The following is a 57,671-nucleotide window of genomic DNA, read 5'->3' on the forward strand; positions in this document are numbered from 1 at the left end:
CGTGCAGATTCGGGTCCTTGTCAGGTATGGGGTTCGTGCCCCGTCAGTTCGTTGGATCAGTCGATGACGCCGTAAAGGCGGTCGCCGGCATCGCCCAGGCCAGGCACGATGTAGGCGTGCTCGTTCAGCTTCTGATCGACTGCGCAGACCACCACCTTGAGGTTGATGGAGGGGTCCATCTCCTCCTTGAGGCGGTTCAGGCCCTCGGGAGCGGCCAGAATGTTGATGGAGGTCACGTCCTTGGCGCCGCGCTCGGCAAGGTATTTGGTGGCGGCGATCAGGGTGCCGCCGGTGGCCAGCATGGGATCCAGCAGGAAACACTGACGCCCGGAGAGGTCCTCCGGCAGGCGGTTGGCGTAGGTGATGATGTCCAGAGTGTTCTCGTCGCGCTTGAGACCAAGGAATCCGACCTCGGCGGTTGGCAGCAGCCGGGTCATGCCGTCAAGCATGCCCAGTCCGGCGCGCAGAATGGGGACCACCATGGGGCGTGGGGAGCAGAGCTTCTTGCCCACCATGGGAGCGACAGGGGTCTCGATGGGGTGGTCTTCGATGTCCAGATTGCGGGTGGCCTCGTAGGCCTCAAGCATGACCAGTTCGCTGATCAGCTCGCGGAAGGTGTTGGAAGGGGTGTTTTTGTCCCGCAGTACGGTCAGCTTGTGCTCAATCAGCGGGTGTTCCAGTACGTGAAGTTCCATACCTCTCAGCGTAGCTCAGCGGGTCGGCTTCTGGTAGCGACCGGCAAGCCATGCTGCCTTTGATTTGGGAATGGAAATGAAAACGCCGAACCATGCAAGCGCCTGTCGGCGCAAACGCCGCTCGCAGCGGCAACAAACGGAGCCCGGGGCTTAACCATGGTCCGACGCAGTCCCCATTGTAGGGCATGCCGGGGTCTGATCTGTGTTCACGGCGCGCTTACGCTTCCGGCTTGAAAGGGTGGCGGATCCTACTCCAGCCGTCCCCGCCGCCAGAGTGATGCGCCCCTCATGAAGTCACGTGCCGTCTGATTGAGGGAGTTGACGGTGCGCTGTGCCGCGTCGACCTCCTTGGTATCCTGACCGTCCAGCTGCCGGCTCTGGGCGTCCCGGATGGTGGTCTTGATTCCGCGGGCGATCACGTCGCAGAAGGCTCCGGCGCGTTCCAGGGCTATGGCGAAGTCGCCCGTGAAAGCTCCGGAGAGGATGGAGTCGGCGGTTCGGATGATGTCGTCGGCCTCCGGGGCCTGATCCACGCCGGCGATGGCTGATGCAGCGCTGTCAGTGGGTTCGCCCAGCCGCCACAGGCGGCTGATTCCATCAGCGTCCTTACGCATCCAGCTGCGAAGCATGTAGAGCCGCCAAAGAATGCCAGGCAGAGAGTCGGGGTCACTGTCGCTCCAGAGCTCGGCCACTATATCCACGCCCTCGCGGTCGACCAGGGTCAGGACTCGTTTGACGATGGCCGGGTCGGCGCTGTGGTGGACCCGGTCCAGCAGGGAGGCTGCTGACACATGGCTCATCTCGCTGATCTGCTGTGGATCCATGCCTCCGGAGAGCTGGTCGGCGATGGCCGGATCCAGCTGACCAGGGCGTGAAGGACGCGATGCTCCGGTGCCGGAGGCTACGAATCCCGTGCGGGAGGAGCGGATTGAGGATGAACCGATTCTGGAGTTGCTGTCAGTAGACAATGGGAGTCACCTTCTGTATGTCGATGATGGTCGGATGATTGGGGTCGCCGGTCAGACTGAGGACGACGGCGTTGCCGGTGGGCATGAAGGGGGAGTCATCGGGCAGCCGTTTGGACAGCGATCCGCTGGAGCATAGCCCGCGCAGCTTCTCGAAGACTCCTCCCAGGACAGGGCGATGCATGCAGATCATGATGGTTCTGTTACCTGTCAGCAGGTCGGCCATCTGCCCGTCCAGCCAGGTGTGGGCCTGGTCTGGGCGTCGGTGGTAGGAGGACTCCGTCAGACAGGTCACCATCTCTATGGGCAGGCCTACCTCGTCGGCGTAGGGTCGCAATGTCTGCACACAGCGGATCCAGGGGGAGGACAGGAGGTTGTCGGGCGCGAAGCAGGCCAGCTCACGAGCCAGGGCATAGGAGGTGCCGGCACCCCTGGGGGTCAGGGGACGATTCGCGTCCTTGCCTGTCCACTCCTTCCGGGCCACAGCCTTGCCGTGGCGGACGATGATCAACTGACGAGCCCGGATGCCTCCCTGCTCCACCCGATCCACGAAGGCGTCCAGTATGGTTCTGTCGCTGGGGTGGGTCAATAGTTTGCGGGCTTCTGAGGCTCCAACCCATCGTATCTGGTCGATTTCCCTGGAATCAGGCCGGTGGATGGGTCCCAGCAGTGCACTTTGACCGGCGGCGTGCTCCGAGTCGGTCGGCGTGGCCATCCAGTAGCAGATGTGTTTGAGCCTGCCACCTTTGCCGCCCCGACTCCTGCCCTCGTTGTTCAGCGGATATTCGGCATCTCCCAGGTATGGCCCCAGCCGGACAAGACAGCCGGTCTCCTCGCCCACCTCGCGCACGGCCGCCCGCATGTGGGTCTCACGATTCTCCAGCTTGCCCTTGGGCCAGCTCCAGTCGTCGTACTTGGGACGATGGACCAGGCAGAGCTCCAGCTGATCGAGGTCGGAGCGTGGGCTGGCTCCTGGGGCTGCTCGGCCGTCGTCGCTGAATTTCATCCATCCCTGGAAGCTTGTGCGCCACCGGTAGAGGATGGCTCCGGCTGCCTCGACCGTCCTGCTCATGGCCGGGCGCCATCCCAATCGTCCGCCTTGGCGGCGGACCGGCCGGTCGGGAGGCGCATCATCATCTCCTGGCCCTGGGGGTTCGGGTGTGACGGTCGATCAGGTACTCCTGGGAGTCGACCAGAGGCCGGCCCTGATCATCGCGGCTGTGCCGCACATAGGTGCCGTCGGGCTGCATGTGCCAGGAGCTGGTGGTGTCGGCCATCTGCAGATCCACGTAGTCGATCAGTCCCTGCACCTGCTCGGGCGCAGTGATGCGGACAAGCGCCTCCACGCGGCGGTCCAGGTTGCGATGCATCAGGTCGGCGGAGCCTATCCAGACCTCTGGCCCGGCCAGAGGACCCTCGCCGATTTGGGGGCCCTGGGAGTTGGCGAAGGCGAAGATGCGGCTGTGCTCCAGGAACCGGCCCAGGATGGAGTGGACTCGGATGTTCTCGCTCAGTCCGGGCACGCCAGGTTTCAGGGAGCAGATGCCACGCTCCACGATGTCGATGCGGACCCCCGCCTGGCTGGCCCGGTAGAGGGCGTCGATGATCTTTTCATCCACCAGGGAGTTGACCTTGATTCGTATCCATGCAGGCTTGCCGTTCAGGGCGGTCTCTTCCTCGCGGGCGATCCGCTGCAGCAGCCCGGAGCGGACTGTGCGTGGGGCTACCAGCAGTCGGTGGAAGGAGGACTTGGGTGCATAGCCTGACAGCTGGTTGAAGAGCCTGGTCAGGTCCTGTCCCACCACTGGGTCACAGGTCAGCAGACCAAGGTCGGTATACTGGCGGGCGGTCTTGGGGTTGTAGTTGCCGGTGCCTACGTGGCAGTAACGACGCAGGCCGTCCTGCTCCTGACGGACCACCAGGGAGAGCTTGCAGTGGGTTTTCAGGCCCACGATCCCGTAGACAACGTGGACACCGGCCCGTTCCAGCTGACGAGCCCAGGCGATGTTGGCCTCCTCATCGAACCGGGCCTTGATCTCGACCAGGGCCAGGACCTGCTTGCCGGCGTGCGCGGCATCCACCAGGGCATTGATGATGGGCGAGTTGCCCGAGGTCCGGTAGAGGGTCTGCTTGATGGCCAGCACTCGCGGATCGGCTGCTGCCTGCTCCAGGAAGGCCTGAACTGAAGTGGAGAAGGAGTCATAGGGGTGGTGAAGGAGGATGTCATGCTCGCGGATGGCGGCGAAGATGTCCTGGGCCTGGCTGGATTCCACCTCGGCTATCTGCCGGTTGGTGGTGGGAATGAATGGGCGAAACTTGAGGTCGGCCCGATCGATGGACTGCAGTTCGAACAGGACGGTGCAATCCAAGGGGGCGGGTAGCCGATAGACCTCCTCCTGATTGACTCTAAGCTTGCTGGCCAGCAGCTGGGAGAGGAAGGGAGAGGCGGAGTCGGAAATCTCCAGGCGGATGGGCGGTCCGAACCGCCGTTGCAGCAGCTCCTTCTCCATGGCGTTGAGCAGGTTTTCGGCGTCGTCCTCCTCGACGTCAATATCCTCGTTGCGGGTGACGCGGAAGGAGCGGGCCTCCTTGATGATCATGCCTGGGAAGAGGTATTCCAAATGGGCGATGATCAGGTTCTCCATGGTGATGAACCCGTAGCGCTCCTCCCGACCCTCTTCGTCGGTCAGGTCGTCCACAGGAACCAGGCGGGAGAGATTGTCGGGAATCTTGACGCGGGCGAAGTGGGTCTTGCCCGAGGTGGGGTTCTCCACCAGGACCGCCAGGTTCAGGGAGTTGCCTGAGATATAGGGGAAGGGGTGGGCCGGGTCGACGGCCAGCGGGGTCAGGACCGGAAAGACCTGGTTGCGGAAGAAGTTGGTGAGCCGTTCCTGTTCCTGACTGCTCAGCTGTGTCCAGCTCAGAAGGATGATGCTTTCGGCCGCGAGATCAGGCAGGATGTGGTCGATGACGTAGTGGGCATGCTCGTCCTGAAGCTTGTGCGCCTGCTCGGAAATGGCTCTCAGTTGCTGACGAGGGCTCATTCCGCTGGCTGCAGTCACAGCGATGCCGGTGTCTACGCGACGCTTCAGACCAGCCACGCGAACCATGAAGAACTCATCAAGATTGCTGGCGAAGATGGCGGCGAAGTTGGCGCGCTCCAACAGGGGCACGCTCTCATCTTCGGCCAGTTCAAGCACGCGTTTGTTGAACTTGAGCCAGCTCAGCTCCCGGTCGAAATAGCGATCCTCAGGCAAGGGCGAGACCGGGTGATCCGAGTGCCTGGATACGTGCCGTGCCTGGCCGTCGGTCTCGGCAATATGCTCCGCGATCTGGCTGCGTAGCAAGGCCTTGGAGGGTGCGTCAAATTTCTGAACCATACCATAGCACTTTATTCGCAGGTGCCGTCCTCTGCAATCGTTGATAAAGCCTGTGGATAAATAGGGACGGCCCCCCGCAGGAGGCCGTCCCTACAAGGTCGGTCCAGATGGAATCTCTGCACAACATCATCGTTGCAACGGTCAAGTCTTATATACCCGTCCAACGTATCGGTCCTGGTGGCCATACACTTTGTGGGCTTCCGTGCTCTTGAACCGTCCTTGTATATGCCATTATGCCAGTTTTGTGGCCGATGGCAAGATATTCATGGGGTTAGAGCCGAGAAGGTTGCTGGCTTGAACTTTTGTGCGGTTGCGTGCATTGAGCTAGGTAGAAAGTGCCGGTTTTGGAGGAATCTGTCGCTTCCCTGTGAGCATCTGTGGCATTCCATGGACATGGGCTTAAAAATGCTGCAATTTCGGGCGTGTCGTGGGTTTGACGCATGTGTTCACACAGAGGGTGAAGCGATGTGGAGGCATAGGGTCATTCGACCACATCGGTTCCGGGTACTGGTGCTGACGTCAAAAGGTGGATGTACTGGTAGCCATGACTGGAATGAGTGCAGGCAGACCGCCGACGATGATAAAAGGCGGCATAAAAGGGCGGGAACCCGAATGGACTCCTCACTCCTTTGATTCGTTCGGGTTGTCTTCGGAACGTCGGCCAGGGAGGGTGACTGGCGAAGATACAGGCATCGGGCAAGGTGGCTCAGAAGTCAAATACGGGTCCGCTGTGACGGGGCTGGTCTTTCTCTCGGCTTCTGGAGGAATTGGGCTGACAACCATGACGGCCCTGATGGCCAAACAGCTTCGGAACATGGCCCTGTCATGCGCTCTGGTGGATTTGGACCTGGATGGAGGAGGGATGGATGTCCTGGTCGGCATCGAGGGGGCGCCTGGCATGCGATTGGGGCGGATTCGTGCTCCCCTGGGCCGGGTGGATCCTCAGGCCCTTCGTGAAGAGCTGCCGGTCTGGGATGGCATCCCGCTGCTCAGCAACGATCCCTGGAGTGCTCCGCCACAGGGCTGGTGGGACATGGACGCAGCTGTCAGCGCGATGGCAGGATTTGCCGATTTCCTGCTGATTGATGCCGGTCGGGGCCAGGGTCTGGGTAATTTGCGCTCGCTGAAGGGACTGCCTTCGCTGTTGATGGTGGACATGACCGTGCTGGGCCTTGCACGGGCGAAGGCACTTCTCCATGCCCTGAATGCCCACAGGGATGCTGATGATCGAACTCAAGACAGCCCATTGATTTCGTGTAGGCCTCCTATGGCTCTGATTGGGATGATGCCCACTCGGCACCGGGTCAGTCATGGTGTCGACCCGGAGCAGGCGGAGGAGTTTCTGGGCCGATCGGTGGACGTGGTTCTCAAGCCACAACCGAGACTGTCGGCATCCGTCCTGGACGGGCGCGGCCTGGAACGGGTGCCGCGCACTTACGCCCGGGCCCTTCATCCCCTGGCAGAGCGGATCGCGGGGATGGTCGTCGTCGGCGCAAAAAAGGAAGAGCGGGTCTCTTCTGGCGGATTGGCTCGGTCCGAGGCTGTCAAATGATCACGGGGAACGGGAAAAGCCTTGAAGGTTCATTCCCTGACGACTATTCGTCTCAACCGCCCACTTTCGGCTACCTGGATGGGCTGGTGAGTGATCCTGCGGTGACTGACATCGCGGTGACCGGGCAGGGCGATGTATGGATCGACCGGGGCGCGGGGATGGAGGAGGTTCTGCTTCGGCCCGGGTTCACCGGACCTCGGGCAGTAAGGGACTTTGCTGTGCAGTTATGCGCTCAACTGGGGCGTCGCCTGGACGATGCCCGGCCCATGGCTGATGCTTCCAGCAGGGAGGGGATCAGAGTCCACGCCGTGCTTGCCCCGCTCGTGCCCGAGGGCGCAGCCATTTCCATCAGACTGCCCAACAGACACCCGCCAGGGCTGGAGGAGCTGGCTGCTGCTGGGTTGTGTCCTGCCAGCTGGCTCTTCATCCTTCGGGCGCTGGTGGTCAATCGGGCCAGCATTCTGGTGACTGGCGGCACGGGTGCCGGCAAGACCACACTTCTGCGGGCCCTGCTGCGCATGTGTCCACAGGAGCAACGGCTGGTCGTCGTGGAGGAAGTCCGTGAGCTTGGTCGTATCGACGGTCACAGGAATATGGTTTCCCTGGCTGTCAGAGAGTCCAACATTGAAGGGGCAGGGGGTGTGGGGTTGGTCGATCTGGTCAAGGCCACACTGCGTATGCGGCCCGATCGGATCATCCTGGGCGAGTGCCGGGGTGAGGAGATAGCTGATCTGTTGCGGGCTTTCAATTCCGGTCATCGGGGCGGGATGGCCACGCTGCATGCCGACAACGTGGAACGAGTTCCAGCCAGACTGGCGACTCTGGGGTTGCTGGCGGGGCTGCAGCCGAGGGCACTGGCGGCTCTGGCCCAGGGGGCGTTTGACGCTGTTGTCCATCTGGAACGTTCAGGCGGTCATAGACATATCGCTCAGATTGGTCGACTGACGACGGCCGCTGACGGCCGGCTTTTGGGGGAGGCTGTCTGTACTTGGCCGGGCCGAGGGACCGCTACGTATGGAACAGCTTGGTCGAAGTTTGCCAGGCGGTGGGGCATTGTGACCAGCGCCCCGGCGGGCGTTCCGTAGTTCGAGGTGGATTATGAATGACGAGACTGCAGCCTGGTTGGCTGCGATGATGACGGCTTTTGCCTGTCTGGCCCTGCTTCCGTTGAGAGGCGACACGGCCGCAAGGCTGAAGGCCATGTCGGTCAAGCCCTCCGCACAGTCGGATCGGCCCGGACTGGCGGTGCTGATCGCTTCCCTGCTTGCTTATGTCGACAATGGAGGCGGTCTGGTAGAGGCTTTCGAAGAGGCATCCGGACGGCGATTCGCCACCCGTGAGGTCACGCGGGAACGTGTCATGGTCATGTTGGAGAACCGGTGCTTGCCCCAGGAACAAGGGCCGACTCTGACGATTATGGCACAGGCTCTGATGGCCTGTTATGGGCTCAGCGCCATCCTGGGGTGCCGGGCTTCGGATGGACTGCGCACCGTGGCAGCCATGCAGACGCGGCGGGCGGCTCTGGATGAGGCCCGGGAAAAAGCTTTTGCTGTGCCCAAGGCCACGATTCGCCTCCTGTCGACCCTGCCAGCGTTGACAATCATCATGGGGGAGTTCATGGGAGCGCGACCGTTGGCTTTCCTGTGTCGCTCAGGACCGGGAACCATCTGTCTGATCCTGGGAGTGGCCTTCTATGTTCTTGGTCTGGTTTGGATGCATCTGCTGATGAATGATCTGGGCAGGGAGAATCCATGGATCTGAAACCACTGATTGCCGCTCTGTCGACCATAATGGCCTTTCTGCTTATGAAATTTGACGGCTCGGATGAGCGATTGGCTGATGAGCAGGTCTCCACGCCGCCCTTGAGTCTGGTATTGGCTTTGCTGGGAGTCGCTGTTCGTCAGGGAGCTTCACTGCCCAGGGCTTTGAGCGTGGTTGGCGGGCTGCTGCCAGGCCCTTATGGGCTTCGGATGGTTCGCGTGGCTCACCTGCTCAGACGTGGTAATGGATGGGATCTGTCCTGGTCGGGAGCAATCGGTGATCCTGGTTACGGACGGTCCATGCAGGTCCTGGCTGACTGTCTGGAGCCGTCCTGGCGTTTGGGATCATCGCCTCTGACGCGTATCGGGACGACCATGCGCCAGCTGGATCACCATGCCCGCAGCATGCTGGCCCGGGCCACAGCGACGATAACCGTCAGGCTGTTGGTGCCGACAGGACTGTGCATTCTGCCGGCCTTCGTCCTGATTGGAGTCATCCCCTGCATTGCGGCTTTCGCGGGTGGGATGTCCTGAGGATATGGAGCTCTTACGGGCACAGTTTTCCACAGGTCGACGATTTGGCTCCGCTCGTCCACATGTATCTGACAAGGCGACCGAGACGGACTGGAACGGGCACAGTGAAAGGTACCGGATGCCGGATTCCTCAGGAACGGTCATTCGCCGGGGCGGGGAAGACAAGGAAAGGCAAGGGTGAGAACGATGACATACTCACAGCAGATTGCGACGGTTTTCCATCTGCGGACCAGGCAGGCAGGAGGTCAATTGGTGCCGGTTACGACACGGTCTGCTGCAGGTGTCGGTTCCGGGTGGTTGCAAAGAATAAGACAGCGTTCCAACCGGTTCATGACGGCTTTGTACGTTCGAATCAGTCAGGCTATGGATTCTGGAGTGCGTGCCCTGCATGCGCGGCTGAGCGTGGTGCTGGCTAGGCCTGAATCGGGGGCCATCACTGCAGAATATGCCGTGATCATGGTGGCGGCCGCCACGCTGGCCGGCGTGCTGTTGGCCATTGTCAAGTCCTCTTCCACGCGCACTTTGCTGATGGGGCTGGTGAAGAAGGCGCTCAGTGCTGTCGGCTGAAAGGCGGTCCGGGTGTGGAAGACGGTGGCGATCCGATAAGGGCACGATAACGGCCGAGTTCGCCATCGTGCTTCCCGCAGTCATGGTCCTGGCTCTCATACTGCTGACGCTGACCCAGACAATCAGGATTGGCATGGTCTGTCAGGATGCGGCCAACGTGGCTGCAAGAGACCTGATCGTCACCCGGGGCAAGGGCGATTCCCAAGAACTGGTGCACCGGATGGCCGGACCGCATGCCCAAGTGAGGTTGAGTCCATCAGCAGGACAGACGGCAGTCAGGGTGTCGTGCCCAGTGGTTTCCGGCCCAATGGGTGTGCTGCCTGCACAGGTCCATGGCGATGCTGTAGCCATATTGGAGGAATGAGTCATGCCCGAACATGCCAGGAGGACGCACGTGGAGCGTACCGGTTCATGGATAAGGGGTTCGGATACGGGCTCCGGCACGGTTCTGGGCATCATGCTGATGACTCTGGTTGGCCTGGGTCTGGTTCTGGCGGCTTTGCTGGGCAATCTCATGATCTGCCGGACCCGTGCACGCACAGGCGCCGATGTTTCGGCGCTGGCTGCAGCTTCTGCCCTGGACGAAGGACAGGCGCAGCCCTGTACTCTGGCATCCCGGGTCGCCCGTCTAAACCGTGGCGTCCTGATGGACTGCCAGGTGGACGAAGGCGACGTAAAGGTCTCGGTGGGGGTAGACACCGGAGTCCCGATGATGCCCCGCCTGGTCCAGTCTGCCCGGGCAGGTCCCGAGTCCTGTGGATGAGAGGAGGAAGAGGGGCGGAAGCCTTGGGAAGAAAAGCGAACGTGTCTAAAGAAATGGATAGCCTTGAACCATGGCACTAGCACTCTATCGGCGGTATCGGCCTGACACTTTTGACGGCATCATCGGTCAGAAGCAGGTCACGGTGCCCCTTACCCGAGCTCTGGATGAGAATCGGCTGACCCATGCCTATCTCTTCTCCGGTCCTAGGGGATGTGGAAAGACCAGCAGTGCCAGGATTTTCGCCCGCTGTGTTAACTGCGCCAAGGGGCCGACCAGCCATCCCTGCGGCGAATGCGACAGCTGCAGGGATCTGGCCACCGGAGGCCCCGGTTCCATTGATGTGGTGGAGATTGACGCCGCCAGCCATAATGGCGTTGACGATGCGAGGGAACTCAGGGAGCGAGCAGGTTTCGCCCCTGTGCGCGACCGGTACAAGATCTTTATTTTGGACGAGGCTCATATGGTCACCCAGCAAGGTTTCAATGCCCTGCTGAAGATCGTCGAGGAGCCGCCGGAACACGTCATGTTCATCTTCGCCACCACAGAGCCGGAGAAGGTGATCGGCACCATCCGCTCCCGCACTCACCATTACCCCTTCCGACTGGTTCCCCAGGAAGTCATGGGGCCTTACTTGGAGGGTATTTGCGAAAAGGAGGGCATCAAGGCCGAGCCTGGTGTGCTCAAGCTGGCCATGCGGGCTGGAGGCGGTTCTGTGCGTGACACCCTTTCCGTGCTGGACCAGCTCATGGTAGGTGCCGACGAGCGCACCATCACCTATGGTGCGGCTGTAGCTCTGCTGGGGTTCACTCCTGCCACACTGATCACCGAAGCTGTGGATGCGCTGATCGCCCACGATGGAGCTGACCTCTACGGGGTCATTCAAAAGGTTGTCGTCGGCGGGTTCGAGCCCCAGCGCTTCGTCGAGGATCTGCTAGCCCATGTCCGCGACCTGCTGGTTCTCAAACTGGCGGGAGACCGGGCTGAAAGCGTGCTTAGCGAGGATGCCGACGACGACCAGGTGGCCGATCTGCATCGGCAGGCGGATGCATTGGATCTGCAGGTCCTGACCAGAATGGCTGACATCATCAATGATGCGCTGGCGGGAATGAATGGAGCCACCTCGCCCAGGATGCGCTTGGAGCTGCTGGCTGCCAGGCTGCTGGCAATTGGTTGCGAGCATATGGAGCAGGCACCGGCCGCAGGGGCAACTTCCACCGTTGGTCCGACCCCAGCGCCAGCCCGCAGCGGGTTCATCGGCGCTGACAGGTCTCAGCAGAACGGTCGGCCGTCCAGAGCATCTCAGTCTGGTAGTGCTGACAGCGTTGATCGCCCTGAACAACCTGGCAGAGCAGGATCGTCGTCTGCAGCAGCGCCCGCTTCCTTTGCCGGACCACAGAACATAGCAGGTTCCCATTCCGATTCCCCAGCCGGCGGAAAGCAAGGAGGCGAAGGACGGCGCACCCATTCAGGCTCAGTCTCTATCCAACCCGAGCACAAGCAAGCCCCCTCCTCGCCGACTGGGCAGACGGCGGGGCAGGTCGGATTATCCAATCCTTCCGGACCCGCCCGGTCTCCGGAACCGCTTCGGTCTGTACAACCGCAGGCTATGCGAGGACAGGAAGCAGAGATTCCAACTGGTACGGAACTGGATAAGCGCTGGGATGCCCTGGTGGCTGCCCTGCCGGATGAGGTCCGGCAATATGTGGTGCGGGACCGTGTGCCTACTGTGGCCATGAAAGCAGATCCCTCAGGCCGCAAGCGACTGTCTATGACCTTCGACCGTCCGCTCAGCCAGCATGCTTTCGCCATGGCCGTGGCTGCGCAGTCGGTTGACGGGGAGACCAAAGTTCCGCGTATTGTCATGGTCCGCGCTCGCCAGGAGTTTGGACAGGCCACCATGATCGCCCCATCAGGGACGGCTGCCAACGGCGAAACGGTAGAGTCTGTCAACAAGATGTCTCCTCAGCGTCGAGCAGAGGTCAAGAAGGAAGTGGCTCTGGCACGGGCCGGCTTGGCCACCATGAACCTTGGAGCGGCGGTCATGCCTCATGCAGCCACGGAACAGGGGCATGCCCCTAGGGAGATGACAGCCTCGGCTGGTCATGAGGGTGAGACTGGAGCATCGGCACCTGAGGGGAGGTCCATCCCTGGAGAAGCTTCAGGTGATGGGAACTCCGACGACGCCCACCACCCGGTCGGCGGTCCGGTCCAATCGTCTTCGGAACCCCTGCCGGCGGCGGGCTTTGGCTCAACTGCTTCTACGGTATTGCCGGACGATGATCCCTGGGCACATCCCATGCCAGCGACGCATACGACGCAAAGGGTCTGGCGGTCCGGTGAGGGTAGCGACGGATCCGATGGTCAGAAAGACCATGAGTCCAAAAAGGTAGCTCTGCCCGACATGAGCGATGACACGGATCCTTGGGCCGTGCCCGATTCCGGGGCCAGTGCCGCAGCCCCTGCAGAGTCCTCTGGCAGTCAAGGCCATGAGACTTCGAATCAGAGGCTTGAAGTTTCGAAGTCGGTTGATTCATCTGGTCAGGGAAGCGTCTCGAGTGCAACCTCGGCTCCGACATTGGAGACCGGATCGGTTTCCGATGAAGGGGCCATGGCGACTGGCATATCAACCTCGTCGGACGTGCAGAGCGACGATCACGGCTCTGATGCCGCCGGCGGCTTGGTTGGCATCCAGGCAGCGGCAAAGGTCCCTGGAGCTGAGGACAGGAGAATGCCCGCAGGCTTCGCTAGTCCGGCTTCCGGTGGCCCCAGTCAGGATGGAGCCTCGTCTGCTGCTGTTTCCTCCCAGGCTCCAAGGCCGTCCGTGGATCCCGAGGACGACGTCTATTCCATGGACGATGCCAGGCTTGGGGCGGACAATGCCATGAACCAGGATGAACTGACCAAAATGTTCGACGTGACCAAGGTAGAGGATTTTGCTGCTGACGACCCCCAGAATCCGATCAACGTCCAAAAGCGCCGGCAGGAACAGGCGCAGCGACAGGGAGGTGAGTGATGGCAGCTACCTATGATGGGGCCATTCAAGAGCTGATCGATGCCTTTGCCCAGCTGCCTGGCATCGGTCCCAAGGGTGCACAGCGCATCGCCTTTTACATTCTGGGGGCCGATCGGCGCAGCGCTCAGGATCTGGCCGATGCCATTGTCGCCGCCAAGGAGAAGGTTCGGTTTTGCGAGATCTGTGGCAATGTCTGCGAGACCAGCCCATGCCCCATCTGTCAGGATCCGCGTCGTGACCGCAGCATCATCTGCGTAGTCGAGGAACCCAAGGACGTGATGAGCATCGAACGTACCGGAGAATACCGGGGTCTATATCATGTGCTGGGTGGGGCCATTGACCCTATGTCCAACGTCGGGCCAGGCGATCTGCGCATTCCCGAGCTCTTGAAACGGCTGGGTACGGATCAGGTCAAGGAGGTCATGCTGGCACTGGATCCCAACATCGAAGGCGAAGCCACCACCACCTACCTGGGACGGTTGCTGGGTCCTCTGGATCTGCGGGTCACCAGGCTGGCCAGCGGCCTGCCCGTCGGCAGCGATTTGGAATATGCTGACGAGATCACCCTTGGCCGTGCAATATCCGGTCGCCGCGATCTGTAAGGTCCGCGCTCATTGTTTCGCATGTTGGTGGAGGGGGTCTGATAGAACGGTGTCGTTCGTATAATCCGTGTAATCAATATGTTGCAGATGATGGTCTAGTGGCTTAACCGTCGCGGGATGGAACAGCAGTGGCACTTATCGTTCAGAAGTATGGCGGGTCCTCGGTGGCGGACTCGGACTCCATCAAGCGTGTGGCCAAGCGTATCATTGATACCAAGCGCGCCGGCAATGACATCGCAGTGGTGGTTTCCGCCATGGGGGACACCACTGATGACCTGATCGATCAGGCCATGGATGTGGATTCCAATCCTCCTGCCCGTGAGATGGACATGCTCATGACGGCGGGGGAGCGTATCTCCATGAGCCTGCTGGCCATGAGTATCCATGCGCAAGGCGAGCACGCCCACTCCTTCACAGGTTCGCAGGCTGGATTCATGACTGATGCACGCTATGGCGCAGCCCACATCCGCCATGTCCGACCCCAGCGAGTCATGAAGGCCTTGGACCGAGGCGAAGTGGGAATCGTAGCAGGCTTCCAGGGGGTCAACGCCGACGGCGATGCCACCACCTTGGGCCGCGGCGGCTCGGACACCTCGGCTGTGGCTCTGGCTGTGGCGCTCAATGCGGATGTCTGCGAGATCTATACCGACGTGGACGGCGTATTTACAGCCGATCCGCGCATTGTGCCCACCGCTCGAAGAATTGCCCGCATCTCATATGAGGAGATGCTGGAGATGGCCGCCGCCGGATCCAAGGTGCTGGCCCTGCGCTGCGTGGAGTATGCGCAGCGCTTCCGCATGCCCATCCATGTGCGCAGTTCCTTTTCCCACCGTCCGGGCACGCTGATCATGCCCGACGATGTCGATGTTGACAAGATTCCCAATCTGGAGACCGGCCAGTTGCCGGATCGCCCCGCTGCACACACCGACAGGCAACGGGATATGACGGAAGGAAGGTCATGACCAACGGCGAATCCATGGGCGACTTGTTCCCGGACCTGAACGGTCCCGAGTCACCCATCATCTCAGGGGTTGCGCACGACCGCAGTGAGACCCAGGTCAGCCTGCGGGCAGTGCCAGATCGACCTGGCGTAGCCGCACAGCTCTTCACTATCCTTGCCGAGGGCGGCATCAACATCGATATGATTGTTCAGGCTGGGGCGGCCACCGGAACCGTGGACATTTCCTTCACGCTGCCGTCCGCTCAGGCTGACCAGGTGGTCCCCATGCTGGATGACTCCCGCGAGCAACTGGGGTTCCGCTCGGTCGACATCAATCCCGAGGTGGGTAAGGTGACCCTGGTAGGGGTGGGCATGAAGACCCATTCGGGTATCACGGCCACCTTCTTCCGCGCCTTGAGCGACCGGCATATCAACGTGCTTATGATTTCGACCTCCGAGATTCGCATCTCTGCCCTGGTGCCTATCCAGGATCTGGATGAGGCGGTGCGGGCCATCCATACGGCCTTCCATTTGGATGCCGACCAGGTCGAGGCGGTCGTTTATGGCGGCACGGGTCGCTGAGCGGAGAGGAGAGAGCAATGACGGATAAGGCTGATTTAGCGAACAACGGTCGCCGTGGCATCAATGTAGCCGTTCTGGGCGCCACCGGCCAGGTAGGCATGGTCATGCGCCGCATGCTGGACGAACGGGACTTCCCTGTAGCTGACCTGCGCTTCATGGCCTCATCCCGGTCTGCCGGCGAACAGTTGCGCTGGCGCGACAGGACCATCACGGTTGAGGATGTGGAGCAGGCCGACCTGAGCGGAATCGATCTGGCCATCTTCTCCGCCGGCGGTTCGACCTCAGGAACCTGGGCCCCACGCTTCGCCGAGGCCGGAGCCTACGTGGTCGACAACTCCTCCCATTGGCGGATGGATCCCGATGTCCCCTTGGTGGTGTCTGAGGTCAACCCCGAAGACCTGGATCTTATACCACGACGAATCGTAGCCAATCCCAATTGCACCACCATGGCCTGCATGCCGGTGTTGAGCCCCTTGGCCAAGGCATATGGTCTGCGCCGACTGATCGTCTCCTCCTACCAGGCTGTGTCGGGGGCTGGTCGTGCCGGCGTCCTCCAGCTACGCGACGAGGCCAAAACAGCCGTGGAGCAGGGTGCTGATCGTTTGGTCTTCGATGGATCGGCCATTGAGTTCCCCCCACCCACCAAGGTCGTGCGCACCATCGCCTTCAACGCTGTTCCTTTTATAGGCGACTTGGTCGATGACGGCAGCGGGGAGACCGATGAGGAGCAGAAGCTGCGCAATGAGAGTCGCAAGATTCTCCACCTGCCTGATCTGGCCGCCTCCTGCACCTGTGTGCGTGTAGGAGTCTTCACTGCCCACGGCATGAGCATCAATGCCGAGTTCGAGCACGATGTCACTCCTGATCAGGCCCGCGACCTGCTGTCCAAAGCCCCCGGAGTAAGTCTGGCGGAAATACCCACTCCTCTGGACGCAGCCGGCAAGGACCCCAGCTTCGTGGGCCGCATCCGCCAGGACCAGGCTGTGGAAGGCAAGAAGGGATTGTCCATGTTCGTGGCCAATGACAATCTGCGCAAGGGAGCCGCCCTCAACGCCGTGCAGATCGCCGAGCTGATCGCCCGCAAGCACTTCGCCGACAGGATCTGAGATGATCGGTTCGCCTGCGGGGCACCGGTTAGACTGGAGACCATGACCAGATCTTCCCAAGAAGTGCAGCGGCAACTTGATCGGATCGTGGCCCTGGGCTATCCGGATGTGGCGGACATCAGCGCCGCCGCTTTCAGAGCCTTGGCCCAGCCCCTGATCTCCGCGCTGGAGTCCACTGAGCTGGGTGAGCAGATTCTGCTCATCCCTACCAGGGAGCTGGTCTCGCCCGAGTCGCTGATCGCCCGGACCAGCATCAATCGCATGGCCGGTTTTACCACTATGCCGCCGCGCGACATCGCCAGCTTCCTGCCTCAGAACGGATTCGAGCCGCCTGAGGGACCTTTTTACATCGTCCTGGATCCGCATACCGGCACCTGCTACACCAACCGCGAGCCGGACGTGGCCCGCAAGCTGATCGACTCCGACGACAGGCTCCCTCTGACCTTGGAGGAGGGCCTGGCCATCGCCACCCAGCATCCCGACTGGTTGGCGGTCAAGAACGGTTTCAACCTCCTGGGTTCCCACAGCGCCGATGGGCGTGTGCCCAGCATCTGGATGAGCCAGAACGCCCCCCGTCTGGGCTCGGTCTGGCCTAACTCGCGCCATACCTGGCTGGGCAACGCCTACTGCGAGGGCCGTCGCGGTGTCTCACTCTTCCAGTGAATCCCTTCAACTGAATCTTATGCGGTGAGCACTCTGTAAGTGCTTGCACGGTCTGGAGCTTGCAACTTGGATAACCTTGCGAATCATGCCAGACCCTGTTCCCTCGCCTTCCCCTGCGTCGTAATGCGGACCCGGACCGCATGTCCCGGCTCTCCTCCGGTAAAATAATGGCACCCCCGGTACGGTTTCGGCCTGCCCGAACACCCATGGCCGGGTGATATTGCGGTTTCCGACGAACGAAAGAAGGAGGAGAGATGGATCAGGATCGTGCATCCGTGTTTGATCTTGCGGCCCAGGCCGCGGCGTCCAATGGAGGGAACAACGACCTGCTGCTGCCTCCCCCCAGGTTTGTGGGTTCGCCGCAAAAGCCGAGCGCCATGCCCTACAACAAATATGTGGCCTACAACAAGCAGGTGCCATTTGACTATCCACAGCGCACCTGGCCGGGCAAGACCCTGAAGCGGGCGCCCCGCTGGTGCTCAGTCGATCTTCGCGACGGCAATCAGGCCCTGGTCGACCCCATGGATTCCGAGCGCAAGCTGAGATTCTGGAATCTGCTGATTTCCATGGGCTTCAAGGAGATTGAGGTGGGCTTCCCCTCGGCATCCGAGACCGATTACGACTTCATCCGCCTCCTGATCGAGCGCGAGCTGATTCCCGACGATGTGACCATCGTGGTCCTGACCCAGGCTCGCGAGCACCTGATTCGCCGTACCTACGAGGCCCTGCGTGGAGCCAAGCGGGCCGTGGTTCACTTCTACAATTCGGTTTCGGTCCTGCAGCGGGAGGTGGTCTTCCACAAGGACAAGGCCGGGATCAAGAAGCTGGCCACCGACGCCGCCGAACTCTGCCGCTCCTTGGAGGCTGATGCCGGGGGCACTGATCTTTCCTATGAGTATTCGCCCGAGTCCTTCTCCGGCGCGGAACCCGAGTATTCCCTGGAGGTCTGCAACGCGGTCATCGACGTGATCCGGCCTACGCCGGAGCATCCCATGATCATCAACCTGCCCAACACCGTGGAGATGACCACCCCCAACGTCTTCGCTGACGAGGTGGAGTACATATCCACCAACCTCAAGGACCGGGATGCGGTGGTGCTCTCTCTGCATCCTCACAACGACGAGGGCATGGCCGTAGCCGCCACTGAACTCAGCCTGCTGGCTGGGGCTGACCGGGTGGAGGGCTGCCTGCTGGGCAATGGCGAGCGCACAGGCAATGTCGATATTTGCACGGTGGGGCTGAATCTGCTGGTCCAGGGAATCGATCCCCAGCTGGACTTCTCCGACATGCCCGGCATCCGTCGGACGGTGGAATACTGCAATCAGATCGCCGTCTCCGAGCGGCATCCCTACGTCGGCAACTTCGTCTTCACGGCCTTCTCCGGCTCCCATCAGGATGCCATCAAGAAGGGATTGGACGCCCGGCAGCAGGCGGCTCTGCGCGCCAACGCCAATCCTGACGACTTCCTCTGGCTGGTGCCCTACCTGCCCATCGATCCCAAGGATGTGGGCGGCAACTACGAGGCCATCATCCGGGTCAACTCCCAGTCGGGCAAGGGCGGCATGGCCTACCTGCTCAAGGCAAACCATCATCTGGACCTGCCTAAGCGCCTCCAGGTTGAGTTTGAACGGCTGGTACAGGGCTATGCCGACAGGACCAAGCGCGAGGTCAAGGATGCCGACATCTGGCGCCTCTTCAAGGATGAGTACCTGCCCGTGGAGGCTGGTGGAAGCGTGGTCGGCGGCGAGTCCATGGCCGATCAGTGCGACGAGACTCTGCGCCAGTGGGGTCGTTTCAAGCTGCTGAATGTGGCAGTCACCTCCGGTGAGGACGGCTCCAACACCGCCCTGGATGCCACCCTGCTGGACCGGGGGCTTGCCCCAGGCGACCCTGAGGAGCGTCGTCGTGTCCAGGGGCATGGGAACGGGCCTATTGCGGCCTTCCTGGATGCGCTCAAGTCCTTGGACCAGACCGTCTCGGTCCTGGATTACGCCGAGCACGCCATGACCGCCGGCACGGATGCTCTGGCAGCTTCCTATGTGGAATGCCGGGTGGGCGAACCGGCCAGGTCTCGGGTCATCTGGGGCGTGGGCATCGACTCGTCCATCTCTACCAGCTCTCTCAAGGCCATCATCTCGGCCCTCAACCGTTTCCAGCGCGGCTAGAAATCATAGAGAGGCAGCAGCTACCGTCAGCCTCACCGCCTGATCCGAACGCAGCGGATTGGTTCGGATCAGGCCAGGTTGTCCACACTGGTTTACTGCTGGGATGACTCTGACTCGGAGTTGCCCCCAGTGGTTCCGCTCTTGCTGTCCTCGGTACCACCTCCATTGCCTGAACCGCCTCCATTGCCTGAACCTGAACCGTTGCCGGCTCCTGACTCCTGCTGGGGAGCTGTGTGCTGTTGGCTGCGTTGCTGAGGCACATATCCATAGTTGTAGCTGCGCTTGGGCGTATAGGAGTAGCTCTGCCTATATCCGGTGCCCCAGCTGCCATCCGGCCCGCCGATCTTGCCATGGTCTTCGGCCGCAGGGAAGCGCTCCACTGGGCTGTTGCCCAAGGCCGACTTCATGTACTGGGTGAACAGCGGGACCGGTAGAAACTCATTCTGATAGACGGCGGGCACCCTGAGTGCGCTGCCGTCCTGCCCTTGGTTCCAGACAGCGAAGGTGGTCAGAACCGAGGGGGTGAATCCGACGAAGGATATGGCTGTCTGGTCGTTGGCCGTGCCTGTCTTGCCGGCGATGGGCCTGCCCAGGGAACGCGCATAGGTGGCGGTGCCGTACTGAACTGTGGTGCTCATGGCTTTCTGCAGCAGGGCCACCTGGTCGGCGTTGAAGACCTGATCCGACTGGATCGCGGCCGTGTAGAGCTCCTGATCCTTGGCATCCTTGACCTGGGCCACCAGATGCAGCTGTGGCCGCTTGCCGCCATTGGCCAGAGTGGCATACCCCTGTGTCACGTCATAGACCGAGAGGGCATCCAGGCCCAGGGTGTCGAAGGTGGTCGTGTCGTCGATTTTGCCGGTGATGCCAGCTGTGTGGGCCACCTGGGCGATTTTTTGTGAGGTCACGTGTTCCCCCAGATCCATGAAGACCGTGTTGACCGATCTGGCGAAGGCCGAATAGAGATTGATGTATCCGTAGCTGACGTTTCCGTCGTTGGCGACGGACTTGCCCACGCTGGAGAAGGTGCGCGGTGAATTGCCGTTGAAGACAGTGTTCAGGTTGACTCCATCCTGGATGGCGGCCAGGAGCGTGTAGGCCTTCATGGTCGAACCCACCTGGTAGGTCGCCTGATCCACGTTGTTGAGCGGGTGGGTCAGGTAGTCGTCACCGGCATACAGGGAGATGATGGCCCCGGTCCTGGGATCGACCGAGAGCCCACCGGTCTGCAGGGTGGGTGGCTGACGCTTGTTGCCTGTGGACGGGCTTGCCACCTGGAACATCAGATCCTGCTTGTCCTTTTGGATGGTGGTGATGATTCGGTAGCCGCCAGTATCCAGATCGTCCGCGGTAAAGGGGGCCTTTTTGCCGGAGGCCAGCTCGTTGCGGACCATACGCAGCAGATAGCCGTTGGGCCCCTGATAGACGTTCTGCGGCGAGTACTTGATGGTCTGGGGCATCTGGGCGCCGACCCGGTCCTGGCGGCTGATGTAGTGGTCCTCCTCCATTATGCCCAGCACCCTGTGGAAGCGCGATTCGGCCTGCTTGGGGTTGATCGCCGGATCCCAGGAGGCCGGGGCGGGGATGATGCCGGCCAGCATGGCCGACTCGGGCATGGTCAGGTCCTTGGCGTCCTTGCCGAAGTAATTCTGGGCGGCGGCCTGGATCCCGTAGGCGCCGCGGCCGAAGTAGATGGTGTTCATGTAGTTGCACAGGACCGCGTCCTTGCTCTCGGTCCTGGAAATCTTCAAAGAGAGGATGGCCTCGCGCAGCTTGCCCTTGTAGGAGGTGGTCTCGCCCAGATAGTAGCGCTCAGCGTACTGCTGGGTGATGGTGGATCCACCCTGCCGGGTGCCCTTGGTCACGTTGTTGAGCAGGGCACGACCGATGCCCTTGAGGTCGATGCCGTTGTCCTTATAGAAGGAGCGGTTCTCCGAGGCGACGACCGCATTGCCCACATACTTGGGCAGGACAGCGCAGTCTATGATTTCCCGGTTCTGATCGGCGTAGGTTCCGATGGGTGTTGTGCCGTCCGCATAGTAGACCGTGGTTTTTTGTGCCAGGGCCTGCTTCTCCGGTGGGATGATTTCAGTGGTCAGATACAGGTATGCGAAAGCCGCCGCCCCGGCGACCAGCACCAGTCCCAGCAGGGCCAGGGTCCACTTAAGCACACGATGTGACTTCTTGTGAGGCCGCCTGCGACGAGGTCCGCCGCCCCGGGGATTCCGGTCGGCATGCCGCGAGGTGAGCCTGTCGGCGCGATTCCTGCCCCCACTCGCTCCGGACTGGATCCTGCGTGTGGGCGAGGTCGAACTGACTGAACGAGTCTGATTGGCCATGCCAACCACGCTATCCGGCAGGGCTGAAAACTGTTCGACCTAGGGCTGAACGTTCATCATTTTCGTACGTTTGCACCATCCTTTGGGGTCTATACTGCCAGCGGGCGCGCATATGAAGCCCGATTCCACCATGCCATCCATCGGGAGAAGGTATGCTTAGGTTGGAATAACTCAGTAAATCAGAGGAGTTTGTATGAGCATCCGTGTAGCTATAGCGGGCGTGGGTAACTGCGCTTCCTCGCTGGTACAGGGAGTCGAGTATTACAAGGACGCCAAGGATGATGACAAGATCCCCGGCATCATGCACGCCAATTTCGGTGGCTACCGCATTCGTGACGTGGAGTTCGTGACCGCTTTCGATGTGGATTCACTCAAGGTCGGCAAGGACCTGAGCGAGGCCATCTTCGCCTCGCAAAACAACACCTACAAGTTCTGCGACGTTCCCAACAAGGGCGTGGAGGTCCTGCGCGGGCCGACCGGCGACGGGCTGGGCGAGTACTACCGCAAGATGATCACCGAGTCGGACGCCGAGCCCGTGGATGTGGCCCAGGTTCTGCGCGACAAGAAGGTCGATGTGCTGGTCTCCTACCTGCCCGTCGGCTCTGAGCAGGCCGACAAGGCCTACGCCACCGCCGCCATCGAGGCCGGTTGCGCCTTCGTCAACTGTCTGCCCGTCTTCATCGCCTCCGACCCCGAGTGGGCTCAGAAGTTCCGCGATGCCGGGCTGCCCATCGTGGGTGACGACATCAAGAGCCAGGTGGGTGCCACCATTACGCACAGGGTCATGGCCCGTCTCTTCGAGGACCGCGGTGTGCGCCTGGACCGCACCTATCAGCTGAACGTGGGCGGCAACATGGACTTCATGAACATGCTGCAGCGTACCCGTCTGGAGTCCAAGAAGGTTTCCAAGACCCGTGCGGTCACATCCATTGTTCCTCACGACATGGATCCCCACAACGTCCACATCGGTCCCTCGGACTATGTGGCCTGGCTGGATGACCGCAAGTTCGCCTTCGTGCGTCTGGAGGGCACCACCTTTGGAGATGTCCCGCTGAATCTGGAGTACAAGCTGGAAGTCTGGGATTCACCCAACTCGGCCGGTATCGTCATCGATGCCCTGCGCGCCGCCAAGATCGCCCTGGACCGCCACCTGGCCGGTCCGGTGCTGGCGCCCAGCTCCTACTTCATGAAGTCGCCCGCTGTCCAGCATGAGGACAACGAGGCCCGCCAGCTGGTCGAGGATTACATCACCGGCAAGGTGGAGGGCGACGAGAGCGCCCTGGATGCCGATGTCAAGGCCGCCAAGGAGAACGGCAAGGACGTCTGGCACGCCTGAGTAGAGTCAGTCGGGCGCTGTCAGGCGCCTGATAAAGCATGTGGCCGACCTCTTTCGGGGGGTCGGCCGCATGCTGTTTTATATGTTTGAACGGCGGATTGCGGGCATGGTGTCCAACCTGCCGGTTGATGCTTTCCGCTGTCAGACCATGGCCAGGTCGAGCACATTCACTGAGGCCGGATCCAGGCGGACCGTAATTTCACGTCCTTCGGGGATGTCCGAGACATCGACCCGGCGAGCCCTGACCTGGTTCGGGTCCGATCGGGTATTGCAGGCATGTGGATCCTGCGTTGAAAGGCTTTGCATGCCTACAGGACGCACAGGCTCAGGCAGGGTCAGCCTCGCTTCGGTGGCGGAGGCCATGTCGGTGTTGACCAGGTCCACCATGATGTGTCCGTTCTTGACCGAGGCAAAGACCTTCAGGGACGGGTTGTCGGCTTCCGGCAGGCTTTGGATTGCGCGGGCCCCCTGGTGGCACCGGTACATCATGAAGACGTCGTAGTTGGGGGTCAGGATGGTGGCTTCGTCCTCGGTCAGGATCAGCGAGTTGAGGACGTTCAGGGTCTGTGCGTTGCAGGCCATGGAGACCTTGTCGCACCTGGACTGAAGGATATCCAGCGTCAGGGCCGAGGTGACCGCGTCGCGCATGGTCACCTGCTGCCGGAGCGCCGGACGTGCAGTGAAGGCATCGCCATGCCAGTTGCCCCATTCACCCATGACCAGATCGACCTTTGTCAGCCTGGAATCCATGGTGCTCTCAGGGTGGGGCATGGCGGCCAGGCAGGCCTGCATCAGATTCCACTGCTGGTCGATGACCTCACCGAGCTCGAGGGCGCCTCGAATCACACGATCCCAGCCATCCTGATCGAATCGGGTGGAAGTGTCGTCGGGGTGGTCGATGTTCCAGTTGTAGAAGTGCAGGTCGTAGGCGGCGATGGGCGGCTGGCGGTACTGGGCCAAAGCCTGGAAGAAGTCCCTGGTCCAGCGCACTCGTTCCATAGGCTTGTTTCCGTCTGGACCGCAGGCGATGGGCCGGATCATCGGGGGCTGGTCCGCGTTCTCGGCGAAGGAGGGCATGGCCGAGGCGAACATCCGATAGCGGTCCGCGTACATGGACGGGGTCATCGTCCCCCCGCCGGCCCAAGGCTCGTTCCCCAGACCCCAGAACTTCACGCCGTATGGGGAGGGGTGGCCGTTGGCGGCACGCATGGCTGACATGGCCGTGCCCGATGGACGGTTGCAGTACTCCATCCAGTCGCGCATCTCGGCCACGGATCCACTCAGCATGTTCACGTTGATCCAGGGTTCGGCCCCAATGGCCTGGCACAGGCGGAGGAATTCGTCAGTGCCGAAACCGTGTCCGTCAGGTTGGTAGGTGCCGAAGTTCTCGTTGTATCCCACCGGACGCTGATTGCGGGGCCCGACTCCCTGACGCCAGTGGTAGGTGTCGGCATAGCAGCCGCCGGGCCAGCGCAGCAGGGGAGGCTTCAGTGCTTTCAAGGCCTTGAGGGCGTCCGTGCGGATGCCATTGGTGTTGGGGATGGATGAATCCGTGCCCACCCATAGTCCCTGATCTATGCACTCGCCGAGGAATTCAATGAACTGGCCGTGCAGGTAGGGGCTGATGGTGCCGGTGGTCAGGCGCGGGTCGATGTGGATGCTCAATGTCTGGACTCCTTACTTGATGGTGCGGATTCGGCTGATGAAGATGCAGGCCAGCAGCACCAGGACGATGGCGGTGGGGAAGACCAGCTGGTAGGACTTGGTCACCGAGACGATCAGCGAGGTCACCATGGGCCCCACCATCTGACCCAGGGTGGTGGCGATGTTGAGGATGCCCAGATCCTTGCCGGCCTCCTCGGCATTGGGCAGAACGTCCACGTTGAGTGCCTGGTCGACCGACCCATACATTCCGTAGCCGAAGCCGCCGATGGCGGTGAACAGGATCATGCCCACGGGGCTATGGATGATCCAGGGCATGGCGTAGCCCAGGGCCAGAAGCAGGCTGGCAATGACCACGGGCATCTTCCTGCGGCCGATTCTGTCGGAGATCGGCCCTGCTCCCAGGGCCGCAATCATGGAGACCACAATCAGCACCAGGGACATGGTCGACATGGTGGCCGCCGAGTCCTTGACGGACTGGCCCATGTAGTCCTGGAGGATGAAGAGCTGGTAGTTGAGAATCATGTAGTAGCTGAACAGGAGCAGGGAACGCCCCGCAAAGGCCAGCCAGAAGTCGGGCGCGTGGCGAGGCGGGCGGAAGGATTCCAGGATGGAGCGCAGGCTGCTGCTCAGGGCGGGCATGTCCTTGGAAGAGGGTTCCTTGGGCCAAATGACCACTGTGACAAGGCCGGCCACGCCCATGACCAGGCCGGACATAATCCAGCCGGGGATTTGCATAGTGATGAACCGGGCGCCGACCAAGGTGCCCAGGGAGTTGCCCACCAGATTGCCCGCCGATATAAATGCCGACATGGTGGCCCGTTGTGATTCGGGAACACGGTCGGACAGGGAGGCGACTACTGGCGAGATCATCATGTTCAAGCCGACCATGGCCAGGCAGTAGAAGATGCCGATGATCCAGACGTTGGCAATGATACCCATGAGGAAGAGCGAGATGCCGGCTATAAGGCCGCCGGAAACGACCCAGGGGGTTCTGCGGCCGAAGATGGAACGGGTCCTGTCGGACAGGTTGCCCACGATCAGGTTGGATACCAGGGAGGTCAGAGCCGTGGTGGCGTTGAAGACCCCGGATATGGCAACCTTGGACCCCGGAGCGATGTCGGTCAGGCGTTGGGGCAGCAAGACCGAGGCGACGATGGACAGGGCCATCATCCAGAACAGATTGAAAATGAAGAAGGCAATGCAGTATCGGCTTTTGGCTGCGGTGCCGAGCTCCTGCCCGCCTGCTAAATCGGCTTGTGTCATTATCCGACTCCCTTTCTTTTGGTGCGTCTGTGCACAGTGGGGAAGCGCCGTGCTTCCCATATTGTTTTATATCTTATATATATAAAACAAGCAAGAGGTCAGGTACGCATGGGCGGTTCCCATTTTGGGAACGGGGTAGAGAAAGGGGCTATGCACGGCCTAGGACGGTCTGTCGGCCAACGGTATGATGATTCTGATGAGTGATGCGAACAGGAAGACCGGCAACAGGGCGGGCGGCGATCAGGTCGGACGCCTTCCAGGGCGCCCGATCGGGGCTCGTCGGCGGATGCCCCCTGATGAACGTCGCAGACAGATAGCCCGGGTCGCCGCCCAGATGATCGCCTACTACGGTACCTACGGCGTCTCCATGCAGGCCATTGCGGATGCAGTGGGTCTGACCTTGCCGGGATTGCGTCATTATGCCCGCACGCGCGAGGAACTGCTCTCTTTGGTTATCCAGGTCTACTACGATCAGGGTTCTTTCACTTTTGGATCAAAGCCCGGCGAGCGCGATGAACTTGCCATTGGTCGAGACCAGGAGGGGCATTCCCTCTATTCGTTGCCTGGTTACCTGCGTCGTCTGGTCAAGGAGAACGCCGAGCGTATGGTCCTGGTCATGCTCTTCATGCATTTGGCTGTGGAGGCTCACGATCCTGCTCATCCCGCACACGAGTACTACCGTGATCGCCATGCCCGGATGATCGACTTCATGGACGGGATCCGCTGGAAGTTGCCTGAACCCTATCGGGATCGGTCGGCCTTCCACCGATTGATCAGAACCGTTTATTGTACCATGGATGGGGTGCAGATTCAGGCGCTGACCAATCCTGACGACGACATGATCGCCCTGTGGGCAAAGGCGGAACTCATTCTCTTCCCGTCACCCCAGTGGGATGATTGCCGCTAAAGTGTCGGCACGAATCGGGTTCGGTCTCAGTCCTTGACAGGGCCTACCAGTGGAGCGATCCGCTTGTCCCAGGCATCCAGGGCCGAGTTGATGACCTGGTGCATGTCGTAGTAAGCGTAGGTGCCCAGGCGGCCGCCGAAGACCACCTTCGGCTGCTGGGTGGCCAGTTGTTTGTACTGGGTATAGAGGGTCCGGTCGTCGCTGGTGTTGATGGGGTAGTAGGGTTCGTCGCCCTTGCCGGCGAATCGACTGTATTCCTCCCAGACCACGGTCCGCTCATGGTTCTGCCGGTCGTAGCGTTCGGGGTTGAAGTTCTTGAACTCAATGGCGCGGGTGTAGGGCACATCAGGATCGGAGAAGTTCATGACCGGGCAGCCAAAGTGGTCGTCCTCGTCGTAGCGGCGCTCCTTGAAGTCCACGGTCCGCCACTTGAGCTCGCCCAGGCGGTAGTCGAAGTAGCGGTCGACCGGGCCGGTGTAGACCACGGGGACCTGGCCCACCAGAGCATCCCGGTTCCAGGGCTGTGAGTTGTCGAAGAAGTCGGTTTTCAGGCTCACCTGGATGCGCGGATCGTCGATCATCCTCTCGAACCAGGCTGTGTAGCCGTCCTTGGGCAGGCCCTCCCAGGTGTCTTTGAAGTAGTGGTTGTCGTAGTTGAACCGCACAGGCAGCCGCTTGATGATTGAGGCGGGTAGCTGTGAAGGGTCGGTCTGCCATTGCTTGGCCGTGTAGTTCTTGATGAAGGCCTCGTACAGGGGTCGGCCGATCAGGGAGATGCCTTGGTCGTTCAGGTTGCCCGGGTCGGTCCCGGCCAGCTCGCCGGCCTGCTCCCGGATCAGTTCCCGGGCCTGTTGGGGGGTGTAGTGGGCGTGGAAGAACTGGTTGATGGTGCCTAGATTGATGGGCAAGGGGTAGACCTCGCCCTTGTGGGTGGTGTAGACCCGGTGGGTGTAGTCGGTGAATTCGGTGAAGCGGTTGACGTACTCCCAGACCTTGCGGTTGGAGGTGTGGAAGAGGTGGGCCCCGTACTTGTGGATTTCGGCCCCGGTCTCCTCGTCCATGTAGGAGTAAGCATTGCCGCCGATGTGGTCGCGCACGTCGATGATCCGCACCCGGGCCCCGCTGTGCTCGACCGCCTGCTGGGCCACGGTCAAACCGAACAGGCCAGCGCCCACAATCACCAAATCAGCATCCATGTCAGCCATTCGTCTTCAGCCATCCATCCCTTGTCGCTGTGATGCCAGATCGTCTGCTGTCTATTGTCAGGGTCCGGCATGATTCCGTGATCAACCGCTGGAGTACGGCGATCCTGTTGCCTACATGCTAGCGGACAGGTCTGGTCAGGGAAGCGGCGGGCGGCAATATCGACCGAATAGGCACCTGGCATGGAGGGGTTGGCGCTTTCCAATGGACAAGTGGAGCCTGTCTGCTATCATGGTGACTTGCTCTCACGTGGCGTTATGTCACCCAATCCCCCCAGGGCAGGAATGCAGCAAGGGTAAGTGGCCTCTGGCGGGTGCGTGGGAGTTTTCCATATTTGCACCGCCTGGGCTGGCTGAAGTCGTGAAAACAACGCATTCGTCGGACAGGGTGTCGGCTGTCGACCCAGGGGTTGGATAGAGTCTTGAGGTATGACCAACAAGCGCAAGCAGGGCGAAGCACAGCAGACCTGGTACCGGAGTCCGAATGAGCAGACCGAGGCGGACGGCAGCCATGTCGACCAGGATTCCCTGACGTCTCGCCCCCGGATTTCAGCCCTGGTTCTGTGCCTGGTCGTCGGCCTGGCCTGCCTGGGTCTGGCGGCTTTGGTCTGGTGGGCGGCCGTCTGGACTGTTCCCGGGCAGACCTATGACGACATGGCCCTGACCAACTTCCGAGGATTTCTTGACCAGGCGCCCCTGGTTAAGGCTTATCTGGGGCTGTTCACCATTCCCTATGTGACTGTGGTGATCTGCGTGATGCTGGGTCTTGCGGCCCTGGTGGTTGTTCTGGCTCGGCACCGGTGGTGGCTGCTCGGCCAGGTTGCGGTTTATGCTCTGGTGGTCTTCGTGGCGGCGCGCATTCTCAAACGCATCCTGCCCCGCCCTGTGCTCATCCATGCTCAGGCCTCCACAGCCAACTCAGCCCCCTCGGGACACACCATCCTGGCTCTTGCGGTGGTACTGGCCCTGCTCTGTGTGGTGCCCCGCATTTGGAGGGCCCCGGTCGCCTTGGTGGGGTTTGCCTTTGACCTGTCCGTGGGCTGCTCGCTGGTGCAGGGTGGCTGGCACCGCCCCTCGGACGTGGTCATGGGCATTCTTATTCCGGCCGGTCTCTGTCTTATTGCTCTGGCCGCCACTCGGGGAAGCGGGATGGATGTCCCTGGGACCAGAATGTCCTCGGCTTCTATTCAGATTGTCTCCACCCTGATGTTGGTAGCGGGGTTTCTGGGGGTTCTCTACGCTTGCTATGTCATCTGGCAGATTAGCCCTGGTCTGGAGATCGGCGCCCGGTGGACGGCCTACGGGGTTCACTGCTCGGCTGTCATAATGATGGCCTCTGTTCTGTCGCTGACCCTGGGGCTGGTTCTGGCGATGAGGCAGATCACGGCCTCGCCTCTGACCAGGATGGGACTTGTAGGTCGGCCTCCGGCTCCGCCCCAAAATGACTGAAGTCGTTCTCTGGACGTACTGAACGTCTCTGATTCACCTCCCACCTGACCCAGGGATTCACATCCATGCACATGGCCCCTTGATTTGCATGGTGACGGAACCTCGTGAGTAAGATGGCGTGCGAAAGACCACAATATAAGGAGAGGCCATGGCATCCGGCAATAAGCTCGTCATTGTTGAGTCGCCAACCAAGGCAAAGAAGATCGGCGGGTACCTGGGCAAGGGCTACACGGTCATGGCCTCGGTGGGCCATATCCGCGACCTGGCCCAGCCATCGCAGATCCCGGCCTCCCAGAAGAAGGCCTATGGCAAGTTCGGCGTAGACGTGAACGATGGCTTCAAGCCCTACTACATCGTGGACGATAAGAAGAAGCATACGGTGTCCGAGCTCAAGAAGGCACTGAAGAACGCCGACGAGCTCTACCTGGCCACTGATGAGGATCGGGAGGGGGAGGCCATCGCCTGGCATCTGGTCCAGACCCTCAAACCGAAAGTGCCGGTAAAGCGCATGGTCTTTCATGAGATCACCCCCGAGGCCATCAAGAATTCGCTCAAGCACACCAGGGACGTGGATGCCCACATGGTCGATGCCCAGGAGACCCGCAGGGTTTTGGATCGTCTCTATGGCTACGAGCTTTCACCGGTACTCTGGCGCAAGGTGGGTCCGGGGCTGAGCGCCGGGCGCGTCCAGTCTGTGGCGACCCGGCTGATTGTGGAGCGCGAGCGTGAGCGCATGGCCTTCGTCAAAGCCTCCTACTGGGATCTGCTGGTGCGTCTGGTGCAGGAGGATACCGGGGAATCGTCGTTGTCAGGCGGTTTTCAGGCGCGGATGATCAGCCTGGGGGAGCAGCGGCTGGCTGTCTCCAAGGACTTCACATCCAAGGGTCGGCTGACGGAAACGGCCGCCAAAGAGCAGGTCCTGCAGCTGGATGAAAAGCATGCCCGGAACCTGGCTGAGACGTTGAAGGATCAGGACTTCACGGTGACGGGTATGGAGACCAAGCCCTATCGGCGGCGTCCCCAGCCCCCATTCACTACGTCTACCCTGCAGCAGACGGCTGGCAACCGGCTGGGCATGAGTTCGCGGGCCACCATGCGTGCCGCCCAAGGGCTCTATGAGAACGGGTTCATCACCTACATGCGTACGGATTCGGTCACCCTCTCCCAGGAGGCCATTGCCGCTGCCCGAAAGGGGGTCGAGCGTGAATACGGGGCGGAATACCTTTCGACCGAGTCCAAGCAGTATGTGACCAAGACTGCCGGCGCCCAGGAGGCCCACGAATGCATCCGGCCCGCAGGCTCCACCTTCCATAGGCCCCAGGATCTGGCCGACCGTCTGGCTCCTGACCAGCTCAAGCTCTATACCCTGATTTGGCGGCGCACCCTGGCTTCGCAGATGGCCGACGCCACCGGGTCCACAGCCACCATCCGCCTGTCGGCGCAGGCGGGCAAGGAGGGTACGGCCCTCTTCCAGGCTTCAGGTACCGTCATCAAGTTCCCTGGCTTCCTCAAGGCCATGGACGCAGGCTCTGAGCAGACCGATGAGGGTTCTTCCCTGCCCCCGCTCCAGCAGGGGGACGTGCTTCGTGCTGCCTCCGTCGATCCCGAGGGTCATGAGACCCAGCCGCCGGCCCGTTATACAGAGGCCTCTCTGGTCAAGACCCTGGAGGCCAAGGAGATAGGCAGGCCTTCCACCTATGCCAGCATCATCTCGACCATCATCGATCGCGGATATGTCTATGAGCGCGGTCGTGCACTGATCCCCTCCTGGCTGGCATTTTCGGTAGTCGGATTGTTGGAGACCAATTTTCCCAAGTATGTGGACTACCAGTTCACGGCACAGATGGAGAATGGCCTGGACATGATCGCCCATGGCAAGGAGCGAGGCAAGGACTGGTTGACCCGGTTCTACTTCGGCTCGGGCCCGGGCGCTGCTCAAAACGCTGACGAGGCTCATCAGGGCCTGCAGGAGCAGGTGGCACAGCTGGGAGACATCGACGCCCGCAAGATCAACACCATCGAGATTGGTGATGGCCTGCAGGTAAGGGTCGGTCGTTACGGTCCTTATCTTGAGGATACGGCCGACCTGGATGCCGACGGCAACCCCAAGCGGGCCTCCTTGCCGCCCACCATGGCTCCGGACGAGCTGACTGTGGCAGCGGGACATGAACTGATTGCAGCCAATGCCGGCGGTCCCCGTCAGCTGGGCAAGGATTCGCAGACCGGCGGTCGGGTCGAGGTGCGTAAGGGTAGATTCGGGCCCTATGTGGCCCTGATCAGCCCCGAGGAGGAAGCGGCCGAGCAGAAAAAGCCGGCCGGCAAGACTGCACGAACAACCAAGCAGACAGGCCCTAAGCCCAAGATGGCCTCGCTCTTCAAAACCATGGATCCGGACACGGTCACCTTGGAGGATGCTCTGAAGCTGCTCAGCCTGCCCAGGACGGTGGGCAGTATCGAGCTGACCGATGCCAAGACGGGAGAAACCGACCAGGCCACCGTCACTGCCAGCAACGGCCGTTATGGCCCCTACCTGACGGCCACCAAGGCCGACGGCGGCACCGAGACACGCTCGCTGACCGACGAGGGGCAGATTTTCACCATCGATCAGGCCGGGGCCAAAGCCCTCTTTGACCAGCCCAAGTACGGACGGCGTTCCCGGAGCGCGGCCAAGCCTCCTCTTCGTGAGCTGGGTACGGACCCTGACAGCGGCAAACCCGTCACCATCAAGGACGGGTTCTACGGTGTCTACATCACCGACGGGCAGACCAACAGGACTCTGCCCAAGCAGTACACGGCCCAGTCCATCGAACCAGAGGTGGCCTTCCGCCTGCTGGCAGAGAAGCGCGCGGCCGGACCTGCCAAGCGGCGTGGTCGGACCACCCGCAAGTCTACTGCACGAAAGTCCACTGCTCGCAAGTCGGCATCCGGCAAATCCACAGCTGGGAAGTCGGCCACTCGCGCCCGCAAAACCACAAAGAAGACTAAAACCACCAAGATTTCCAAGACTACGGAGTATCAGGCATGAGCGATGGGTTGTTCATTTCCTTCGAGGGCGTGGATGGTGCAGGCAAAACCACCCAAGTCCAACAAGCACACAACTATCTGCAGGAGCGTGGACTACGATCTTTGGTTACCCGCGAGCCAGGCGGAACCCCTGTCGGATTGACCATCCGGGAACTCGTCCTTCACGGCTTGGCCGCTTTTCCCTCGGTGGCTGTGACCGGAGGTACCGACGTGGTTGATGCCTCTGACGATCTGGCCCCCAGAACCGAGGCCCTGCTCTATGCGGCGGATCGGGCAGAGCACGTGGCACAGGTAGTTCGTCCGGCTCTGGATCGTGGAGACATTGTGCTCTGCGACCGTTACCTGGATTCCTCAGTGGCCTATCAGGCCGGAGGCCGTGATCTGTCGGCGGATGTGATTCGTCGGTTGAGTCTGTGGGCCAGTCAGGGCCTTCTGCCCAAACGTACCTACCTGCTGGATGCAGATCCGTCTCAGTCCAAGTCACGTCTGGACCATGAGCCCGATAGACTGGAGTCGGCTGGCGACGACTTCCAGCAACATGTGCGTCAGGCATTTCTGCAGTTGGCTCAGAAGGAGCCCGACCGGTTCCTGGTTATCGATGCCACCCAATCCATCGACCAGGTTTGGCAGATCATCCAAGACGATTTGGACAAGTTGGTCGAAGGGCGCGAGCCAGATCTGCCGCAGGTCGATGACGATCTCCCGGATGCCGATGATGAGAATGGCGACGCTGACGGTCAGGACGATGCCGACGAGGATGAATCGGCAGCAGGCTATGAGGACGATGAGCAGGGTGCAGAGCCGGACTGGATCGAAGCTACGGATACGTCCGATCAGGCATCGGAGGCTGAAGTTGACCAGGATGACCAGCCCATGGAGACAGGAACAGTAGGCGGGGATGCTGATGATGATTCGGTTCCTGTGGGTTCCCGCGCTCGCTGGCTGCTCCGGTCCCGACTCCTGCGGAAGACCCGATGAGCGTCTGGGATGCCATTGTGGGCCAGCAGCCCACGGTCGAGCTACTTGAGCGGACGGTGGCGGCCCAGGCGCAGGGACATGACGAGGTGGCGCAGTCCTGGCTGATCTGCGGCCCTCCTGGATCGGGGCGTTCCAATCTGGCACGGGCTTTCGCGGCGGCCCTGATCAGCCCTGACCAGGGATTGAACGACCAACCCACCCGCGTCACTCAGCAGGTTCTGGCCGGAACCCATCCGGATGTGACCATACTATCCACCAACAAGGTCACCATCGGCATCAACGAGGTCAGGGAGTTGATCATGACCTCGGAACAGATGCCTTCGACCTCGCGATGGCGGGTCATCATCATCGAAGACGTGGATCGGATGCTGGAGCGGACCACCAATGTGCTGCTCAAGGAGATCGAGGAGCCGGCCGAACATACCATCTGGCTTTTGTGCGCACCCAGCGCTCAGGATGTGCTGCCTACCATCCGTTCACGGACCAGGGTGCTCAACTTGGCGGTGCCGTCCAACACCGCAGTGGCCGATTTCCTGACTGACCAGGTGGGGGTGGACCGGGTCCTTGCCGCCAAGGCCGCCCGTCTGGCCCAGGGGCACATCGGCATCGCCCGTCTCTATGCCACCAGGGATCAGGTCCTGGCCGACCGTGATGAGCTGGTGGTGGGCCTGCTGGGACTTAGACGCGCTTCGGATGCCGTGATTCTGGCTGGCCGGGTGGTGGACGCGGCTCGGGATCAGGCCACCGCCACCGTGGACGATGAGGTGGCCAAGGACGAGCGGGAGTTTCGGCAGATTAACGGGCTTAGGGACAAGGAACGCATTCCCCGGCAGTTGCGTGGGGCCTATCATACCTTGGGGGGCAAGGATCAGGTTCGCCGACGGGTCACCAGACTGACCCGGGATGTGCTGGACCGTAACCTGAGCACCTTGTCCAGCGTCTACCGAGATGTGGGCGTCCTACAGAACGGTGCCGAGGAGAAGGCCGGCTTGGTCAATTTGGAGAATCGGGCGGCAATTGCTGATTTGTCCGTCAGACTCTCCAGACAGGGGGCAATTGATCGCATTCAGCTGATTGGCCGGGCTCGCAGGAGACTGGCTGCCAACGGTTCGCCGCTCCTGGTCTTCGAGGCCCTCTTCTGCACCCTGCTGGTCTGAGCACGAATTAATTTCTGGTCAAGGACGAACTTGACCTCGTAGGCTGGGCGGGCGAGAATCGAATCATGAGGATTATCACTGATTTCGGCACTATTCCCGATCGGTACGCCAAGCGCGCCCCTCAGTCCCTTACCCGTAAGGGACGTCCTGTAGTTTCCTTCCCATTCCGGCTTGAAGGGGTGCCCCAGGAGGCCCGGTACCTGCACTGGATGCTGGTGGATCCGGACTCCGTGCCCGTGTGCGGCTTCCCTTGGATCCACTGGTCCCTGGCCAACCTGCCCATCGAGGCTTTGCTCGCCTTGCAGCCTGACGGGACCGAAAGCTCCGTTCTGGCGATTCCGGAGGACTTCTCCAGAAATCTGTCTAATCTGATTCCCGGCGTGCCCCAAGGGCGCACCTCGGCGGCCTCGCCCCTGGTCATGGAAGAGGAGATCGCCGACGACCCTGGCGTGCTTATGCGTTACAACGGCCCCACGCCTCCGGACCAGGTCCATGATTATGTGCTGTCGGTCTGGGCCACACAAGGGTCCTTGCCCGGACTGGAGGAGGGGTTCTGGCTCAATGCCCTGGCCCATGCCATCCATTCCGCCCAGCCGGTGGCCGCAGCGGCTCGGGCCTGGTTGCCGGCTGATGCCTGACCTGGTATTGGGACGGTCTAGCACTAGAGTGAGGCCGTGCCCCAAGTGCGCAGGCAGCCGTCATCCCTGCCTGCCCACGCAGTCGGGTGTAAAGGCATCCCCCGACTTCCGGACTGGTGATGACAGTTGACCGCGACCAGACAAAGGAAGACGCTTATATGCCCTGCACCACGCTTCTGATAGGCAAGAATGCCAGTTACGACGGGTCCACCATCATCGCTCGGAATGAGGATTCAGCCAACGGGGAGTTCCGTCCCAAGCGTTTCGTATTAGTCGCTCCTGACCAGCAGCCCCGGCACTACCGTAGCGTGATCAGTCACTTGGAGATGGATCTGCCCGAGGATCCCATGCGCTATACCTCGGTGCCCAACGCCGTGCTCGATCAGGGGCTCTGGGCCGAAGCAGGCGTTAACAGCGACAACGTGGCCATGTCAGCCACCGAGACCATCACTACCAACGAGCGCGTTCTGGGTGCCGATCCGCTGGTGGAGCCCACCCCTGCTCAGGGCCGCCCCGGCGATGAAGGCTATCTGGCCGAGGTGCCTGGAGGCATCGGCGAGGAGGACTTGGTCACCATCGTCCTGCCCTACATCCATTCGGCTCGGGAGGGCGTCCAGCGGCTGGGTTCCCTGCTCGAGCGCTACGGCACCTACGAGATGAATGGCATTGCCTTCAGTGACGTGGACGAGATCTGGTGGATGGAGACTGTTGGTGGCCATCACTGGATCGCCAAGCGCGTGCCTGATGATTCCTACGTGACCATGCCCAACCAGCTGGGCATTGACGAGTTCGATCTGGACGACGCCTTCGGAGACCAGACCGACCACCTTTGCTCGGCCGACCTGCGGGAGTTCATTGCCGATAACTTCCTGGACCTGGCCGTGGAGTCGGCTTCACCCTTCAACCCCCGTGATGCCTTTGGCTCCCACAGTGATTCGGACCATGTATACAACACGCCTCGGGCCTGGTACATGCAGCGTTTCCTCAATCCCTATGACGAAATCTGGGACGGGCCGGACGCCGATCACACTCCCACCAGCGACAACATTCCCTGGTGCCGTCAGCCTGAGCGCCTGATTACCGTGGAGGATGTCAAGTATCTGCTCAGCTCCCACTACCAGGGCACACCCTACGATCCCTATGGGCGGACCGGCGACGAGCACACCAAGGGGCTCTACCGGCCCATCGGCATCAACCGCAACGACCAGCTGGCCCTGATTCAGCTGCGCCCCTACCGGCCTGAATCCTGCCGGGCCATCCAGTGGATGTCCTACGGGTCCAACGCTTTCAATGCCCTGGTTCCCTTCTATGCCAATGTGGGACGGACGCCTGATTATCTCGCTAATGCTACGAATCGTGTCTCCACCGACAGCCTCTACTGGTCCGATCGGTTGATCGCTGCACTGTGCGACTCGGCCTTCGCCGGCACTTCAGCTGCAGTTGAACGCTACCAGCAGAGCGTTGGAGGCGTAGGCCATCGTCTGATCGCCGCTGCAGATGAACAGGTGGCCAGGCTGGAGGGCGCCGATAAGGGCACGGATAACCCCGAGGTCCGCCAGGTGCTGGAGGCTGCAAACCAGGACATGGCCGACCGTCTGCGCAAGGAGACCGATGACCTGCTGGGCCAGGTGCTTTATACGGTCAGCATGGGCATGCGCAACGGCTACCACCTGTCCGACAACTGAGCCATCCGATTGACAAGGATCATTAAGGAGGAGAGCCTCATGACGGGCTTCGACGATTACGTCAGGCCATACGGCCTGTTTGACAAGATCGATGCCTTCGGCTACCTGAAGGATCTGCAGGATCATCCGGATATGCCGCGCAAGCATGGCCGGGTGCTGCTGGTCACCGCAGACACCCCGCTAAAGGCCTCGCGTGGCGAGGGCAAGACAACCACCACCATCGCCCTGATCGACGCCCTGCGTGCCCGGGGAGTGGACGCCGCCGCCGTCCTGCGTCAGCCCAGCATGGGCATTACCGCTGCCGGGTCCAAGGGTGGCGCCTCTGGTGGCGGCAAGTCCTCCCTGACTCATCCTGAGCTGGTGGATTGGGGTCTGTGCGGGGAGATGGCGGCCATCGAATCCGCCCAGAACCTGCTGGTTTCCTTTGCGGAGAAGGCCGTGGACGAGGGTCGGTTGGACACCGTTCTGGTGCCCCGGGTCAGCGAGGTGCCCTCGCGGTCTCTGAGGCAGATCACTGTGGACCGAGGCAAGAGCGATCTGCCTGAGCGGACCGTGCTGACGCCCACCTGCGAGCTCATGCAGATTGTGGTGCTCTCCCGGAGCATGGAGGAGATCGAACGGCGCGTGGCCGCCATGGTCGCGGGAACCCTGGATGGCCGTCCGGTTACCTTCGGGGAGTTCGTGGATCTGTGGCGGATCACCGGCATTCTGACAGACGCGGTCAAGCCAGCCTTCACTGAGACCTTGGAGGGCTCTCCGGTCTATGTGCATGGCGGGCCATTCGCCAACGTTTCCATCGGCATCCCCAGCCTGGTGTCCGTGGAGATGGCCTGCGCCAGGCACGATGTGGTCGTCGTCGAGGCAGGCTACGGAGCCGATGCCGGCGCCCAGAAGTGGCTGGACATCGCCGCCCGCGAGTATGGGGCCCAATGGCCGGCCGCAGCCGTGGTCGTCACCCGTGCCACCACCTGGCGGGACGATCCCAAGCTGAGCTGGCGCTACCCCTTCCACGTGCACCGTCTGGAGGGACTGGGTATCCCCACCTTCCCGCTGATCAACCTCTGGGAGGGTGAGGACGACCAGGTGGATTCCCTGCGACAGACCGCCGACGGCCTGGGCTTCCGCAGGCCCATCGTGGGCAACCTCTTCCGTGACGGGGGCAAGGCCCTCGAGCCTCAGCTGGACGATCTGATCAAGGCCCTGCAGGAGCCCGTAAACGCCCAGGCGGATACAGCCAGCCTGCATGATATGTCCGTGCCGGATCGGATTCGCTGGATCGCCCAGAGCGCCTACGGTGTGCCGGCTGATCGGGTCGTCGAGCGTGAGGGATTCCAGGACAGTCTCCAGGCGGCCTCCGACCTGTGCAGCAAGGCGGGCATTTCCCTCGAGCATCTGGTTGTAGTTGCGGTCAAGTCGCCGGCTACCATGACCGACGATGACCGGGCCGACCAGGACAAGCGCACGGTCACCCTGAAGAAGGTCGAGGCCCATACGGGTGCCGGCCTCCTGCAGGTGAACCTGACCACCTCCCTGACTACTCCCATGCCCAAGATTGTCTGAGCAGGCCATGCATGGATTCGGCAGACCTGTGACGCGCCGTGTTGCGGGCCTGCCTAAACCGTGTATAGTATCTACTTGGCTCTTGAAAGTGCCCTGCCCCTATAGCTCAGTTGGCTAGAGCAGCTGACTCTTAATCAGCGTGTCCGGGGTTCGAGCCCCCGTGGGGGCACAGAGTCAAAGCCCTACAGCCGCAAAGGCTGCGGGGCTTTTCCATTGCTCGGGCAATTCTCCCAAAACATGGTTTTGTGTGACATCTGTGTGACAAAAGTCCCCGCAAAAGAAAAGCTCCGCCGAAGCGGGGGTGCAAAACCTGTCTATCACCAGAAGTGTTGCTTTCGTCGCGTTGGTCTCGAGCCCAGAGAACGGCGTGAACTGTTAGAATACAAGGGCTCGGCGTCTGAAGACACCGAGCCCGAGACCACATAGAGCCTAAATCAAGAGAACACCCGCTAGTTTTGATAAAAACCCAGCGGCAAAGATATTTTCTCTGATTACTAGTCGTCCCTATGCCCCCCCCCACACACACACAGATAGCCCAGCAAGCTACCTAGGAGGGTTCCGATGATGACGATCCAACCCATGCCAATTCCCTTTTAATAGTAGTTACTTTGAGGACCTCTTCATGGTCGCCCCTTCCCCTATGAGACTTCACAACGTCGTGGGATCTACACTCATGTTGTTGAAAACTACGTAGCAGGCAATATGAACCTACTAATTTGAATCCGATAATAATTTCGAATTAGTTAAAATTCAATGATTGTCACTTATGGAGAAACGAGCCGCTGCCCGATGGCATCGGCCACCTAGGGAGAAGACAGCGTGCGACTATCTCCTTGCGTTGAACCAACCGGTCAGGTACTTGCGATGCACCTTCAGGCCAAGCAGCGGCCCAAGCTCGGACTCGATCGGCTTAAGCACGTATCTGTCCAATTCGCTAGACCTGTATGACTTCAGCGCTTCGAGCAGTCGGCGGAAGTCCTCAAGGCCGGCTTTCCACACGCCGGTCTTTCTGAATTGCTTCAGCCCCCTGTAGCGCTCTTGGCGTAGCTGGAACACAGTCCGGTGAACTCGGCCAACTCGTTGAACAGAAACGCATAAGGCTGGTTGACCGCCAATCAACGGACGGGTTTCTCAAGTCTTCTGTCTCTTGCTTTACTCGGACAACGATCATCCTTAGTGCAGCTTTCCGCGCGCATACTTGGCATGGATGCCTGCAAAAACAGCAACCGGTCATTCCGAACCAGTAGAAGATTATGTGAGCCCTGTGCCCGCCAGTTAAGCGGGCACATGCGTAAATGGGCGTGAGCTGCTTCGATGATTTGCCGAGAGTATGAAATCCACCCGGGACACTGATGGTCGTGCATGGTTCTCAATGCGTCAAAATCAGCAGTGGCTGGCATAGAATATTTATGCCGGTTTAAGTGCGGTCGTGTTGATGGTGACACGCGGTTGGGGCTGGCGCGATATCGGATTTCAACGAATCACTTGAATCAATGGAGATCATGAGCGCTTCTCGGCCTAGTGCCATCACCTGTTTCTATTGAATGATGCCCGTGCCTTGGCCCTTGTATGACCGGTTGGGAGGAAGGGGCTCCAAGACGGCATCGAGAGAGGGGTGAAGGGCCGAATGGAATATTCGCTCATGACCAAGCTGGCCGCTGAATGTGTCGGCACTGCCATATTGATGATCTTCGGCAACGGCGCGGTCGCCGATGTGGATCTGGAGGGCACCAAGGGTCATCATTCCGGCTGGCTCACCATCGCCATGGGTTATGGCTTCGGAGTCATGTTTCCTGTGCTCATGTTCGGTGGTGTGTCCGGGGCCCACATCAACCCGGCCATGACTCTGGGACAGGCCGTCATCGGCATCTTCCCCTGGAGCCAGGTTCTGCCGTATATTCTTGCGCAGTTGATTGGAGCAGCTCTGGGCCAGCTGGTCATCTATGCCTGCTATTTCCCGCACTACCGCATGACCAAGGAGCCGGCACCGATTCTGGGCACCTTCTGCACTACCGATGCCTCGGGATCACCGGTCAATTATTTTATCAATGAGTTCTTCGGCACGCTGGTGCTGGTCCTCGGAGCCCTTTGCTGCCTACAAGGTCCGTGGGGGTCTAAGGGGTTGGCTGCCGCCTCCATAGTTGTCGGCTTGATTGTTTGGGGGCTGGTCACCTCTCTGGGCGGTCCCACCGGCCCTGGCCTGAACCCCGCACGTGACCTGGTACCGCGCTTCCTGCACTGGATTCTGCCCGTGCCCAATAAGGGGGACTCACGCTGGAACGAGGCTTGGATACCGGTGGTGGCCCCCATTATTGGTGCCATCGTCGGAGCTGTGATTTTCAAGAGTCTTTTCGCTGCCTGATCGGCTGCTCGGTGAGAACAAGGTCCCGGATCCCATCTTGGAGGCTCAAAACCTTATCTATCGCGTTGCCACGCTTGAATGGTTCGTCCTGCCATGGATATGATTGACCATATATGCCCGATTCCTCGCAATGAGTGCATCGGAGATGGGAAGGCAGGTACGACCATGGGGCGTCTTCAAGGTAGGAAAGAGCGCGAGCCGTTTGTACTCGAGCATGCCAGTATCGCGACCGGTGATGAAAAAGGCACGGTCCAGAAGGATATGTCTGTTCTGGTGTCCGCGGACGGTCGGATAGAGCAGGTCTGCCCGACTTCGCTGGCTTACGTGCCTTCCGGATATCACCGGATCAACGCTACGGGCAAGTTTGTGGCCCCTGGACTCATCAATGCCCATACCCATCTCTTCGCCGATGGCAAGCCCTTGTCTGGCGGTACGGATTTGTCACCGCGTGTGGTCGATGCCGGTTTGAAGGTGGTGCACAGCCCCGCCGGCAAAGTCCTGATGGATGCCAGGATCAAGGGCAATGTCTCCACGCTGCTGAACTCGGGAGTAACGACCATTCGTACCCTGGGCGATGTGGGCTATGAGGCGGTTCGCCTGCGTGACAAGATTGATGCCGACGAGCTGACCGGCCCGCGCATGCTGGCTGCCGGTCCCCTCCTGGCGATTCCCGGGGGGCATGGCGATCCCTTCATCGCCCTGTCCTGCTCCTCTCCCGAAGAGGCCAGACGTCGGACCAGGGAGAACCTGGATCATGGTGTCAATGCCATCAAGGTGGCTGCGACCGGCGGTGTGACCGATGCCACCAAGCTAGGCGAGGCCGGCAGCCCACAGATGACCGAGGAGGAAATGGCCGCTGTCTGCGATGAGGCCCACGAGTTTGGTGTGCTGGTCGCAGCACACGCCCAGAGCCCCGAAGGGGTCAAGGCCGCTCTCAAGGCGGGCGTGGACACCATCGAGCATGGCAGTGCTCTGGATGACGAGATGATCGGGCTCTTCCTCGACAATCCGCGCTCGCTTCGTGGTTTCTCTGTCCTGGACCCCACCCTGTCCGCCGGATTGCCGCTGGTCAAGATCAGCCAGCAGGAGCTGGGAATCAACGACATAGTCCGTGGCAATTCCGAGCTGGTAGTCGACGGCATGGTCAAGAGCGCCAAGCAGGCTCATGAGAACGGTATTGCCGTCGGCGTCGGCACCGACACCGGCATGACCTTTGTGCCCCAGTACGGCACTTGGCGGGAACTCGACTATCTGGTGCGGTACGCTGACTTCACCCCGGCTCAGGCCTTCCACGCCGCCACACAGGTCAATGCCCGAAACCTGGGCTTCGACAATGTCACTGGTTCGGTCGACACGGGCAAGGATGCGGATCTGATCGTCCTTGACGAGGACCCTGCCAAGAATGTGCGGACCCTGTCTGATCCCAAGCTGGTCATCGTCCGCGGCAAGCCGGTCTGGCGGCCCGAGGTCAAGCATTTCGAGGAGATTGATCGCCTGCTCGATAGCTTCTGATCCTCCGGGGCCCCGTGGATAGCACCATAGGGATTTGATGATCACACCCTGATCAGCTATGCCTGTATCTTAGCTGGCCTGATCGGGGTGCAACTTTTCTTTGCATTAGCCAGCCTTCCTATCGAGAAGTTGGATTTTCAGGATGGACTGCCTTTGGCGTTTGTTGTGCGTATTAGCCTGGTCAGTTGAGCGGTAACTGAGCGGGTGCTTTTATTGTCATCGCCAATCAACCCTGCTGTTTTCGCGGCTCATTGTTTTGAGAGATTCAACCTTTGGCAACAGACTATGCACCGATGTGCATAATATGAATGCGCATTCATCTATCATGAGATGCTCAATTCTTGACATTATGCTTATTTCTTCGTATGGTGATAATGCAATCGCAACCACTATAAAGCGCGTTGCTATAAAATCCGGATGGAGGACTCAATGATGAGTAGCAGACAAAAGGGAACTACTGCAATTGCAGCAGTTCTTTCAGTATTAACACTTACAACCATGTCGGCTTGCGGTAAAGTCGACAGCTCAAAAGCGAGTGGGAACGTATCTATCGCATGTTCCCAGCAGGAGGATTTCTGCCAGGCAATCACCAAGGCATTTGCCAAGTCAAGCGGTATAAAGACCACGTATGTGCGCTTGGGTGCTGGTGAAGTACTGGCCAGGTTGGCAACGAATCCTGGTGAGTTCGATGTCTGGGCGGGCGGTCAGGCTGAAAATCACCTGTTGGCCGACGACAAGGGTTGGATCGAGCACTATGTGCCGAAAAACACCACCACCCTCGCTGCCGAATACAAAGATGCCAAAGGAGCATGGACTGGTTTCTATACTGATTCAATCGCCTTTTGTTCCAATACTTCCGAACTCAAAAAGAAAGGCACAAAGGCTCCTACCTCTTGGAATGATCTGTTGACCGATAATCTGAAAAGCAGTGTGGCCATGCCTCATCCGGCTACTGCAGGCGTGGGTTATATGGCTATGTACACTCAGGCCCTTCTGCACGGCGGGGATCGGCAGGCAGCCGTTGACTACTTCAAGAAGCTTAACGGCAATGTGATGCAGTATTCCAAGTCCGCAGCCACAGGAACCGAGCAGGCCGGTCGTGGGGAAGTGACAGTGGCGATCGCTCTTGATTCCGACTGCCAGAAAGCCATCAAGGCGGGGTACTCGGATCTTAAGACCACATATCCTGCCGAAGGAACTGGTTATGAGGTCGGTGCCCTCTCCGTTTTGAAGAATGCGCGGAACAAGGCCAGCGCCCATACCTTTGCTGACTGGCTGATGTCGACCGATGCGCAGAACCTCTACGCAGGTGTGCCTTCTTTTGCGGCCCCCACGAACCCCAAGGCGAAGATCAGCAAGGATGTGCTCAAGCAGGACACTGTCAACAAGGTGAATTGGGACGTCCGCAAAGCAGCAGATGCCCGTGATGCCTTTATCAAGTCCTTCGAGAGTGAAGTTGCATCCTCCAAGGACGCCAAGTGATGAAAGTGATGAATAGACGAGACAAGCGACCTCGGGAGAGTGTCTCTGTCTGGGTCATCCTTGCCTGCGTCCTGGTTGTTCTGATTCTGATTTTGGGCATTCCGGTCATCAGATTGCTAACGGCTGCCTTCGGGGTCACCGGGCGTGCTGCCATGGTTGGAGCCTTTGCCAATCATGGCGAAACCTTCGTGCATAGTATCGTTCTGGGACTTTTGGTTGGTGTCTGTGGGACTTTTCTGGGCTTTGTCTGTGCCTATGTTCAGACTTTCGTCAAGATACCAGGCAAAAAAGTATTGCACTGGTTGACCTTGCTCCCCACAATCTCACCTCCTTTTGCTGCAGCCACAGCCATCATCACACTTTTCGGCAAGCGGGGTATGGTGACTAACGGACTTTTTGGCTTGGAAGTGAATATCTATGGCCTACCCGGACTCGTCATGGTCCTCACCATGACTTTTACCCCGGTTGCCTATCTGAACATCAAAGGCATGTTTGAGAATCTGGATCCTGCCACCTTCGAGGCAGCATCAAGCCTGGGTGCTTCAGAGTTCCAAACCTTGTTCAAGGTCACCATACCCATGGTCCTCCCTTCGATGTTGTCGTCATTCTTGGTCCTGTTCGTGGAGGGTATCGCTGACCTGGCCAATCCTCTTGTCATCGGTGGCGATTATCGGGTGTTGGCTAGCCAGATCTACTTCGCAGTCGCAGGGTCCGGCGACGTGGCAGGTGCAGCCGGTGTTGCTTTGGTGCTCCTTGTGCCGGCTTTGACGGTATTCTTCATACAGAAGTACTGGGCCAACAAGAAGTCAGTCGTGACTGTAACAGGCAAGCCGGCCGGCTCATTGAAGCCGGTCAGATCCAAGACCGTGCTGACACCCATGTTGTTGTTCAACTTCTTGTGGATACTCCTGGTAGCCATGGTGTATCTGACTCTTCTGGTCGGAGGCTTCGTCAAGATACTGGGAGTGGATAATACGTTCACCTGGGATCATTTCACCTTCGTTCATTCTTTGGGTGCTGATGCCATCGGAACAACTCTGATCCTGACGCTTATCGCGGCGCCTCTGGCTGCCTTGTTGGCCCTTGCTATTGGCTGGTTGGTGGTTCGCCATCTGCCCAGGTTCGGACGTTTGCTTGATTTGTGGGGAATGCTGGGTGTTGCCATTCCTGGAACCGTTTTGGGTCTGGGATTTGCTTTGGCCTATTCCCAGAGCACAGTCCTGTTTGACTATGAGATACTGCCGCCATTGGCTGGAGGGCTCGCAGTCGGGGGTGGAGCTATCGCCATTATTATGGTCTTCGTTGCTCGTGGTGATCCTACGGGACAGCAGGCATTCATCTCGGCTCTGCAGCAGATCAATCCACAAGTGGAGGAAGCGGCCACCTCGCTCGGGGCCAGCCCGCTCACCGTAGTCCGCAAGGTCACGCTTCCTCTGATGAGTTCAGCCTTGGTCACGGCCATAACCTACGGCATTACCAAGTCCATGACGACTATAACGGCGATCATCTTCATAACGACCCCTGAAACCAAGGTCATGACCTCTCAGATTCTCGATGAAGTGGATGCAGGGCGATTCGGCAATGCATTCGCCTATTCCAGTCTGTTGATCGTCCTGGTGCTGGTCGTACTGGGTATAGCCAATATTGCTCTTCGTCAACTCAACCATTCAACGAGGTCTGTATCATGACAAGTTCAGAAAAAACTATTCGGAAAGGCAGCGCGCAACTGTCCGAAAGCAATAACAAGGTCGGAACCTTGGTGCTCAAAGGCATTTCAAAGGTGTATGCGTCGAAAAAGGGAGGTTTCCGGGCAGTTGATCACACGGATTTGACGATTGATCCAGGGACTTTTGTCACTCTTTTGGGCCCTTCTGGCTGCGGCAAGACCACAACGCTGCGTATGATCGCTGGATTCGAACAGCCCACCGAGGGCGACATACTTCTAGACGGTAAAAGCATCCTGGATATAAGCGCTGACAAACGGCCCATGTCCATGGTCTTCCAGTCATATGCGCTTTTCCCTCATTTGACCGTTCGTGGCAATGTGGAGTTCGGGCTGAAACTGAAGCGGATGGACAAACAAGCTCGTCGAGTCAAGGTCGACGGAGTGCTCGACATGATGGGCATCAAGCACTACGCTGAGCGCTATCCCGATCAGCTCTCGGGGGGACAGCAACAACGTGTGGCTCTGGCTAGAGCACTGGTCATGGAGCCTAAGATCATTCTCTTCGACGAGCCCCTCTCCAATCTGGATGCCAAGCTTAGGGTCAAGATGCGCGCGGAAATCCGCGATCTTCAGCGTCGTCTTGGCTTAACAGCCATCTTTGTCACCCACGATCAATCCGAGGCATTGACCATGTCAGATGTGATTGTTGTCATGAGCGCCGGAAAAGTCGAACAGGTGGGCACTCCTTGGGGGATTTACCATAGGCCTGCCAACAGATTCGTTGCCTCATTCCTGGGGACCGGCAACTTCATTCCCGGTATTGTTCAGGAGGTTCTGGATACTGGTCAGGTTGATGATGGGAACGTCGCTCAGGGTCTGCCTCCGGCCGCTTGCTATAGGTTAGATACGGATTTAGGGACCATGGAAGTTAGCGGCGTCCCAGGATTCGCTCCTGGTGACCAAGTCGAGGTCATAATCAGGGCTGAGAATTTGCTGGTAGGTGCGCAGTCCGAGGGAGATGGCGTAAAGATACCTGGGGCTGTCGTATCTTCGGCTTTCGACGGTGAGGTGGTTCATTATCAGGTCAAGACCCAGGCTGGTGAGTTGACGGGTAGCGCGCCTGGTGCTGATATACCGGTCTCCGCCGGGACCAAGCTCCCCTGTGTTGTTGAAACACGCGCACTGTGGGCTGTAGCTGACCAAAGGAGTGGTCAGAAGCAATGAAGCGGTTTTTCGATCGGCCTGATACCAAGTGGCGCAATTTGTCCGGGGCATTGCATCTTTATGCGTTACCGGATGAGACCGATCCCGTGCTATCCAGGCTGAGCCAGGAGGATGCACGGATCGGCCAGTGGCCTGGTCTGTCCCTGCAGCCCCCTCGCTTCATACATATGACCATGCAACGTTTGGATCTGTATCGTGAAGACCTAGATCAAGTCGCTTGGGAGCGTATGCTCGAATCTTTGGGAAGAGCCAGCTCCAATATTGACCCCTTTGTCATCCATTTCGCCCGACCCTGTATCAGGGATACGGCAGTTGAAGCTCTGGGGGAGCCTGTCGCACAATGGCAGAAGGCCGTTGCTGCTATACGAGGTGCCTTATGTTCCGCTGGACTCGAGAGTGCATTGACCGATGAACCGTTCGGTCCTCATTACACCTTCGCCTACTGTCGGAAAGATACCTCGACTGGTCAGGATGCACAGTTGGCGCAGAAGCTGGAACGTAATTGCGAGCCCCATACTTGGCAGGTTAATACTATATATTTAGTGGCTGTGAAGCAGTATCTAGATGAAGGCGTCTTCCGCTTTGAACGGCTTCATTGCTGGCCATTGGGCATATGATTATGAAATAAGGGCGAAAAGCAGGGGGAGCGCAGTGGAGCATCAGCACCGTGTGAGTATGGCGGATATAGCCCGTGTGGCCAAGGTGTCGCCATCCACGGTGTCGCGGGCTCTAAGCGGCCATCCGAAAGTCAGTGATACGGCTAGAAAGCTGGTATTGGAAACCGCGGATCGGCTGGGGTATGTTCGCAATTTGGGTGCCGCCTCCTTGGCCTCTTCCAAGTGTGATGCCATTGGTCTGCTGATTCGTGATGTGGGCAATGAATTCTATGGCGGCCTGGCTTCCTGCGTGCAGTACGAGACTGACGACACTGGTCTTAGCTTGCTTCTGGCGCTGAGTGAGGACAGTCTGGAGAGTCAATTGGCCGCTGTGCGCAACCTTCTTGGACATGGCGTGGGAGGCATCATCATTGCTTCCGGCCGTATCTCCTCGCAGACAGCGGATTATGCTGCAAAATTCGTGCCTACTGTCGTACTGGCTACTGGTTATGACATGCCATCTTTTAGCTCCGTTCGTATAGATCCCAGGTGCGAGGGGAGTCTTGCCAGGCGTGTTGTGGAGCAGGGCCATAAAAAGGTGGCCGTGACGGCTTCGGCCGATGTTCTCGCTTCGGCCCTGCATGCCAGGACGGCTAATTTCTTGACAGGATTGGTGGTTGCTGGCGCGCAAGCCACGATTCTTTCCCTGCCTTCGCATGTCGAAGATGTAATTGGTGCAGAGGTGGACAAGGCCATTGATTCCGGTGTTACTGCCATTATGGCCGGTAATGATTCCATTGCGCTCTCCATCCTGGAGCATCTTGATGCAATTGGGGTCAGTTGCCCCGGGTATGTATCGGTCACAGGATTTGATGGAGTAGGCACGTACCGATCCCCGCTATTGGGGCTGACGACCATGGAGCAGCCGGTTGGCGAGCTGGCTCGGGCTGCGGTATCCCTGATGAAGGATCTTCTGGACAACGATTCTGGACAACCTCATCAGGTGTTGGTTGACGGCAAATTTGTTGTTGGAAGGACGCTAGGTCCCGTAAGGAGCGAGCAATAGCCGATCTATCTGATGGTTCCCCGATGACCGGATGTTATGTAAGTATGTCGGTATGCACAAGGGAGAACCGAGAACGGACCAGATCGACAAAGCCATGGTCGTAGGAAGGTTGGCACCTTCGCCGACTGGACGGATGCATCTGGGTAATGTCTATGCATGTCTGGCGGCCTGGCTGGGTGTCAGGTCGCAAGGGTCTGGCGGGGTCCTGCGGCTTCGCATCGAAGACATAGATACGCCGAGGGTGGTCAAGGACGCTGATCGTTGGATCATGGATGACCTGGTCTGGCTGGGATTGGATTGGGATGGCGAGGTGGTCTACCAGTCCCAGCGCTCCGATGCCTACAGCCAGGCATTGATGTTGTTGGAATCGCAGCAATTGGTTGGCGGGCAGCCCCTGATCTATCCCTGCTTCTGCTCCCGCGCCGACATCCGCGCGGCATCGGCACCGAATGAAGGCGACGGGTTCATCGTTTATCCGGGCACCTGCCGAGGACTTTCCCCTCGGATGGTCAGCGAAAGGCTGGCTCGGGCGCAGAGGCACAGCCTCCGGATTGCAGTCCCTGATCAGCCCGACGAGTCGGATGCCATCTGTCGCTTCCACGATCTGATTTTTGGCCCGCAGTCCTTCAACTTGCCCAGGCAGGTCGGTGATGTGGTCGTCAGACGTTCGGACGGCTTGGTTTCCTACCAGTTGGCGGTGACGGTGGATGACCTGGCCATGGGCGTCAATCAGATAGTGCGAGGACGGGACCTGCTGAGGTCCACGGCCATTCAGATGTGGATCCGGAATCATCTTCAGCCGCAGGCTCCTGGTGTTCAGTACGCGCACCTGCCGCTGATTGACGGCGTGGACGGCAGGAGGATGTCTAAGCGCTTCGGATCGCCGGACCTGGGGTCACTCAGAAGGGACGGCTGGTCACCCAGGCAGGTGTTGGGGATTTGTGGCTGGCTGATGGGGCTTTTGGACCGTCCTAGACCTGCAAGCGCGCACGAACTGCTGGATGGTTTCACGTGGAACACCCTGGCCGCTGACCGCAAGGACCGACAGCTAAACCTGAGCGAGGTGAACGTTTCTGATGTAAAGCCGAGTCTGTAAGCTCTCCAATCCTGAGTTCCGTTCCTCCTTTCCGGCATCTGCTTTGTCCCGGGCTTGCGGGCTGGCCGGTATGAGCCACTGGCTACCATGGCCTCAGTCAAAGCTTCCGGTTTTTTAAGGAGGTAGCGGGTCATGGTCGCCTATATGGACCACAAGGATCTGGGCAATCGGCGGATTAGCAGTGAACGGGCCGTGCAGATCGCGGATGGGGTCAAGCGAGTGGCTGAAAGGATCGCCAAGGCGGAGGACTCCGCCGGTCGAAAAGAGGGTTCGGTGACTCTGCTGGCGGCCACCAAGACACGCGATGTGGGCGAGATCATGGCAGCCATTGATGCCGGGGTGCGTCGGATTGGCGAGAACCGTCCACAGGAGGTGACCGCCAAAGCCCAGGGATTGCTGGAACTCTGTCGGGACAGGGGGTTGGCCCTTGGTGTTGATGCGACAGACAATGACTCATCCAGCCTGGGCTTCCATCTTATTGGGCAGCTCCAATCCAACAAGATCAATAAGATCCTGCCATATGTCGATACGGTCGAGTCGGTCGATGGGCCCTCGCTGGCCCGAAAGCTGGCCACGCGGGCACTGGCTGCGGGCAGAACCGTGGGCATACTTCTGGAGGTCAACGAGTCTGGCGAGCAGGCCAAGTCGGGATGTGCCCCCGACCAGGCTCTGGATCTGGCCTATGAGCTGGCCGCTATGGAGGGAATCCGGCTTAAGGGCCTGATGACCGTCGGTGCACACGTGGACGACGAGGCCGTCATCAGGAGCGGATTCGCCCATTTGCGCGGCCTGCGCGACCGCATCAGGGATTCTGGGCAGCCGGGCACTGACACCTGCACCATGCTGTCCATGGGAATGACCGGAGACATGGAGTATGCGGTGGCTGAGGGATCGACCGAGGTCCGTGTAGGCACAGCCATCTTCGGCCCGCGGGCTTTTATCTGAGCAGACACTGTCTGTTTCGGAACCCGATCCTGTCAAGAGGCCCCGCCTGGGGCTAGACTGTGCCCTATGAGAATCGCGCGTTTTTCCTACAAGGACACCCCACGATATGCTTTCGTCCAAACTGACAAGCAGGACGGCAAGGACTACCTGGTAGAGCTAAGCGGCTACCCCCTGACCGGTCAGCAGGTCGAACCCACCGGCAAGCGCTACCCTCTGGACGACGAGGATGTGCGGCTGCTGGCCCCGGTCATCCCCTCCAAGATCTACGGAGCAGCCAAGAACTACCGCGCTCACGCCGCCTACATGGCCGAACATGGCCAGTCCTCGAATCCTGAGCCACCGGAGAAGCTCATGCTCTTCATGAAGCCTTCCACCTCGGTCATTGGTCCTGACGACCCCATCGTCAAGCCCTCTTATAGCAAGGACATGAACTACGAGCCCGAGGTTGCCGTCGTCATAGGCAGGATGGCGCGGAAGGTGAGCGTCAACGAGGCCATGGATTATGTGCTGGGTTACACCTGCGTCAACGATGTGACCCTGCGCGATCTGCAGAAGAACGATCCTATGTGGACCCGTTGCAAGGGTTTTGACACCGCCTGCCCCCTCGGGCCTTGGATCGAAACCGACCTGGATTATCGGGATGCGAAGATATCCTTCAAGCTCAACGGGGAAGAGGTGCCCGAGGCCAGTGGCACCACCGCCAACCTGATCCACTCCATTCCCGAACAGATTGCCTTCATTTCCAGCTTCGCCACCCTGTTGCCCGGCGATGTCATCATGACCGGTACCCCGCACGCCACAGGTTCCTTGAAAAACCGGGACGAGGCTACGGTCCAGATAGAGGGAATCGGCTACCTGCGCAATGTGGTCATCGATGAGTAGCAAGTAGCAGGAAAACAAATAAGGTAAAAACTTGAGTCGAATGGGCTCAAGTTTGGGAATAGGTGTCCTCCTTCCGCTGTTGTAGAAGACAGATGAACCCGTGACGGGGTCTGATTGAGTAATTCGGCTGGCCCCGCCGAAGAATGTTGGAGGATGCTCTATGAACGAAAACTTCACCACCATGGCTCAGCAGGCCATCGGCGATGCTATCCAGTCGGCCTCGGCGGCCGGAAACCCCCAGGTGGATGTGCTCCATCTGTTGGACTCTCTGCTGCGTCAGCAGTCCGGCGTGGTACCTGGACTGATTCAGGCCGCAGGCGGTGACAGCCAACGAGTGGGTGCAGAGGTCCGTCAGGCCTTGGTGGCTCTTCCGTCAGCCAGCGGATCCACGGCCTCGCAGCCTGATGCCAGCCGTCAGCTCAGCATGGCCCTGGCCCAGGCCGAGAAGGAAATGCAGGCCATGGGGGACGAATACGTGTCCACCGAGCATCTGCTCATCGCCATAGCCCAGGGTCCCTCGCAAGCTGCCGATATTCTGAATCGGAACGGTCTGCAGGCCGATACCCTGCGCAAGGCCGTGCCCCAGGTGCGCGGTGGCGCCAAGGTGACCAGCCCGGATGCCGAAGGCACCTACAAGGCCCTGGAGAAGTACTCCACCGATCTGACCGCCCAGGCCAAGGAGGGCAAGCTGGACCCGGTCATCGGCAGGGACCAGGAGATTCGTCGTGTCATGCAGATTCTGTCCCGGCGGACCAAGAACAACCCTGTCCTCATCGGCGAGCCCGGTGTGGGCAAGACCGCCGTGGTCGAGGGTCTGGCCGAGCGTATCGTAGCGGGGGATGTGCCCACCACGCTACAGGGCAAGAGGCTGATCTCACTGGACCTGAGCTCCATGGTGGCCGGCAGCAAGTACCGCGGTGAATTCGAGGAACGACTCAAGTCTGTCCTCAACGAGATAAAGAGCGCCAACGGTCAGATCATCACCTTCATCGACGAGATCCATACCATCGTCGGTGCTGGTGCAGCCGAGGGATCCATGGATGCGGGCAACATGCTCAAGCCCATGCTGGCCAGGGGTGAACTTCGCCTGATTGGCGCCACTACCTTGGACGAGTACAGGGAGAACATCGAGAAGGACCCGGCTCTGGAGCGCCGCTTCCAGCAGGTCTTCGTGGGCGAGCCCTCCGTGGAGGACACCGTGGCCATCCTGCGTGGCCTCAAGCAGCGTTACGAGGCCCACCACAAGGTGACCATCGGGGATGATGCCCTGGTGGCTGCGGCCACCCTGTCCAACAGGTACATCTCAGGTCGTCAGTTGCCCGACAAGGCCATCGACCTGGTTGACGAGGCCGCTGCCCACCTGCGGATGGAGTTGGACTCACAGCCGGAGGAAATCGACGAGCTTCAACGTCGCGTCACCCGTCTGGAGATGGAGGAGATGCAGCTGAAGAAGGCCGATGATCCGGCCTCCAAGGACCGTCTGAGTAAGCTGCAGGCCGAGCTGGCGGACTCCCGCGAGAAGTTGGGTGGTCTCAAGGCCCGTTGGGAGAACGAGAAGGCCGGCCACAACAAGGTCGGCGACCTGCGTGCCCAGCTGGATGCCAAGCGGGTCGAGGCTGACAAGGCCACCCGTGAGGGGGATCTGGAGAAGGCCTCCCGCATCCTCTACGGGGAGATTCCCGGCATTCGCAAGCAGCTGGCCCAGGCGGAGAACGCGGCCGAGCAGGCCAAGAACACCTCCAATGACGCTGGTCCCGATGGAGCCGACATTGCCGGAGGTCCGGCCCAGGAGCCCATGGTTCCTGACCATGTTGATGCGGATTCCGTGGCGGAGATCGTCTCCGACTGGACCGGTATTCCTGTGGGACGGCTCATGGAAGGCGAGAACGAGAAGCTCCTGCATATGGAGGACTACCTGGGCAAGCGGGTGGTCGGCCAGCAGGAGGCCATCCATGCAGTCTCCGACGCTGTCCGACGCTCGCGTGCCGGCATCGCCGACCCTGACAGGCCCACTGGATCCTTCATGTTCCTGGGTCCCACCGGCGTTGGCAAGACTGAGCTGGCCAAGGCCCTGGCTGACTTCCTCTTCGACGACGAGAAGGCCATGGTCCGCATCGATATGTCGGAGTATATGGAGAAGGCCTCGGTCTCTCGCCTGATCGGCGCTGCTCCAGGCTACGTGGGCTACGAAGAGGGTGGCCAGCTGACCGAAGCCGTGCGTAGGCGGCCCTACTCGGTGGTCCTCTTCGACGAGGTGGAGAAGGCCAACCCTGAAGTCTTCGATCTGCTCCTGCAGGTTCTGGACGACGGAAGGCTGACCGATGGCCAGGGCAGGACGGTGGACTTCAAGAACACCATCCTGATCATGACCTCCAACCTGGGCTCGCAGTTCCTGGTCCGGGACGACCTGGACGAGGAAGGCAAGCGCAAGGCCGTCATGGATGCTGTACAGGCCAACTTCAAGCCCGAGTTCATTAACCGGCTGGACGATCTGGTCATTTTCCATCCGCTGACCCGCGACGAGCTGGGCTCCATTGTGGACATCCAGGTCAAGCAGGTGGCCCAGCGGCTGACCGACCGGCGCATCACCCTGGATGTCACCGACTCCGCTCGGGAGTGGCTGGCCAACATGGGCTATGACCCGGCCTTCGGCGCCCGACCTCTACGTAGGCTGGTGCAGACCGAGGTCGGTGATCAGCTGGCCAGGATGCTGCTGGCTGGCAAGGTCCACGACGGCGACACGGTCCTGGTGGACCAGACCGGCGGCGACCATCTGGAGCTGACCGCTTGGCCCACCGAGAATCTGGTCGACGACTCGGTCACGGTCGACGATGTGACGGCCGATGGCGATGCCGGCGATGGCGGACGTGATGGTGGTCGTGGCCGTCATGCCGCACGGGGCGACGATCAGGGTCAGTCCCAGTCTCGCTGAGATCGATTAGGGCCGGTACCCGGATAATTTCCGGGTGCCGGCCCTTTTTGTATCATGTATTGTGCTCTGTGGATTCAATCCATAGCGGCCGCTGGATCCCTGCCCTCTTGTATGGACTCCCACTGGCTGTCAACGATGACCTGGGGGCGACGCGCCGCGACTGTCGGAAGCTGGTCCGTGTCGATCAGGGCCAGGTGCAGCCAGCGACGGCGCAGGTGCCGCAGCCGATGCAGACGGCGAACGTTGATCATGGCCAGGATAGTGGATAGGGCCCCTGTTACCGCTGCAATCATGGGGTTGAGCATCCAGCCTAAGAAGGGTTGGCAGATTCCGGTGGCAATCACCAGGGCGATGATGTTGTAGACAGTGGACCAGGTCAGGTTCTGCCTGATGACCCGGGTGGTGGCTCGGCTCAGTTCTATGGCCCTGCTGGTCCCGTCCAGGTCGCCCTGGTGCAGGATCAGGTCCGGCTGCGGCAGGTCGATGTCGTCCGAGGCATCGTCCGTGTCGGTCTGGAGTTTTGGACCCAAAGTGATACCTACCTGAGCCTTGGTCATCAGTTTGGGATCCGCTGTGGTCCCAGCCGCCAGAGCCACCAGGCTGGTTCGGCCCTGCCTCCCGGCGGATTCGGTGTCTTGACCGGTTCGATCCGCTGAAACGCCCCTGCTGGTCCGGGTCAGGTCGTGATTGAGCCGATCCATGCACTCGCGCTTGCGCTCGGGGGTCAACCGGGTGATCAGCATATCTACGCCCGCCTGACGGGCGGCCCGTTCAATCCTGTCGTCCGGCTGGCGGCTCCCATCCAGGATCAGGCTGCTTACTCGCAGGGAGCGTAGATGGGTGGCGGTCCGGGTCAGGGATTCCGTGTGGACACCTTGGCCCTCTGAATCGTCAGGATCCAGCAGAGAGGAGTCGTCCAGAATCAGCGTGCGCACCCGGCCCAGGTGGTTCATGGCTCGTGGCGAGGTGAAGAGCAGACCGTGGGCCAGGCCGGTCTCCAGACTGGTTCGGAAGGCCATGGGGATGGTCATGGCTGCGACGGCAGGACAGGCGATGGTCAGTACACAGACGGCATTGCCTACAGCATGGGCCAGGTGGGGCTGCGGACCCAGCATGAGCCAGACCATGAATGTCCAGATGGCCACAATCATGATCAGGGCGATGGCTGTGTGGACGATCCGATCCATCCTGCGCATGTCGGGGGAGCGTTCGACCAGGGCCTGGGGGATGATCTTGACGAGCCTGTCTGCATAGGTGTTGTCGCCGGCGGCATCCACGCGGATGGACAGTCGACCTTCCAGAATCTTGCTGGAGGCCAGGATCCGGTCGCCGGGTCCACATGGCCGGGGTCGGTCGCCGCCGGTCAGCTCGCTGTCGTCCACCAGGGCCGATCCTGACTCTACAACACCATCGGCGGCCGGGCGCTCTCCCGTGCGCACCAGGAGTAGATCGCCTGGGTGAATCCGGTCACGTGCAAGGATCTGGGCGGGGACTGTCTGCGGATGCTCGGAATCGGCCACCAGCCCTGAAGCTGGCCGTATCTCCGTCAGATGGTTCAAGGAGGCCACTAAGGATGCTTCCATTCTGGTCCCGATGACCCGGGCCAGCAAGAGGAGGGTGATGACTACGCCTATCAGATCGAAGTATGGGGATCGGGAGCCCTCCGGCAGCAGGGATCCGGCCAGACAGGTGGCCAGGCTGTACAGGTAGGCCAGGCTTGTGGCCAGCATGGCCAGGAGATCGGGGCTGCAGCGGTGCTGGGTCATGGCCTTCCACCCGTCCATGAGTATTCCGCGGCCGCAGTAGAAGATGACCGGGGTTATCAGAATAGCCTGGACCCAGGGGCTGGTCAGCCAGGAGGGAATCAGATCGGGGCCGAAACGATCGAACAGATCCAGAACCAGAACAGGCGCGGTCAGCAGGGCGCTTACGATGGTCGGCCTGAGCAGGCGGTGGCTGCGAGAGTCCAGATCGGCCCCCCATTTGCCCCAATCCTCGGGATCACGCCAAGGACGGTTGGCCGTGGAGTCTACGGCTGCATTCTGGTCGCTGACATGAGCCGACGGCATAAGGAAGTACCAGATGATCAGCCAGGTGACCGCACAGGCCACGACCAGATCGGCTATCGCCAGGAAGATATCGATACCCACGGATCTCCTTCGGTCTTGCTCCAACCCCTCAATATTTCCTATTCTGCCCGTCACTGCGGCCCGACACCGGACTTAAGGCCGATTCCTTGCGGAAAAAACGAATTCTCGAATTATCGCCGACTGTTCACCGTGTCGACTTGGCTTTCGGGTCCAGTACTGGAAGTTTACTAGAACATATGTTCGATTCTACGTCATCGGTGGTCATGGTGGTGCTTCTCCTGCTGATTGGTATTTTCTTGGGAGGACTGGCCGGGTATGTGCTGGGTCGCGCCCGGGGTCGGAGGGCCGTCGGCACGGGGTCTGACAGCCAGGTGGATGAGCTGCGCTCGCAGCTGGACCAGGCTCAGGAACGGCTTCACGGCTCCGATGCGGCTCTGGTGGAGGCGCGGACCAAGGTGGATGGTCTGAACCGCGAGCTCTCCTTTGTCAAGTCCCAGCTGGCCCAGGCTCAGCAGGCCGAGCAGATCAGAATCGAGCAGGAGCGCCGCCGTGCACAGGCTCAGGAAGAGGAGAAGAGACGTAGGCAGGCTCAGAGCATGGAGGAGGAGAGCAAGGTGCTCTCGGCCCTGGCCCCCGTGCAGAAGAATTTGGACGCCCTCCAACACAAGGTGGCCCAGATCGAAGAGGGCCGCAAGCAGGAGATGGGCTCCCTTGGACAGCAGCTGAAGAGTCTGGGCGAGCAGCAGGGGAGGCTGGACAAGGAAACCAGCTCTCTGGCTTCGGCCCTGCGCAACAACAAGGTGCGCGGCGCCTGGGGCGAGGCTCAGCTCAGGAACATCGTCGAGTCCGCTGGTCTCTTGGAGCATGTGGACTTTGACACCCAGGTTGTGGTCACCGCCTCGGATGGCCGCGTCCTGCGCCCCGATATGGTGGTCCACCTGCCAGGCGGCAAGACCATTCCCATCGATGCCAAGGCCCCTTATTCCGACTACCAGCGGGCCTGCGAGATTCCCGACACCGCTTCGGATGATGAGCTGCGCCGCCGGGACGAACTGCTCAAGGCGCATGCCCGGGCCCTGCGAGAGCACGTCAAGGCCCTGGCCGACAAGGAGTACTGGAACGCCTTCGAAACAGCCCCGGACTTCGTGGTGGCCTTCATACCCAACGACTCCCTTCTACAGGCCGCACTGGAGGTGGACCCCACCCTGATGGACGATGCTTTTGCCCAAAAGGTGGCTCTGACCTCGCCGGTGACCCTTTGGGCTGTGCTCAAGTCGGTGGCCTACGCCTGGCAGCAGCAGAACCTGTCTGAAGACGCCCGAACCCTC

44 protein-coding genes, 1 tRNA gene, 1 other RNA gene and 1 pseudogene (1 of these 47 cut by a window edge) are annotated in these 57,671 nt (G+C 60.3%); 37 read left to right on the top strand and 10 right to left on the bottom strand.

Annotation, left to right across the window (positions count from 1 at the left end; all coding sequences use genetic code 11):
• Positions 1-56: 56 nt before the first annotated feature.
• The 4 genes from upp to H3T88_RS00485 form a co-directional block, all read right to left on the bottom strand.
• Complete coding sequence (gene upp, locus H3T88_RS00470; RefSeq protein WP_015022561.1) at positions 57-695, bottom strand: uracil phosphoribosyltransferase; 639 nt, start codon at positions 693-695, stop codon at positions 57-59.
• A gap of 248 nt (positions 696-943) precedes the next feature.
• Positions 944-1,639 (bottom strand): thymidine phosphorylase, encoded by a 696-nt coding sequence (locus H3T88_RS00475; protein WP_198203513.1) that lies wholly within the window; start codon positions 1,637-1,639, stop codon positions 944-946.
• 13 nt (positions 1,640-1,652) lie between these two features.
• Positions 1,653-2,732, bottom strand: coding sequence for an NUDIX hydrolase (locus tag H3T88_RS00480; protein WP_033510844.1), 1,080 nt, complete (start codon positions 2,730-2,732; stop codon positions 1,653-1,655).
• 61 nt (positions 2,733-2,793) lie between these two features.
• Positions 2,794-5,040 (bottom strand): RNA degradosome polyphosphate kinase, encoded by a 2,247-nt coding sequence (locus H3T88_RS00485; RefSeq protein ID WP_110417735.1) that lies wholly within the window; start codon positions 5,038-5,040, stop codon positions 2,794-2,796.
• Positions 5,041-5,821: 781 nt separating this feature from the next.
• Here H3T88_RS00485 and H3T88_RS00490 point away from each other — a divergent pair.
• From H3T88_RS00490 to leuA, 14 genes are all read left to right on the top strand, one after another.
• Positions 5,822-6,592: a hypothetical protein gene (locus tag H3T88_RS00490; RefSeq protein ID WP_015022557.1), complete on the top strand. Its 771-nt coding sequence runs from the start codon at positions 5,822-5,824 to the stop codon at positions 6,590-6,592.
• Positions 6,589-7,677, top strand: a complete 1,089-nt coding sequence (locus tag H3T88_RS00495; protein WP_015022556.1) for a CpaF family protein — start codon at positions 6,589-6,591, stop codon at positions 7,675-7,677. The genes H3T88_RS00490 and H3T88_RS00495 overlap by 4 nt, the downstream gene beginning before the upstream one ends.
• A gap of 13 nt (positions 7,678-7,690) precedes the next feature.
• Positions 7,691-8,353, top strand: a complete 663-nt coding sequence (locus H3T88_RS00500) for a hypothetical protein (RefSeq protein ID WP_015022555.1) — start codon at positions 7,691-7,693, stop codon at positions 8,351-8,353.
• Positions 8,344-8,886, top strand: coding sequence for a type II secretion system F family protein (locus H3T88_RS00505; RefSeq protein ID WP_015022554.1), 543 nt, complete (start codon positions 8,344-8,346; stop codon positions 8,884-8,886). The genes H3T88_RS00500 and H3T88_RS00505 overlap by 10 nt, the downstream gene beginning before the upstream one ends.
• Before the next feature lie 363 nt (positions 8,887-9,249).
• A complete protein-coding gene (locus H3T88_RS00510) occupies positions 9,250-9,453 on the top strand; it encodes a DUF4244 domain-containing protein (protein ID WP_227028581.1) in 204 nt (67 codons plus the stop codon).
• The gene (locus tag H3T88_RS00515) at positions 9,440-9,817 is read left to right on the top strand and encodes a TadE/TadG family type IV pilus assembly protein (protein WP_198203197.1); all 378 of its coding nucleotides are present in this window, start codon (positions 9,440-9,442) and stop codon (positions 9,815-9,817) included. Before H3T88_RS00510 ends, H3T88_RS00515 begins: the two co-directional genes overlap by 14 nt.
• 3 nt (positions 9,818-9,820) lie before the next feature.
• Entirely contained in the window at positions 9,821-10,216 is a 396-nt protein-coding gene (locus tag H3T88_RS00520; protein WP_198203198.1) for an Rv3654c family TadE-like protein, read from the top strand.
• Between the two features lie 70 nt (positions 10,217-10,286).
• Positions 10,287-13,229: a DNA polymerase III subunit gamma/tau gene (gene dnaX / locus H3T88_RS00525; RefSeq protein ID WP_198203199.1), complete on the top strand. Its 2,943-nt coding sequence runs from the start codon at positions 10,287-10,289 to the stop codon at positions 13,227-13,229.
• Positions 13,229-13,831 (top strand): recombination mediator RecR, encoded by a 603-nt coding sequence (gene recR / locus H3T88_RS00530; RefSeq protein WP_015022549.1) that lies wholly within the window; start codon positions 13,229-13,231, stop codon positions 13,829-13,831. Before dnaX ends, recR begins: the two co-directional genes overlap by 1 nt.
• Positions 13,832-13,959: 128 nt before the next feature.
• The gene (locus H3T88_RS00535; RefSeq protein WP_015022548.1) at positions 13,960-14,793 is read left to right on the top strand and encodes an aspartate kinase; all 834 of its coding nucleotides are present in this window, start codon (positions 13,960-13,962) and stop codon (positions 14,791-14,793) included.
• Positions 14,790-15,353, top strand: a complete 564-nt coding sequence (locus H3T88_RS00540; protein ID WP_015022547.1) for an ACT domain-containing protein — start codon at positions 14,790-14,792, stop codon at positions 15,351-15,353. The genes H3T88_RS00535 and H3T88_RS00540 overlap by 4 nt, the downstream gene beginning before the upstream one ends.
• A 17-nt stretch (positions 15,354-15,370) precedes the next feature.
• On the top strand, positions 15,371-16,459 hold the full coding sequence (locus H3T88_RS00545; RefSeq protein WP_015022546.1) for an aspartate-semialdehyde dehydrogenase: 1,089 nt from the start codon (positions 15,371-15,373) through the stop codon (positions 16,457-16,459).
• Between the two features lie 42 nt (positions 16,460-16,501).
• Positions 16,502-17,122: a DUF5701 family protein gene (locus H3T88_RS00550; RefSeq protein ID WP_015022545.1), complete on the top strand. Its 621-nt coding sequence runs from the start codon at positions 16,502-16,504 to the stop codon at positions 17,120-17,122.
• Between the two features lie 254 nt (positions 17,123-17,376).
• On the top strand, positions 17,377-19,287 hold the full coding sequence (leuA, locus tag H3T88_RS00555) for a 2-isopropylmalate synthase (protein WP_198203200.1): 1,911 nt from the start codon (positions 17,377-17,379) through the stop codon (positions 19,285-19,287).
• Between the two features lie 92 nt (positions 19,288-19,379).
• On the opposite strand, the gene H3T88_RS00560 is transcribed toward leuA, so the two are convergent.
• Positions 19,380-21,626 carry a transglycosylase domain-containing protein gene (locus tag H3T88_RS00560; RefSeq protein WP_015022543.1) on the bottom strand — a complete coding sequence of 749 codons (2,247 nt, stop codon included), beginning with the start codon at positions 21,624-21,626 and terminating at the stop codon, positions 19,380-19,382.
• 193 nt (positions 21,627-21,819) lie between these two features.
• On the opposite strand from H3T88_RS00560, the gene H3T88_RS00565 reads away from it, so the two are divergent.
• Positions 21,820-22,962 carry an inositol-3-phosphate synthase gene (locus H3T88_RS00565; RefSeq protein WP_198203201.1) on the top strand — a complete coding sequence of 381 codons (1,143 nt, stop codon included), beginning with the start codon at positions 21,820-21,822 and terminating at the stop codon, positions 22,960-22,962.
• Between the two features lie 141 nt (positions 22,963-23,103).
• On the opposite strand, the gene H3T88_RS00570 is transcribed toward H3T88_RS00565, so the two are convergent.
• Positions 23,104-24,627 (bottom strand): alpha-L-arabinofuranosidase C-terminal domain-containing protein, encoded by a 1,524-nt coding sequence (locus H3T88_RS00570; protein ID WP_110417727.1) that lies wholly within the window; start codon positions 24,625-24,627, stop codon positions 23,104-23,106.
• 12 nt (positions 24,628-24,639) lie between these two features.
• Positions 24,640-25,890: an MFS transporter gene (locus tag H3T88_RS00575; RefSeq protein WP_198203202.1), complete on the bottom strand. Its 1,251-nt coding sequence runs from the start codon at positions 25,888-25,890 to the stop codon at positions 24,640-24,642.
• 196 nt (positions 25,891-26,086) lie between these two features.
• On the opposite strand from H3T88_RS00575, the gene H3T88_RS00580 reads away from it, so the two are divergent.
• Complete coding sequence (locus H3T88_RS00580; protein ID WP_198203203.1) at positions 26,087-26,797, top strand: TetR/AcrR family transcriptional regulator; 711 nt, start codon at positions 26,087-26,089, stop codon at positions 26,795-26,797.
• A gap of 26 nt (positions 26,798-26,823) precedes the next feature.
• Here the strand turns inward: H3T88_RS00580 and glf are convergent, their stop codons facing one another.
• Positions 26,824-28,002 carry a UDP-galactopyranose mutase gene (gene glf / locus H3T88_RS00585; protein ID WP_110417724.1) on the bottom strand — a complete coding sequence of 393 codons (1,179 nt, stop codon included), beginning with the start codon at positions 28,000-28,002 and terminating at the stop codon, positions 26,824-26,826.
• Between the two features lie 237 nt (positions 28,003-28,239).
• Between glf and ffs the strand changes: the two genes are divergently transcribed.
• The 9 genes and pseudogenes from ffs to H3T88_RS00630 all read left to right on the top strand — a co-directional run bounded on the left by ffs (position 28,240) and on the right by H3T88_RS00630 (position 38,659).
• Positions 28,240-28,330: signal recognition particle sRNA small type (gene ffs / locus H3T88_RS00590), an RNA gene on the top strand.
• 98 nt (positions 28,331-28,428) lie between these two features.
• A complete protein-coding gene (locus tag H3T88_RS00595; protein ID WP_198203204.1) occupies positions 28,429-29,448 on the top strand; it encodes a phosphatase PAP2 family protein in 1,020 nt (339 codons plus the stop codon).
• Positions 29,449-29,596: 148 nt separating this feature from the next.
• Positions 29,597-32,473, top strand: a complete 2,877-nt coding sequence (gene topA / locus H3T88_RS00600) for a type I DNA topoisomerase (protein ID WP_198203205.1) — start codon at positions 29,597-29,599, stop codon at positions 32,471-32,473.
• Positions 32,470-33,123: pseudogene (gene tmk / locus H3T88_RS00605) on the top strand (dTMP kinase); the annotation flags it as partial. The gene topA and the pseudogene tmk, both read left to right, overlap by 4 nt.
• A gap of 323 nt (positions 33,124-33,446) precedes the next feature.
• A complete protein-coding gene (locus H3T88_RS00610) occupies positions 33,447-34,607 on the top strand; it encodes a DNA polymerase III subunit delta' (protein ID WP_198203206.1) in 1,161 nt (386 codons plus the stop codon).
• A gap of 65 nt (positions 34,608-34,672) precedes the next feature.
• Positions 34,673-35,245, top strand: a complete 573-nt coding sequence (locus H3T88_RS00615) for a YbhB/YbcL family Raf kinase inhibitor-like protein (protein WP_015022533.1) — start codon at positions 34,673-34,675, stop codon at positions 35,243-35,245.
• 158 nt (positions 35,246-35,403) lie between these two features.
• Complete coding sequence (locus H3T88_RS00620) at positions 35,404-36,930, top strand: C69 family dipeptidase (RefSeq protein WP_198203207.1); 1,527 nt, start codon at positions 35,404-35,406, stop codon at positions 36,928-36,930.
• Positions 36,931-36,969: 39 nt separating this feature from the next.
• Positions 36,970-38,490, top strand: coding sequence for a formate--tetrahydrofolate ligase (locus H3T88_RS00625; protein ID WP_198203208.1), 1,521 nt, complete (start codon positions 36,970-36,972; stop codon positions 38,488-38,490).
• Between the two features lie 95 nt (positions 38,491-38,585).
• A tRNA-Lys gene (locus H3T88_RS00630) sits at positions 38,586-38,659 on the top strand.
• Between the two features lie 656 nt (positions 38,660-39,315).
• Here H3T88_RS00630 and H3T88_RS00635 read toward each other — a convergent pair.
• A complete protein-coding gene (locus H3T88_RS00635) occupies positions 39,316-39,546 on the bottom strand; it encodes a replication initiation protein (RefSeq protein ID WP_332461004.1) in 231 nt (76 codons plus the stop codon).
• A gap of 571 nt (positions 39,547-40,117) precedes the next feature.
• Here H3T88_RS00635 and H3T88_RS00640 point away from each other — a divergent pair.
• The 11 genes from H3T88_RS00640 to clpB all read left to right on the top strand — a co-directional run bounded on the left by H3T88_RS00640 (position 40,118) and on the right by clpB (position 54,253).
• A complete protein-coding gene (locus tag H3T88_RS00640) occupies positions 40,118-40,852 on the top strand; it encodes an MIP/aquaporin family protein (protein ID WP_198203209.1) in 735 nt (244 codons plus the stop codon).
• Between the two features lie 165 nt (positions 40,853-41,017).
• Complete coding sequence (locus H3T88_RS00645; RefSeq protein WP_198203210.1) at positions 41,018-42,364, top strand: metal-dependent hydrolase family protein; 1,347 nt, start codon at positions 41,018-41,020, stop codon at positions 42,362-42,364.
• 432 nt (positions 42,365-42,796) lie between these two features.
• A complete protein-coding gene (locus tag H3T88_RS00650) occupies positions 42,797-43,846 on the top strand; it encodes an extracellular solute-binding protein (RefSeq protein WP_198203211.1) in 1,050 nt (349 codons plus the stop codon).
• A complete protein-coding gene (locus tag H3T88_RS00655) occupies positions 43,846-45,534 on the top strand; it encodes an ABC transporter permease (RefSeq protein WP_198203514.1) in 1,689 nt (562 codons plus the stop codon). The genes H3T88_RS00650 and H3T88_RS00655 overlap by 1 nt, the downstream gene beginning before the upstream one ends.
• Positions 45,531-46,736, top strand: coding sequence for an ABC transporter ATP-binding protein (locus H3T88_RS00660; RefSeq protein WP_198203212.1), 1,206 nt, complete (start codon positions 45,531-45,533; stop codon positions 46,734-46,736). The genes H3T88_RS00655 and H3T88_RS00660 overlap by 4 nt, the downstream gene beginning before the upstream one ends.
• Positions 46,733-47,353, top strand: coding sequence for a 2'-5' RNA ligase family protein (locus tag H3T88_RS00665; protein ID WP_198203213.1), 621 nt, complete (start codon positions 46,733-46,735; stop codon positions 47,351-47,353). Before H3T88_RS00660 ends, H3T88_RS00665 begins: the two co-directional genes overlap by 4 nt.
• Positions 47,301-48,398, top strand: coding sequence for a LacI family DNA-binding transcriptional regulator (locus H3T88_RS00670; protein WP_198203214.1), 1,098 nt, complete (start codon positions 47,301-47,303; stop codon positions 48,396-48,398). The genes H3T88_RS00665 and H3T88_RS00670 overlap by 53 nt, the downstream gene beginning before the upstream one ends.
• Before the next feature lie 94 nt (positions 48,399-48,492).
• A complete protein-coding gene (gene gluQRS, locus H3T88_RS00675; RefSeq protein ID WP_198203515.1) occupies positions 48,493-49,494 on the top strand; it encodes a tRNA glutamyl-Q(34) synthetase GluQRS in 1,002 nt (333 codons plus the stop codon).
• A gap of 132 nt (positions 49,495-49,626) precedes the next feature.
• Positions 49,627-50,439: a YggS family pyridoxal phosphate-dependent enzyme gene (locus H3T88_RS00680; RefSeq protein ID WP_015022524.1), complete on the top strand. Its 813-nt coding sequence runs from the start codon at positions 49,627-49,629 to the stop codon at positions 50,437-50,439.
• Between the two features lie 66 nt (positions 50,440-50,505).
• Entirely contained in the window at positions 50,506-51,321 is an 816-nt protein-coding gene (locus H3T88_RS00685) for a fumarylacetoacetate hydrolase family protein (protein WP_015022523.1), read from the top strand.
• Positions 51,322-51,481: 160 nt separating this feature from the next.
• Complete coding sequence (gene clpB, locus H3T88_RS00690) at positions 51,482-54,253, top strand: ATP-dependent chaperone ClpB (protein ID WP_198203215.1); 2,772 nt, start codon at positions 51,482-51,484, stop codon at positions 54,251-54,253.
• A gap of 74 nt (positions 54,254-54,327) precedes the next feature.
• Here the strand turns inward: clpB and H3T88_RS00695 are convergent, their stop codons facing one another.
• Entirely contained in the window at positions 54,328-56,403 is a 2,076-nt protein-coding gene (locus tag H3T88_RS00695; protein WP_198203216.1) for a P-type ATPase, read from the bottom strand.
• 176 nt (positions 56,404-56,579) lie between these two features.
• On the opposite strand from H3T88_RS00695, the gene rmuC reads away from it, so the two are divergent.
• Positions 56,580-57,671 carry the 5' portion of a DNA recombination protein RmuC gene (gene rmuC / locus H3T88_RS00700; RefSeq protein WP_198203217.1) on the top strand. It continues 261 nt past the right edge of the window, so the window shows 1,092 of its 1,353 coding nt (coding positions 1-1,092); it begins with the start codon at positions 56,580-56,582; the stop codon falls past the right edge of the window.

Source organism: Bifidobacterium sp. W8110 (assembly GCF_016101375.1).
Lineage (GTDB): Bacteria > Actinomycetota > Actinomycetes > Actinomycetales > Bifidobacteriaceae > Bombiscardovia > Bombiscardovia asteroides.

What these genes read in the sequence shown, in the direction of transcription:
- upp (WP_015022561.1), bottom strand. Translation starts at nt 695, where the DNA reads ATGGAACTTCACGTACTGGAACACCCGCTGATTGAGCACAAGCTGACC.
- H3T88_RS00480 (WP_033510844.1), bottom strand. Translation starts at nt 2,732, where the DNA reads ATGAGCAGGACGGTCGAGGCAGCCGGAGCCATCCTCTACCGGTGGCGC.
- H3T88_RS00485 (WP_110417735.1), bottom strand. Translation starts at nt 5,040, where the DNA reads ATGGTTCAGAAATTTGACGCACCCTCCAAGGCCTTGCTACGCAGCCAG.
- H3T88_RS00490 (WP_015022557.1), top strand. Translation starts at nt 5,822, where the DNA reads ATGACGGCCCTGATGGCCAAACAGCTTCGGAACATGGCCCTGTCATGC.
- H3T88_RS00495 (WP_015022556.1), top strand. Translation starts at nt 6,589, where the DNA reads ATGATCACGGGGAACGGGAAAAGCCTTGAAGGTTCATTCCCTGACGAC.
- H3T88_RS00500 (WP_015022555.1), top strand. Translation starts at nt 7,691, where the DNA reads ATGAATGACGAGACTGCAGCCTGGTTGGCTGCGATGATGACGGCTTTT.
- H3T88_RS00505 (WP_015022554.1), top strand. Translation starts at nt 8,344, where the DNA reads ATGGATCTGAAACCACTGATTGCCGCTCTGTCGACCATAATGGCCTTT.
- H3T88_RS00510 (WP_227028581.1), top strand. Translation starts at nt 9,250, where the DNA reads ATGGATTCTGGAGTGCGTGCCCTGCATGCGCGGCTGAGCGTGGTGCTG.
- H3T88_RS00520 (WP_198203198.1), top strand. Translation starts at nt 9,821, where the DNA reads ATGCCCGAACATGCCAGGAGGACGCACGTGGAGCGTACCGGTTCATGG.
- dnaX (WP_198203199.1), top strand. Translation starts at nt 10,287, where the DNA reads ATGGCACTAGCACTCTATCGGCGGTATCGGCCTGACACTTTTGACGGC.
- recR (WP_015022549.1), top strand. Translation starts at nt 13,229, where the DNA reads ATGGCAGCTACCTATGATGGGGCCATTCAAGAGCTGATCGATGCCTTT.
- H3T88_RS00540 (WP_015022547.1), top strand. Translation starts at nt 14,790, where the DNA reads ATGACCAACGGCGAATCCATGGGCGACTTGTTCCCGGACCTGAACGGT.
- H3T88_RS00545 (WP_015022546.1), top strand. Translation starts at nt 15,371, where the DNA reads ATGACGGATAAGGCTGATTTAGCGAACAACGGTCGCCGTGGCATCAAT.
- H3T88_RS00550 (WP_015022545.1), top strand. Translation starts at nt 16,502, where the DNA reads ATGACCAGATCTTCCCAAGAAGTGCAGCGGCAACTTGATCGGATCGTG.
- leuA (WP_198203200.1), top strand. Translation starts at nt 17,377, where the DNA reads ATGGATCAGGATCGTGCATCCGTGTTTGATCTTGCGGCCCAGGCCGCG.
- H3T88_RS00560 (WP_015022543.1), bottom strand. Translation starts at nt 21,626, where the DNA reads ATGGCCAATCAGACTCGTTCAGTCAGTTCGACCTCGCCCACACGCAGG.
- H3T88_RS00565 (WP_198203201.1), top strand. Translation starts at nt 21,820, where the DNA reads ATGAGCATCCGTGTAGCTATAGCGGGCGTGGGTAACTGCGCTTCCTCG.
- H3T88_RS00575 (WP_198203202.1), bottom strand. Translation starts at nt 25,890, where the DNA reads ATGACACAAGCCGATTTAGCAGGCGGGCAGGAGCTCGGCACCGCAGCC.
- H3T88_RS00580 (WP_198203203.1), top strand. Translation starts at nt 26,087, where the DNA reads ATGAGTGATGCGAACAGGAAGACCGGCAACAGGGCGGGCGGCGATCAG.
- glf (WP_110417724.1), bottom strand. Translation starts at nt 28,002, where the DNA reads ATGGCTGACATGGATGCTGATTTGGTGATTGTGGGCGCTGGCCTGTTC.
- H3T88_RS00595 (WP_198203204.1), top strand. Translation starts at nt 28,429, where the DNA reads ATGACCAACAAGCGCAAGCAGGGCGAAGCACAGCAGACCTGGTACCGG.
- topA (WP_198203205.1), top strand. Translation starts at nt 29,597, where the DNA reads ATGGCATCCGGCAATAAGCTCGTCATTGTTGAGTCGCCAACCAAGGCA.
- H3T88_RS00610 (WP_198203206.1), top strand. Translation starts at nt 33,447, where the DNA reads ATGAGCGTCTGGGATGCCATTGTGGGCCAGCAGCCCACGGTCGAGCTA.
- H3T88_RS00615 (WP_015022533.1), top strand. Translation starts at nt 34,673, where the DNA reads ATGAGGATTATCACTGATTTCGGCACTATTCCCGATCGGTACGCCAAG.
- H3T88_RS00620 (WP_198203207.1), top strand. Translation starts at nt 35,404, where the DNA reads ATGCCCTGCACCACGCTTCTGATAGGCAAGAATGCCAGTTACGACGGG.
- H3T88_RS00625 (WP_198203208.1), top strand. Translation starts at nt 36,970, where the DNA reads ATGACGGGCTTCGACGATTACGTCAGGCCATACGGCCTGTTTGACAAG.
- H3T88_RS00640 (WP_198203209.1), top strand. Translation starts at nt 40,118, where the DNA reads ATGGAATATTCGCTCATGACCAAGCTGGCCGCTGAATGTGTCGGCACT.
- H3T88_RS00645 (WP_198203210.1), top strand. Translation starts at nt 41,018, where the DNA reads ATGGGGCGTCTTCAAGGTAGGAAAGAGCGCGAGCCGTTTGTACTCGAG.
- H3T88_RS00650 (WP_198203211.1), top strand. Translation starts at nt 42,797, where the DNA reads ATGAGTAGCAGACAAAAGGGAACTACTGCAATTGCAGCAGTTCTTTCA.
- H3T88_RS00655 (WP_198203514.1), top strand. Translation starts at nt 43,846, where the DNA reads ATGAAAGTGATGAATAGACGAGACAAGCGACCTCGGGAGAGTGTCTCT.
- H3T88_RS00660 (WP_198203212.1), top strand. Translation starts at nt 45,531, where the DNA reads ATGACAAGTTCAGAAAAAACTATTCGGAAAGGCAGCGCGCAACTGTCC.
- H3T88_RS00665 (WP_198203213.1), top strand. Translation starts at nt 46,733, where the DNA reads ATGAAGCGGTTTTTCGATCGGCCTGATACCAAGTGGCGCAATTTGTCC.
- H3T88_RS00670 (WP_198203214.1), top strand. Translation starts at nt 47,301, where the DNA reads ATGAAGGCGTCTTCCGCTTTGAACGGCTTCATTGCTGGCCATTGGGCA.
- gluQRS (WP_198203515.1), top strand. Translation starts at nt 48,493, where the DNA reads ATGGTCGTAGGAAGGTTGGCACCTTCGCCGACTGGACGGATGCATCTG.
- H3T88_RS00680 (WP_015022524.1), top strand. Translation starts at nt 49,627, where the DNA reads ATGGTCGCCTATATGGACCACAAGGATCTGGGCAATCGGCGGATTAGC.
- H3T88_RS00685 (WP_015022523.1), top strand. Translation starts at nt 50,506, where the DNA reads ATGAGAATCGCGCGTTTTTCCTACAAGGACACCCCACGATATGCTTTC.
- clpB (WP_198203215.1), top strand. Translation starts at nt 51,482, where the DNA reads ATGAACGAAAACTTCACCACCATGGCTCAGCAGGCCATCGGCGATGCT.